General features: G+C 62.4%; 45 protein-coding genes, 2 tRNA genes and 1 pseudogene (2 of these 48 only partly in view). 24 read left to right on the plus strand and 24 right to left on the minus strand.

Going from position 1 to position 57,671, the window contains the following annotated elements:
• Positions 1 to 757, minus strand: the 5' portion of a protein-coding gene (locus AB9K34_RS18630) for a LacI family DNA-binding transcriptional regulator (RefSeq protein ID WP_369955930.1). The gene continues 269 nt to the left of window position 1, outside the view; the window shows 757 of its 1,026 coding nt (coding positions 1-757); the start codon lies at positions 755 to 757; the stop codon falls past the left edge of the window.
• Between the two features lie 112 nt (positions 758 to 869).
• On the opposite strand from AB9K34_RS18630, the gene AB9K34_RS18635 reads away from it, so the two are divergent.
• Together AB9K34_RS18635 and AB9K34_RS18640 are read left to right on the plus strand one after the other, a co-directional pair.
• A tRNA-Arg gene (locus tag AB9K34_RS18635) sits at positions 870 to 946 on the plus strand.
• A 330-nt stretch (positions 947 to 1,276) separates the two neighbouring features.
• Positions 1,277 to 1,429, plus strand: a pseudogene (locus tag AB9K34_RS18640) (DDE-type integrase/transposase/recombinase); the annotation flags it as partial.
• A gap of 917 nt (positions 1,430 to 2,346) precedes the next feature.
• Here the strand turns inward: AB9K34_RS18640 and AB9K34_RS18645 are convergent.
• A tRNA-Thr gene (locus AB9K34_RS18645) sits at positions 2,347 to 2,421 on the minus strand.
• Between the two features lie 83 nt (positions 2,422 to 2,504).
• Between AB9K34_RS18645 and AB9K34_RS18650 the strand changes: the two genes are divergently transcribed.
• The 9 genes from AB9K34_RS18650 to ispD all read left to right on the plus strand — a co-directional run bounded on the left by AB9K34_RS18650 (position 2,505) and on the right by ispD (position 8,704).
• Positions 2,505 to 2,663 carry a hypothetical protein gene (locus AB9K34_RS18650; RefSeq protein WP_369955931.1) on the plus strand — a complete coding sequence of 53 codons (159 nt, stop codon included), beginning with the start codon at positions 2,505 to 2,507 and terminating at the stop codon, positions 2,661 to 2,663.
• Positions 2,664 to 3,932, plus strand: coding sequence for a UDP-N-acetylglucosamine 1-carboxyvinyltransferase (murA, locus tag AB9K34_RS18655; protein WP_369955932.1), 1,269 nt, complete (start codon positions 2,664 to 2,666; stop codon positions 3,930 to 3,932).
• A complete protein-coding gene (locus tag AB9K34_RS18660; protein ID WP_369955933.1) occupies positions 3,929 to 4,399 on the plus strand; it encodes a DUF2948 family protein in 471 nt (156 codons plus the stop codon). The genes murA and AB9K34_RS18660 overlap by 4 nt, the downstream gene beginning before the upstream one ends.
• Positions 4,400 to 4,539: 140 nt before the next feature.
• Positions 4,540 to 4,923 (plus strand): N-acetyltransferase family protein, encoded by a 384-nt coding sequence (locus tag AB9K34_RS18665; protein ID WP_369955934.1) that lies wholly within the window; start codon positions 4,540 to 4,542, stop codon positions 4,921 to 4,923.
• A gap of 71 nt (positions 4,924 to 4,994) precedes the next feature.
• Positions 4,995 to 5,504 carry a DUF1772 domain-containing protein gene (locus tag AB9K34_RS18670; RefSeq protein ID WP_369955935.1) on the plus strand — a complete coding sequence of 170 codons (510 nt, stop codon included), beginning with the start codon at positions 4,995 to 4,997 and terminating at the stop codon, positions 5,502 to 5,504.
• Positions 5,505 to 5,549: 45 nt separating this feature from the next.
• The gene (gene hisD, locus AB9K34_RS18675; protein ID WP_369955936.1) at positions 5,550 to 6,866 is read left to right on the plus strand and encodes a histidinol dehydrogenase; all 1,317 of its coding nucleotides are present in this window, start codon (positions 5,550 to 5,552) and stop codon (positions 6,864 to 6,866) included.
• A 164-nt stretch (positions 6,867 to 7,030) separates the two neighbouring features.
• Positions 7,031 to 7,510, plus strand: coding sequence for a UPF0262 family protein (locus tag AB9K34_RS18680; protein ID WP_369955937.1), 480 nt, complete (start codon positions 7,031 to 7,033; stop codon positions 7,508 to 7,510).
• Positions 7,511 to 7,512: 2 nt separating this feature from the next.
• On the plus strand, positions 7,513 to 7,971 hold the full coding sequence (locus tag AB9K34_RS18685; protein WP_369955938.1) for a low molecular weight phosphatase family protein: 459 nt from the start codon (positions 7,513 to 7,515) through the stop codon (positions 7,969 to 7,971).
• Positions 7,972 to 7,999: 28 nt separating this feature from the next.
• Positions 8,000 to 8,704 carry a 2-C-methyl-D-erythritol 4-phosphate cytidylyltransferase gene (ispD, locus tag AB9K34_RS18690; RefSeq protein ID WP_369955939.1) on the plus strand — a complete coding sequence of 235 codons (705 nt, stop codon included), beginning with the start codon at positions 8,000 to 8,002 and terminating at the stop codon, positions 8,702 to 8,704.
• On the opposite strand, the gene AB9K34_RS18695 is transcribed toward ispD, so the two are convergent.
• Entirely contained in the window at positions 8,701 to 10,314 is a 1,614-nt protein-coding gene (locus AB9K34_RS18695; RefSeq protein ID WP_369955940.1) for a hypothetical protein, read from the minus strand. The two genes, ispD and AB9K34_RS18695, sit on opposite strands and share 4 nt — an antisense overlap.
• A gap of 87 nt (positions 10,315 to 10,401) precedes the next feature.
• On the opposite strand from AB9K34_RS18695, the gene AB9K34_RS18700 reads away from it, so the two are divergent.
• Positions 10,402 to 11,160: a rhomboid family intramembrane serine protease gene (locus AB9K34_RS18700; protein WP_369955941.1), complete on the plus strand. Its 759-nt coding sequence runs from the start codon at positions 10,402 to 10,404 to the stop codon at positions 11,158 to 11,160.
• A 185-nt stretch (positions 11,161 to 11,345) separates the two neighbouring features.
• Positions 11,346 to 12,023, plus strand: coding sequence for a VPLPA-CTERM sorting domain-containing protein (locus AB9K34_RS18705; protein ID WP_369955942.1), 678 nt, complete (start codon positions 11,346 to 11,348; stop codon positions 12,021 to 12,023).
• Between the two features lie 503 nt (positions 12,024 to 12,526).
• Here AB9K34_RS18705 and AB9K34_RS18710 read toward each other — a convergent pair.
• Entirely contained in the window at positions 12,527 to 13,384 is an 858-nt protein-coding gene (locus tag AB9K34_RS18710) for an ExeA family protein (protein WP_369955943.1), read from the minus strand.
• Between the two features lie 559 nt (positions 13,385 to 13,943).
• Here AB9K34_RS18710 and AB9K34_RS18715 point away from each other — a divergent pair.
• On the plus strand, positions 13,944 to 14,633 hold the full coding sequence (locus tag AB9K34_RS18715; protein WP_369955944.1) for a sugar transferase: 690 nt from the start codon (positions 13,944 to 13,946) through the stop codon (positions 14,631 to 14,633).
• 36 nt (positions 14,634 to 14,669) lie between these two features.
• Positions 14,670 to 17,147 (plus strand): tetratricopeptide repeat protein, encoded by a 2,478-nt coding sequence (locus AB9K34_RS18720; RefSeq protein WP_369955945.1) that lies wholly within the window; start codon positions 14,670 to 14,672, stop codon positions 17,145 to 17,147.
• Positions 17,148 to 17,261: 114 nt separating this feature from the next.
• On the opposite strand, the gene AB9K34_RS18725 is transcribed toward AB9K34_RS18720, so the two are convergent.
• Complete coding sequence (locus tag AB9K34_RS18725; protein WP_369955946.1) at positions 17,262 to 19,817, minus strand: hypothetical protein; 2,556 nt, start codon at positions 19,815 to 19,817, stop codon at positions 17,262 to 17,264.
• Positions 19,818 to 20,169: 352 nt separating this feature from the next.
• On the opposite strand from AB9K34_RS18725, the gene pncB reads away from it, so the two are divergent.
• Complete coding sequence (pncB, locus tag AB9K34_RS18730) at positions 20,170 to 21,462, plus strand: nicotinate phosphoribosyltransferase (protein WP_369955947.1); 1,293 nt, start codon at positions 20,170 to 20,172, stop codon at positions 21,460 to 21,462.
• A gap of 23 nt (positions 21,463 to 21,485) precedes the next feature.
• On the opposite strand, the gene AB9K34_RS18735 is transcribed toward pncB, so the two are convergent.
• The 12 genes from AB9K34_RS18735 to AB9K34_RS18790 form a co-directional block, all read right to left on the minus strand.
• Positions 21,486 to 23,081, minus strand: coding sequence for an ABC transporter ATP-binding protein (locus AB9K34_RS18735; RefSeq protein WP_369955948.1), 1,596 nt, complete (start codon positions 23,079 to 23,081; stop codon positions 21,486 to 21,488).
• Positions 23,078 to 23,893: an ABC transporter permease gene (locus AB9K34_RS18740; protein WP_369955949.1), complete on the minus strand. Its 816-nt coding sequence runs from the start codon at positions 23,891 to 23,893 to the stop codon at positions 23,078 to 23,080. Before AB9K34_RS18740 ends, AB9K34_RS18735 begins: the two co-directional genes overlap by 4 nt.
• A complete protein-coding gene (locus tag AB9K34_RS18745) occupies positions 23,890 to 24,837 on the minus strand; it encodes an ABC transporter permease (protein ID WP_369955950.1) in 948 nt (315 codons plus the stop codon). Before AB9K34_RS18745 ends, AB9K34_RS18740 begins: the two co-directional genes overlap by 4 nt.
• Positions 24,838 to 24,932: 95 nt before the next feature.
• Complete coding sequence (locus AB9K34_RS18750) at positions 24,933 to 26,414, minus strand: ABC transporter substrate-binding protein (protein ID WP_369955951.1); 1,482 nt, start codon at positions 26,412 to 26,414, stop codon at positions 24,933 to 24,935.
• A gap of 123 nt (positions 26,415 to 26,537) precedes the next feature.
• Positions 26,538 to 27,092, minus strand: a complete 555-nt coding sequence (gene idi / locus AB9K34_RS18755; protein WP_369955952.1) for an isopentenyl-diphosphate Delta-isomerase — start codon at positions 27,090 to 27,092, stop codon at positions 26,538 to 26,540.
• Positions 27,093 to 27,166: 74 nt separating this feature from the next.
• Positions 27,167 to 28,168 (minus strand): P1 family peptidase, encoded by a 1,002-nt coding sequence (locus AB9K34_RS18760; RefSeq protein WP_369955953.1) that lies wholly within the window; start codon positions 28,166 to 28,168, stop codon positions 27,167 to 27,169.
• A gap of 159 nt (positions 28,169 to 28,327) precedes the next feature.
• Complete coding sequence (arfB, locus tag AB9K34_RS18765; protein ID WP_369955954.1) at positions 28,328 to 28,747, minus strand: alternative ribosome rescue aminoacyl-tRNA hydrolase ArfB; 420 nt, start codon at positions 28,745 to 28,747, stop codon at positions 28,328 to 28,330.
• Between the two features lie 282 nt (positions 28,748 to 29,029).
• The gene (locus AB9K34_RS18770; protein WP_369955955.1) at positions 29,030 to 29,659 is read right to left on the minus strand and encodes a queuosine precursor transporter; all 630 of its coding nucleotides are present in this window, start codon (positions 29,657 to 29,659) and stop codon (positions 29,030 to 29,032) included.
• 90 nt (positions 29,660 to 29,749) lie between these two features.
• Complete coding sequence (locus AB9K34_RS18775) at positions 29,750 to 30,634, minus strand: esterase-like activity of phytase family protein (protein ID WP_369955956.1); 885 nt, start codon at positions 30,632 to 30,634, stop codon at positions 29,750 to 29,752.
• Positions 30,607 to 31,461, minus strand: coding sequence for a penicillin-insensitive murein endopeptidase (gene mepA / locus AB9K34_RS18780; RefSeq protein WP_369956010.1), 855 nt, complete (start codon positions 31,459 to 31,461; stop codon positions 30,607 to 30,609). Before mepA ends, AB9K34_RS18775 begins: the two co-directional genes overlap by 28 nt.
• Before the next feature lie 14 nt (positions 31,462 to 31,475).
• Positions 31,476 to 32,843 carry an MFS transporter gene (locus AB9K34_RS18785; RefSeq protein ID WP_369955957.1) on the minus strand — a complete coding sequence of 456 codons (1,368 nt, stop codon included), beginning with the start codon at positions 32,841 to 32,843 and terminating at the stop codon, positions 31,476 to 31,478.
• 46 nt (positions 32,844 to 32,889) lie between these two features.
• Positions 32,890 to 33,438, minus strand: coding sequence for a thioesterase family protein (locus tag AB9K34_RS18790; RefSeq protein WP_369955958.1), 549 nt, complete (start codon positions 33,436 to 33,438; stop codon positions 32,890 to 32,892).
• Between the two features lie 125 nt (positions 33,439 to 33,563).
• Between AB9K34_RS18790 and AB9K34_RS18795 the strand changes: the two genes are divergently transcribed.
• The 3 genes from AB9K34_RS18795 (at position 33,564) to yaaA (ending at position 36,795) form a co-directional block, all read left to right on the plus strand.
• Positions 33,564 to 33,851: a YggT family protein gene (locus tag AB9K34_RS18795; protein ID WP_369955959.1), complete on the plus strand. Its 288-nt coding sequence runs from the start codon at positions 33,564 to 33,566 to the stop codon at positions 33,849 to 33,851.
• A 110-nt stretch (positions 33,852 to 33,961) separates the two neighbouring features.
• Positions 33,962 to 36,001, plus strand: a complete 2,040-nt coding sequence (recQ, locus tag AB9K34_RS18800) for a DNA helicase RecQ (RefSeq protein WP_369955960.1) — start codon at positions 33,962 to 33,964, stop codon at positions 35,999 to 36,001.
• Positions 36,002 to 36,021: 20 nt separating this feature from the next.
• Positions 36,022 to 36,795, plus strand: a complete 774-nt coding sequence (gene yaaA / locus AB9K34_RS18805; RefSeq protein WP_369955961.1) for a peroxide stress protein YaaA — start codon at positions 36,022 to 36,024, stop codon at positions 36,793 to 36,795.
• 3 nt (positions 36,796 to 36,798) lie between these two features.
• On the opposite strand, the gene AB9K34_RS18810 is transcribed toward yaaA, so the two are convergent.
• Positions 36,799 to 39,120, minus strand: a complete 2,322-nt coding sequence (locus AB9K34_RS18810; RefSeq protein ID WP_369955962.1) for a response regulator — start codon at positions 39,118 to 39,120, stop codon at positions 36,799 to 36,801.
• Positions 39,121 to 39,273: 153 nt separating this feature from the next.
• On the opposite strand from AB9K34_RS18810, the gene AB9K34_RS18815 reads away from it, so the two are divergent.
• The 3 genes from AB9K34_RS18815 to AB9K34_RS18825 are packed head-to-tail and all read left to right on the plus strand — an operon-like array spanning position 39,274 to position 47,626.
• On the plus strand, positions 39,274 to 44,712 hold the full coding sequence (locus AB9K34_RS18815) for an alpha-2-macroglobulin family protein (RefSeq protein ID WP_369955963.1): 5,439 nt from the start codon (positions 39,274 to 39,276) through the stop codon (positions 44,710 to 44,712).
• Positions 44,709 to 46,751: a penicillin-binding protein 1C gene (gene pbpC / locus AB9K34_RS18820; RefSeq protein WP_369955964.1), complete on the plus strand. Its 2,043-nt coding sequence runs from the start codon at positions 44,709 to 44,711 to the stop codon at positions 46,749 to 46,751. The genes AB9K34_RS18815 and pbpC overlap by 4 nt, the downstream gene beginning before the upstream one ends.
• A 29-nt stretch (positions 46,752 to 46,780) precedes the next feature.
• Positions 46,781 to 47,626 carry a 2-keto-4-pentenoate hydratase gene (locus tag AB9K34_RS18825; RefSeq protein WP_369955965.1) on the plus strand — a complete coding sequence of 282 codons (846 nt, stop codon included), beginning with the start codon at positions 46,781 to 46,783 and terminating at the stop codon, positions 47,624 to 47,626.
• A 29-nt stretch (positions 47,627 to 47,655) separates the two neighbouring features.
• Here AB9K34_RS18825 and AB9K34_RS18830 read toward each other — a convergent pair whose 3' ends face one another.
• From AB9K34_RS18830 to AB9K34_RS18845, 4 genes are read right to left on the minus strand one after another with little or no spacing between them, the layout of a single operon-like run.
• Positions 47,656 to 49,698 (minus strand): hypothetical protein, encoded by a 2,043-nt coding sequence (locus AB9K34_RS18830; protein WP_369955966.1) that lies wholly within the window; start codon positions 49,696 to 49,698, stop codon positions 47,656 to 47,658.
• On the minus strand, positions 49,695 to 52,460 hold the full coding sequence (locus tag AB9K34_RS18835) for a DUF4159 domain-containing protein (RefSeq protein WP_369955967.1): 2,766 nt from the start codon (positions 52,458 to 52,460) through the stop codon (positions 49,695 to 49,697). Before AB9K34_RS18835 ends, AB9K34_RS18830 begins: the two co-directional genes overlap by 4 nt.
• Positions 52,457 to 53,281, minus strand: a complete 825-nt coding sequence (locus AB9K34_RS18840) for a DUF58 domain-containing protein (RefSeq protein ID WP_369956012.1) — start codon at positions 53,279 to 53,281, stop codon at positions 52,457 to 52,459. The genes AB9K34_RS18835 and AB9K34_RS18840 overlap by 4 nt, the downstream gene beginning before the upstream one ends.
• Before the next feature lie 47 nt (positions 53,282 to 53,328).
• A complete protein-coding gene (locus AB9K34_RS18845) occupies positions 53,329 to 54,336 on the minus strand; it encodes an AAA family ATPase (RefSeq protein ID WP_369955968.1) in 1,008 nt (335 codons plus the stop codon).
• Positions 54,337 to 54,404: 68 nt separating this feature from the next.
• On the opposite strand from AB9K34_RS18845, the gene AB9K34_RS18850 reads away from it, so the two are divergent.
• Both AB9K34_RS18850 and AB9K34_RS18855 read left to right on the plus strand, forming a co-directional pair.
• Positions 54,405 to 54,986: a DUF1285 domain-containing protein gene (locus AB9K34_RS18850; protein ID WP_369955969.1), complete on the plus strand. Its 582-nt coding sequence runs from the start codon at positions 54,405 to 54,407 to the stop codon at positions 54,984 to 54,986.
• Between the two features lie 200 nt (positions 54,987 to 55,186).
• Positions 55,187 to 55,939, plus strand: coding sequence for a hydroxypyruvate isomerase family protein (locus tag AB9K34_RS18855; protein WP_369955970.1), 753 nt, complete (start codon positions 55,187 to 55,189; stop codon positions 55,937 to 55,939).
• A 60-nt stretch (positions 55,940 to 55,999) separates the two neighbouring features.
• Here AB9K34_RS18855 and ppk2 read toward each other — a convergent pair whose 3' ends face one another.
• On the minus strand, positions 56,000 to 56,920 hold the full coding sequence (ppk2, locus tag AB9K34_RS18860) for a polyphosphate kinase 2 (RefSeq protein ID WP_369955971.1): 921 nt from the start codon (positions 56,918 to 56,920) through the stop codon (positions 56,000 to 56,002).
• A 95-nt stretch (positions 56,921 to 57,015) separates the two neighbouring features.
• Positions 57,016 to 57,671 carry the 3' portion of an alpha/beta fold hydrolase gene (locus tag AB9K34_RS18865; protein ID WP_369955972.1) on the minus strand. The gene runs 178 nt beyond the window's last position, so only the last 656 of its 834 coding nucleotides appear in the window; the start codon falls outside the window, past its right edge; the stop codon is at positions 57,016 to 57,018.

Raw genomic sequence — 57,671 nt, forward strand, 5'->3', positions numbered from 1 at the left:
TGGAATAATATAGAAAATCCAGCTCGGGCGTGCGTTGCAGCATCTCCTGCGTCATCTCGCGCCCCTTGGCGAGCGCGGAACCACCGGAATAAAAGGCGCGGTCCTCGATTTCGACACCGTTTTTGGCCAGCACCTCGGTAAAGCCCTCGAACCGCTTGCGTGCACGATGGTCCAGCGGCATCTTGGTCCCCATGAACCCGATATGCTGATAGCCCGCTTTCAGGATCGCGGTCGCCATTTCGCGCCCGGCGCGGCGATGTGAAATGCCGACCATCGCATCAACCGGCACCCCGTCGGTATCCATGATCTCGACCACCGGGATTCCCGCGGCACGCAACATGGCGCGGCTGGCATCCGAATGCTCGAGCCCGGCGATGATCACGCCGGATGGCCGCCAGGACAGCATCTCGTACAGGACACGCTCTTCCTTTTCCGGCAGATAATCGCTGACCCCGACAACCGGTTGCAGTTCGGTGTCTTCCAGAACCTGGTTGATACCGGTGAGAACCTCGGGAAACACCATGTTCGAAAGCGAGGGTATGATGACCGCGACGAGGTTGACGCGGCTGGAGGCAAGGGCCCCCGCGATCTTGTTCGGGACATACCCGAGTTCCTTGGCTGCCGCCAGCACCCGGCCCCGGGTCGCGTCAGACACGTCCCCGCGGTTGCGCAGCACACGGCTGACCGTCATTTCGGAAACGCCGGATGCTTCGGAAACATCGCGCAGCGTCAGGGGACGTTTGGAATCAAGCGACAAGGGCGTATCTCTCCATGTGACCTGCGCCGAGGTTATCGCGAACAAGGCTGCGGGATCAACTCTGCGCCAAACCCCATGACAATCCTCTTTTTCCGGGCTATGAGGACCGCACGACCCCGTGGCTCAACTGGATAGAGCAGCCCCCTCCTAAGGGGCAGGTTGCAGGTTCGAATCCTGCCGGGGTCGCCACAAAATCAAGCAAATCAAATGGTTTGCAAGATTGGCAAAACCACCCAAAACACCAAATGGCAGAACGTGACAGGAACAAATCCTGCCGTGGCACCTGCTTCACATACAAATCACGTACAGTTTGTTCGCTAATGTTCTGCTGAAGTAAACGAAAACGCCGCCGGGACTGGCATCCCAAGCGGCGTTGAAAAAGACGGGCTAGCACGCGTCAACTTCTGCGGCAATTATATCGCGCTTTTCCCCATCTTGGCAATGCACTGGGGCGGCGCTGGTATGAGTATTTCCGAGCATATCCCCGGCAACATCAAGCACGCGTGCCGCTGCATCGGTTATGCCCGCAAGATCGTCGGCTGGCGCGCCAGCACCTCAGCGCAGAAAGATTTCCTCCTGGATGCTCTGGAGCAGGCAGTCCAAGACCGAAGGCCGACAAAGGCCATGGGGCTGGTGCATCACAGTGACCGCGGCTCGCAATATCTATCCATCCCCGGCTTCCCGGTGAATGAGTTGGTTTCGTGGCGGTCGCTTGTGGAGTGCCGTATCGAGGCCGCCGTCGTCGCCTGCCTGACCGAAAGGGGTCGGGTAGGCTCAACCAACAAAGACTTAGCCGCTGGAGCGCCTGCCATCTTCGGCTCTGCCAACGCGATCTCGAAACACCTCGGCCGAAATGAAGCGCCCTCAGGCCGGTTCAAGCGGCTAGAAAAACTGGCGAAATCCAATGGTGGAAAGTTGAATATCAGCGATTTCAGGCGAATTGCGCGGCAGGCGGCAGCACACTGGCCTTGGAAACCACAATCTTTTGACCGACGGCACGAAGGCCCATCGCTCAGAATACGACCGTTTAACCAGCTTTGTTTCACGAGCCTCCGAGCGCTCTGCCGTGATCGATCGGGAGACTGGCAAAGTCGTCCGACCAACTTGCCCGGTGGTCCGGTCTTCCGAGCTTGGCCGCTTTGCGACCCAAGGCGATGTTCACCGATGCTTGGGAGATGCGCGCCCTGCAGGAGCATGAAGCACGTGATGAGTGGAAGCGTCAGTTCAAGGACGCCGAGAAGCAAATCGAATAGCTACTGGATCGGCTGGTCGACGCTTCCAACCGTACCGTCTGCTCAAGCTCGAAGATCGGATCGAGAAGCTGGAACGGCAGTAGCTTGTTTTGGCCGAAAAGGCCGCAAAAGAGGTGCCGACCAATGCGAGGCTGGAGGATTGTATGGAGCTAACGCTCCGCTTCCTCTCAAACCCTTGGAATATTTACAAAAATGGTGACTTCGCCATGCGTCAGACAGTGCTTAGGTTGGTCTTTTCAGAGCCACTGAAATACGGTCAAAATGGGGCGTATGGATCTCCCGAATTATCATTCCTTCTCAGGTGCTTGGCGGGAATTTCGGGGGATAAAAGCGAGATGGTGCTGCTGGAGAGAATTGAACTCTCGACCTCTCCCTTACCAAGGGAGTGCTCTACCTCTGAGCTACAGCAGCGCCGTGCGCGGGTCATTAGACGGAAACGGGATGGCCTGCAAGGACAATCTGGACCCTTTTTGGGCTCTGCGTTACAGAGGGGCATGACAGGCAAATCCCCTTCCCGTCCGGACAAGTCACGCGGTCAGACCCGAGAGGAGCGTCTCAAGGCGGCGCTCAAGGCGAATCTGGCGCGTCGCAAGGCGCAGGCGCGGGCCCGTGCGGAAGAGGCCAGTGACAAGAAGAACGAGGACAAAGAGTAGATGGATTCGATTTTGGTGACGGGGAACGGCCCCCTGTCCGGACAGATACCGATTGCAGGTGCCAAGAATGCCTGTCTGACGCTGATGCCCGCAACCCTGTTGAGCGATGAGCCGCTGACCCTGACCAATGCGCCACGGCTCAGCGACATCCGTACGATGACGGCGCTTCTCGGCTCGCTCGGTGCGGAGGTCAGCCAGTTGCAGGATGGGCAGGTTCTGGCCATGTCGAGTCACGATCTGAACAACCACACCGCCGATTACGACATCGTGCGCAAGATGCGCGCATCGATTCTCGTGCTCGGCCCGATGCTCGCGCGGGACGGTCATGCGATCGTTTCGCTTCCGGGCGGATGTGCGATCGGTGCGCGCCCGGTCGATTTGCACCTCAAGGCGCTGGAGGCACTGGGAGCGGAGCTTGAGTTGAAAGACGGGTATGTCCATGCCCGCGCGCCGGGCGGGCTGAAGGGCGGCAGGATCGATTTTCCGCTGGTGTCGGTTGGCGCCACCGAAAACGCGCTCATGGCGGCAACGCTGGCCAGGGGGACGACCGTGATCACCAATGCCGCGCGCGAACCCGAGATCGTCGACCTTGCAGACTGCCTGAAAAAGATGGGGGCGCAGATCGAGGGCGAAGGGACATCGACCATTACCATCCAGGGTGTCGACCGGCTGCATGGGGCGACGCACCCGGTGGTCACCGATCGGATCGAACTGGGCACGTACATGCTCGCCCCGGCCATATGTGGTGGCGAGGTCGAATTGCTCGGCGGTCGGATGAGCCTGGTCGGAGCGTTCTGTGAAAAGCTGGACGAGGCAGGGATCGACGTGCGCGAGACCGAGGGGGGCCTCGCGGTCAAACGCCGCGGCGATGTGGTTCGGGCAGTCGACGTGACAACCGAGCCCTTTCCCGGTTTTCCCACCGATCTTCAGGCACAGATGATGGCATTGCTCTGCATTGCCGACGGCGTCAGCGTGCTGGAAGAGAAGATCTTCGAGAACCGCTTCATGCACGCGCCGGAACTGCTGCGGATGGGCGCCCGGATCGACGTGCATGGCGGAACCGCAACGGTGACGGGTGTTGACCGCCTCAAGGGCGCGCCGGTGATGGCGACCGATCTGCGTGCTTCCGTGTCGCTGATCCTTGCGGGGCTGGCGGCCGAGGGCGAAACGCTGGTCAGCCGGGTCTATCATCTGGATCGTGGTTATGAACACGTGGTGCGCAAACTGGAAGGCGTGGGTGCAAAAATCAAACGGATCAAAGAACAGTGACCCAGGACGCGACATTCGAAGATGGCCGCGAGCGGCCGCTGAACCTCGGGGCGCAGGATACCGACGACCTGCGGGTGATCTCGTCGCTCGTGCAGGATGCGATATTTCCGATTACAGAGATGCAGTGGCAGGCGCGGCAACACCGCTTTGCGATACTGCTGAACCGGTTTCGTTGGGAAGATGCCGCTCGCGACCGCCATGCGCCCGAACGTGTGCAATCGCTGCTCGTGATCGACAACGTGGTCGCGGTATCGTCGCAGGGGATCGATCGCGGCGAAAATGACCTTATCCTGTCCGTGCTTGCGATCGAGTTCACGGCCGGCGAGGAAAGCGCGGGTGATCTGGTGTTGACCCTCGCAGGCGACGGTGCACTGCGTCTGCAGATCGAAGCGCTGGATATCACGCTCAAGGACGTCACACGGCCCTATGTCGCACCGTCCGGAAAAACGCCGGACCACCCGGAATGACCACGGCCCGTCCGCTCGGATCGGCTGACGTCGGGCTCTGGCGGACCCTGCGCGCCGAAGGAGTACGGTTGTTCCCGCAAGCATTCCTGTCGTCGCAAGCCGAGGTCGCTTCTGTCAGCAGGTAGCAGGACGTAAGACAGATGGCCCTGGGCGGTCGCTACGGTGTGTTCGACGACCAGACGCCCGTCGGCATCGCCGCGATCAGACAGGTAACATTCGAACGCGCGCGGCATCGGGCGACCATCGAAGCCTTTTATGTCGCGCCGTCTGCGCAGGGCGGTGGTGCGGCAGATGCCCTGATGACGACGCTGTTCGATCATGCGAGCGAAAACGGCATCTGGCAGCTTGAACTTTTCGTCGCCGCCGCGAACCCGCGCGCTGTTGCATTCTATGAACGGCACGGGTTTCGACGCGAGGGGCGCTGTCCAAACGCCATCATCACCGAAGATGGGCCACAGGATGACTGGTTTTACGTCTGCATTCCGCGACGCCCGCCCGCGACTGACCAACAGGAAGGAATTTAGTCGCGGAGGCGACGGAGATCACCCCGCCATGCGTTGAATGACAATACTCGTTTCAGACGCAGGGTTTATTTATGCGGTTTCTTCTCTATCCCATGTCGGTGGTTTCATTGTTGCTGAGCGGTGCGATCTTCGGATTTTTCTACGCGTGGGTCTGCTCCACCATGTGGGGTCTCGACCAGATCGACCCAAATGTGGCGATCAATGCCATGCAGGCAATGAATGCCTCGGTACGCAATGCCGTCTTCGCTCCCGCCTTTTTCGGCACCCCGATCGCATTGCTCTTGACTGCGGGCATCGCGTGGCGCTGTGGCGCGGCGCGGTCATGCACGTGGTTTGCGCTGGCCGCCGTGATCTATATCGCTGGCGGCCTTCTGCTGACCATGCAGGTCAACGTTCCGATGAACGAAGCGCTCGGCACCCTGGCAACGCCACTCGACCCGCAAAAGGCATCCCGGATCTGGTCCGACTATTCACAGGTCTGGCAGGTCTGGAACCAGATTCGAACCGGTGCATCGGCCGTGGCATTGGCATGCGTCGGGTTCGGACTTGTCGCCCTGCCCCGGCCCGCCGTTGCCTCTTGAGGCGCGGTCGTCCGGACGGTATGTGAGCGACCAAAGGAGACCCACATGCCCCAATTCCTGGACACCGGCTCGCCCGACTTTGAAGACGCGTTTGCCGCGCTGTTGTCGGCCAAACGCGAGGACAGCCCGGATGTGGATGCCGTTGTCACCGAGATCATCGGCGACGTGCGTGCGCGGGGCGATGCGGCGGTGATCGAACTCACCGCGCGGTTCGACCGGCTGGAACTCACCCCCGACAGGATGCGCTTTTCCACCGGCGAAATCGAGCAGGCCGTCGCGGACGTGCCAGAAGAAGAGCGCGCGGCACTGGCGCTCGCCGCTGAGCGCATTCGCGCCTATCACGTGCGGCAGATGCCCGACGACCAGAGTTGGACCGATCCCGAAGGGGCAACCCTTGGCTGGCGCTGGTCGGCGGTGGAAGCGGCGGGTCTTTACGTACCCGGTGGGCTGGCCTCCTATCCTTCGTCCGTCCTGATGAACGCGATCCCCGCCAAGGTTGCCGGGGTGAACCGGCTGGCCATGGCGGTGCCGACCCCGGACGGTGTGGTCAATCCGCTGGTTCTGCTGGCGGCGCAGCTTGCGGGCGTCGACGAGATCTATCGTATCGGCGGCGCGCAGGCGATTGCGGCGCTTGCCTACGGGACCGAAACCATATCGCCCGTGGACAAGATCACCGGGCCGGGCAACGCCTTTGTCGCGGCAGCCAAGCGCCGGGTCTTTGGCAAGGTCGGCATCGACATGATCGCCGGCCCGTCCGAAATCCTGATCATCGCCGACAAGGACAACGAGGCGGACTGGATCGCGCTCGACCTGCTCAGCCAGGCCGAGCACGACGAGAGCGCGCAATCGATCCTGATCACTGACAACGCGGATTTTGCGCAGACGGTTGCCAATGCGGTAGAGAAGCGTCTGCAAACGCTGGAGCGCAAGGCCATTGCCGGGGCGAGTTGGCGCGATTTCGGCGCGATCATCACCGTGCGCGACCTGAACGAAGCGGCCGCCCTGTCCAACCGGATCGCCCCCGAGCACCTGGAACTCTGTGTCACCGATCCCGATGCGCTTGCCGAACAGACGGTTCATGCCGGCGCCATCTTTCTTGGGTGCTGGACCCCCGAAGCCATCGGTGACTATGTGGGCGGCCCCAACCACGTCCTGCCCACGGCGCGGTCGGCCCGGTTTTCCTCGGGCCTGTCGGTCGCGGATTTTCTCAAGCGGACGACCCTGTCGCGCATGAGCCCCTCTGCCCTGCGCGCCATCGGCGGAGCGGCCGAAACACTGGCAACATCCGAGAGCCTTCAGGCACACGGTCTTTCCGTGACCGCGCGGCTCGCGGCACTGAACAGTTCGGCGAACGAATCCTAGGGCATTCCCAAGCAGCGACAAAAACGGAATTCACGCGGGCGATGGGGTATTTCTGGCACAGCCTGGCCGGAACTCTGCCTTGATCCAGCCCATCAGGACCTGCGTGGATTGCGACAGACATTTGATCAGGTTAAGCCTGTCGCATTCGCAAGAGGACGGACCGGATGAGTCACATTGCCCAAATCGCGCTGGATGATGCCAATCTTCCGACGCCGACGCCCGAGATCGAGCAGGAACGCAAGGTTGCGATGTTCGATCTTCTGGAGGGAAACAGCTTTGCGCTCCCGAAACGCGACGACCGCCCGGTGCCCGATGGACCCTATCACCTGAATCTGTCGATCCGGGACAAGCGGCTTGTCTTTGACGTGCGCACCGAACAGGATCATCTGGCGGCTGAATTCCACCTTTCGCTTGGCCCCTTTCGCCAGGTGGTCAAGGATTACTATACGATCTGCAAAAGCTACTACGACGCGGTCAAGAACATGCCACCCAGCCAGATCGAGACCATCGACATGGCGCGACGCGGCATCCATGACGAAGGCAGCCGGGTTTTGCAGGAACGTCTGGAGGGCAAGGCAGAGATCGACACCGACACCGCCCGCCGTCTGTTCACCCTGATCTCCATCCTGCATTTCGGAGGTTAGGGGTGCAGCCACTGCCCCAGTCGATCCTGTTTTGCTGCGACCACAACGCGGTCCGCTCGCCTATGGCAGAGGGGATCATGAAGAAATTCTATGGCACCGATACCTATGTTCAGTCCGTAGGCGTCAACAACGACATGGAAATCGATGGGTTCGCCATCTCCGTCTGCGAAGAAATCGATGTCGAATTGTCGCGCCATCGTTCGCGCAGCTTTGACGAGATGGAGCGGTTGGGTGATGCGCTGTCCTCCTTCGATCTGGTCGTCGCCCTGTCACCGGCCAGCCAGAGGCGGGCGCTGGAATTGACCCGTTATTTTCATCTGAAAGTAGAATACTGGCCCATCCTGGACCCCACCGGCCTGGGTGAGTCCCGCGATACCAAGCTGGCCAGCTATCGGCAAACGCGCGATCAGATCGTGGAGCACCTCAAGGACCGCTGGGGCGGTCCCGTGATCGACGCATGACGCATACGACGGCCATGAGGCGCGGTTCATGACCGTCGCGGTTGTCATCGTCGCCGCCGGGCGGGGCCGCAGGCTCGGCGCCGAGATACCCAAGCAATACATCCCGCTTGGTCCAGCCTGTTCGCTGCGCCGGGTCGCGGAACTCTTCCTGTCGGTTGATGCGGTGCAATGGATCGTCCCGGTGATTCATCCCGAAGACCAGTCGCTCTGCGACCGGGCGTCAGACGGACTGCACGATCCGCGCCTGCTGCCTGCCGCTCATGGCGCAGAGACAAGGGCACTGTCGGTGCGCTGCGGATTGGAGGCACTCGCCGCACATGAACCGGAGCATGTGCTGATCCACGATGCGGCCCGGCCGTTCCTGCCCCGCCCAGTGATATCCGACGTCATCGACGCCTTGCAGTATAGCACGGGCGTTTGCGCGGCGCTTCCCGTCGTCGACGCCTTGTGGACCTCGCAGGATGGTGCGGCGCGGGCTGCGGTGCCGCGCGAGGGCATCTGGCGCGCCCAGACCCCGCAGGCGTTTTCCTTTGCCAGCATCCTGAACGCGCATCGCAACCATGACGGCACCGCGACCGACGACGTTGCCGTCGCGGTACAAGCCGGCCTGAACGTGACCTTCGTCAGGGGCAGCGAGCGGAACTACAAGATCACCACGACGGACGACCTGGAACGCGCGATCCGCGATGCAGAGGCGCAGGATGCCGCAGACGCCCGAGCGCATCTGCGCTAGTTTTCCGCTGCCTCGCGCAGGATATCGAGAACCGGCGCCCCGTCCTCCGTTCCCCGGTTCAACCTGTAACTGATCTCCGGCCCCTGCACGGGCTGGCCTGACGCGCCATAGTCTTCCTGACCGTCGACGGTTGTGCGGGTCCATCCTGTCAATGCCCCATCCGGCGCATAGCTGAAACGATCGCGCCACGGCGCGGACCAGTGCAGGCGCGGATCATAATATGCGCCACGTCCCCGGGCGTCATAATCCACGCTGACGAGCCGGGGCGCGGCACCCTGCACGGTTTCATAAACGCGGTTCTGATGGGTCGGAAAGCTGATCGAAATGAGGGCCGGGGCGCTGTCCGAATATCCGTTCCATGCAAAGACGCCGATATCGACACGCGATGTCTCAAGTCCCTGCTCCGCTTGCGGATCACGCGGCGGCAACACAAATGGGTCATGCCAGTTCAACGTGATGCGCGCCGACCGGCCATCCTGCCCTTGCGGCTCGATGCGCACCTTTGCCGGATCGCCACGCAGCAGCACCCAGTCGAATGTCAACGCATTCCCGTTCGGATCGAGTGTGGAATCCGCGCTCACGGTCATCTGGCGTTGCCATGCAGGGCCCCGCCAGATCCGCGCGATCGCCGACGGCGTTGTGAACAGATGTTCGTCCAACCCCGCCAGCCCCGCACTCTGCCCGAAATCTTCAGCCACGACCCGGAGCCGGACCTGCGGCGGTACTTCTTCGGGCCGCATCGCGGCCGCCTGTCCGACCATCCGCCCGGGACGAAGCCTCTCGCCGGCGAACACCGTCGGATGCGCGATGGCAGACAGGTATTCCGCCCGTGTTTTAACCCCTTGCAGATTGCGACGCATGATCATCTGCACAGTCGGCGCAATCAATCCGTGCGCCATCAGGGTGGCCCGTGTGTCGGCGGGGAACGCCGCCAGCGTCATCGCAACCGCATCCATGAACGGATAGTCCGAACCCGACGACCCCTGGCTGACAATGGTATAAGGCCAGTTTGCCGGGTACAGGTCGACCGCATCGTGATCGCGATGCTCGGGGTAGATGTAGATACTGTTGGATATGTAGTCGCGATAGGCCCGGGCGGCCCCGCCGGGTGCGGTCATCGCATGCCGCACCAGACTTCGCGCATCCGCGCCCGAGGTCATCGCGGTCGACGAATTCCCGAAAACCAGCCCCGGAATCAGAACCGGTCCGGCAAGCCCGTAATCAATGCCCGCCGCGACAAGGTCGGGGGCGTATCGCAGAAACGTCAGGTTCGGAAACCGCGAAGGACCCAACGTCGAATGATCGCGGTCGCGGTTGTCGTAAAGGATACGGTCGAAACCCTGCGACACGCCCCGCGCGACCAAACCTCGCAATTGTCGCGCGAGATCACTCTCATCGGCGCGTTCGATTGCCGGCAACGCCGGGTCAGCCGCAAGACCTTCGAACTCGCGCGCGATCATCGGACCACTGCCAAGCCTGGTCAGATCGCCCGGCGTCAGTGTCAGTTCCCCCGCGCTCAGCGCGGACCCAGCACAGCCAATTGAGACCAACGCAGCCTGAAAAACGCGGCGGATGTCTCTGCGCGACAGTTCCGCGAAAGCGCACGACACGTCCTCGTACCCTCCATTCACTCATCACGACAGCACTCTGCCGCGCAATTCCGGCAAGGTGAAGCATCTTTGGCGGTGCAGAGGCGATTGAACGCACAGCCTCTTGTCGTTCCGGCGACGGCGCGGCACAAACAGGCAATGAACGGGCAGGAAGAGACCGCGATTCGATCCCGCCGCCAGCCCGAACGGCAATGGCGGCCTACGCCCGTCGTCATTGCGATCCTTGTAATCTGCTGCGGCATCGAGCTCCTGCTGCAAGCCAGTGACCTGGGGCTTATCGGAAACACGCGGCTGCGCGTCTTTGCCTATGAAAACGGGGCGTTCTGGGTGGGCCTGCTCGACAACTGGCGACCCAACTATCCTTTGCAACCCTGGCTGATGTTTCTCAGCTATCAGGTGTTGCACACCGGGCTATCGCATCTGGTGGGAAACATGTTCGTGCTCCTGATCGTCGGGCCCATCGTGGTACGTCGCGTCGGCTCGGCTTGGTTCGCCGCCATCTATGTTCTATCGGGAATTGGCGGTGCGCTTGGCTTTGCTCTTCTGAGCGATAGCGCACAACCCATGGTTGGCGCATCCGGCGCGCTCTTCGGGTTGGTCGGCGCGTGGAAATGGCAGGACTGGTTCTTCAACGCGCAGAACGGGTTGGGCCGCAAATCGCTGATCACCGACATTATAGGACTGATTCTCCTCAATATTCTTCTATGGGTTGTGCAGGGCGGCCAGGTTGCGTGGGAGACTCACCTCGGCGGGTTCCTGACGGGATGGCTTGCCGCAACACTGGTGATTCCCCGTCAGGACGGGTCGGGGAGCCTGGAGCAACCGAATGACCGGCCCAAGAAATGAAACAATACTCTAACGCAGTCGGCATAGTTCCCGTTGGCAAAACAATACCGCTATTTCTTTACTAAAAGGCCGGTTTGCCATTCCGTAAGTGGCTGAGACGCACTATGTATACCTCAGTAACCGATTTGGTGCCGCGTGAATGCATGGCGCCACGATTGTCCAAGTTAGTAAATGGTAGGATTGCAATGTTTAATAGTTTGAAAGCGGCAGGTTTGGCCGCAGCTCTGATCTCGTTACCTGCGCTGGCATCTGCCGCCACCATACGAGTCTATGATATCGCATCAAAGCCCAAGGTTCTTCTGGAGCACGTGCTCGACACGGGCGACATGACGCAGGCACGGTCTTCTGGCAGCGCCGCAAACATGTCCTGGGACATTACCGTCACACCACAGGACATCGCCGGGCAATCGCGCCTGAATACCATTGCCGTCACCACGAGCGGCGTGGGTGCGATCATGATCCTGGTGTCCGAGAACGACTTTGGCGCGGGTGCAAATGCGACCACATCGTCAAGCGTGCAACTCGATGTCGCGGCAACGACGGTCGGCAGATCGCTCCGGGTTATGGGCTATGTTGACGATCAGAACCGGCTGTTCTCGCGTAACACCGCGATCGACTCGCGCGGCGTCCTGCTCAACAACTCCGTGCAGGGCCGTCAGAGCGGACAAAATACGCTCTACGAGACGCTGACTGACCCGTTCTCGATGACGACGGCATTCATGATCCGCCACGATGAACAGACCGATATGACCTCTTTCGACGCCACACAGGTGACCGCCGTGCCGGTACCCGCTGCCGGGGTGTTGTTGCTGACCGCCCTGGGTGGACTGGGTGTGATGCGCCGTCGGCGCAAGGCGGCCTGAGAGACGGCACCTAAGAGCTTTTCGCAATCGACGTGAAACATCAGGTCTCACCTGACGCTTTGGAAGCTGACACTTCAGGTGACACGACTTTGTCTCGAAACGCTTTTTGAAGAAGAAACAAGCGGGGCCGGAAAGGCCCCGTTTCTGTGCATGGGCCACCTTCACCATGTTGACGATGCTGCTCTCACGCCAGGACATAGCTGCCCGTAAACCGCGCGTCTGGCGTCGCGCCGGAGCACAGCGCATGTGATCGCCAAACCATGGCCGTGGCGATGTCGCATCTTGCGAAAAACGCGCGCTACCTAGATCGTTTCAAGATAGACAGGAAACATCGGCTATCATTTAACGCGTTGAAATCACTGGATTCAGGTAGCGTCAGGTGATGCAGGTTTGTCGCGAAATGCTATGGCACTGACTGAAATCTGAGATTTCAACGCAGCGGCCGATCCGTCTTGTTTCAGATATTTCGACAGGCACTTTCCCGGGCACCAGCGCAACCGGGATCAGGCATGCGCCTCTACGCCAAAGCCGCGCTCGCAGAAAAAGACTCCATCGTCGATTACCGCCTGCACAACAGACGCGGTCACGATCTTGCTGACTTCATCCGTCCAGCAATAGAGCAGGGCGAAATCGCAAAGCTGATTGACGAGTCTCGGAACACCGCCGGTCACGCCGTGTATCAACGTGCAGGCGCCCGTGCTGAACACGTCGGCGTCGGCCCCAGCTACGGTCATCCTGTGCTTGATATACGCCTGAGTTGCGTCTGCATTCATGCGGTTGAGGTGAAAGCTCGAGGAAATCCGCTGCGCGAGCTGGCTCATGCTCGGATGGCGCACCATGTCCCGCAACTCGGGTTGTCCGACAAGGATCAACTGAACCAGCTCATCCTTGTTCGAGTTTATATTGATCAACATCCGCAGCTCTTCCAGACCTTCGCGCGAAACGTTCTGCGCCTCGTCAAAGACCAGAACGACCCGCCTGCCCTGCGCATATTCTGCAATCAGGAAATCCTGCAGCGCCTGGAAATGCTGCACATAGCTGCCCTGCGCATCAAACGGAATGTCGAGCGCGTTCAGCACCCATTGCAAAAGTTCGCCGCGGCTCCCCTGGGCATTGGAAACAAGCCCGACGGTCACGTCATCGCCCATCTGTCCGAGAAGGTTCTGAAGCAATGTCGTTTTGCCTGCCCCCACCTCTCCGGTCAGCATCGTGATCGGCGCATGCGAGAGAACGCCAAATTCAAGCACTGAATAGGCACGCCGGTGTTGCGGCGACCAGAAGATGAACTCCGGGTCCGGAACAAGCGTGAAAGGCCGCTCGTTCAGACCGAAATATCCGAGATAAAAGGAAGGTTGCGTCATACTGAATCTGGCACCTGGAACCGGTTGTTACTCATACACTACAGTCGGACTTGCTTGGGACCGGTTAACATCACTCACTTGGGTCTTTTCCTTCGTCAAGCAAGATCCCCGTTTACGGATTCGACGTTCACGACCACCCAAACGCAACAAACGAACGCATGCCGCATCGAATAGGCCACCGATGTCCGACTCGGCTTTTGTTTCCCGCTTGGGTACGGACACCATGATGGTCAACTGGATCGAAACAATGGTGTGTATGTGCAGAAATTGTGGCGGGATTGAATTACGTTACGTCCACTTGACCGCAGGCGGAAACGCCAGAGCCGCGTTTTTTCCGGGCACGCCGGTCAGACCTCGTATATTTTTCGAATCTCGAAAAACACTTTTATTTATATTTATCAAATATTTATGTAAAAAATACAACTTACGGTAGTCAAGAAAACAGTTGTTTGTGTGCAAATTTTCGCTAAGTTGTATGTCATTGCTTGTGTAGCTGTAACGCTCGTTTTGGACCGATCCCTGTAACCAATGATCTTGTTAAAATTTGAGTGAGTAAGAGATGTCTTTTCAATTTCCCGACCCGGCGCGCCTTGAGGCTGTGTCAATCCCCAACATCGTTGCGTCTTCATCCGGTAGCAGGCTGGACCTGTATACCGGCTTTGGCAAACGTCTTTTTGAGCTCGCGCTTGTCCTGATCGTGCTGCCGATTCTGGCACCCGTCATGCTGTTGATCGCATTGCTGGTGTCACTCGACGGTGGCTCTCCGATCTATATCCAGAAACGGATCGGAAAGAACGGTCGCATCTTCAGAATGTTCAAGTTCCGCACGATGGTGCCGAATGCCGAGGAACGTCTCGCCGAGTATCTCTCTGCGCATCCAAAGGCGCTGGCCGAGTGGAACCACAGTCAGAAGCTTCGCCATGATCCGCGCGTGACACGGATCGGCGCCTATCTTCGCAAGTGTTCGCTGGATGAGCTGCCGCAACTGATCAACGTATTCCTGGGCGACATGGCCATCATCGGCCCGCGCCCCATGATGGTTGACCAGGAAAACCTGTATCCCGGCCGCGCATACTACTGGATGCGTCCGGGTATCTCGGGCCTGTGGCAGGTGACCGAGCGCAACGAAAGCGCGTTCTCCGACCGGGCGCGTTATGACGACAAGTACTTCTACAACATGACATTCGTGAATGATTGCAAAATCATTGTGAAAACCTTTGTTGTCGTGGTCCGCGGAACCGGATACTGATTCTGCCGTAACCACAACAACCCGAGGTTTAGTAGAGTGCAGTATGTCCCGAGCAGCCGCGCGCGCGCGCGCAAGAGTCGTGTAGGCCTCGCCATACTCCTTTCGGCGGGGCTTAGTCTTGCCGCAGCATGTGATTCCTCCGAAGAACGCGCAGAGTCGCATTATCAATCCGCGCTTGCCCTTCTCGAAGAAGGTGACGTCGATCGTGCCCTGATCGAATTCCGCAACGTTTTTGAACTGAACGGCACTCACGAGGCCGCCCGCGCCGCCTATGCGCGCACGCTGCGTGAAAACGGCATGATCAAAGAGGCGTATGGCGAATACCTTCGCCTGGTCGAACAATACCCGCAAAACCTGGAAGGTCAGCTTGCATTGGCGGATATCGCCGCCGCTACCAAGAACTGGTCGGACGCGGAACAGCATGTGGCCAAGGCACTGGAACTTGCGCCCGACGACATCCAGATGATTTCGATCGACAATGCCGTGAAGTACTTCAATGCCATTCAGGCGCGTGAAGACGCCGGACAACAAGCGGCGATTGTCAAGGCGCAGGCGCTGATCGAAGAAGACGAAACGCTCAAGCATGCCCGCGACGTTCTGATCGACAACCTGCTGCGCAAGCAGGACTGGTATGCTGCGCTGGATGCAATCGACACGGGCATCGAGACAAATCCGGAACAAAAGGAACTGTACCGGCTGCGACTGGGCGTTCTTCAACAGGTCGGCGATCTTGACGGGATCGCGGCCCAGTTGCGCGATCTCATGGATCGGTTTCCACAGGAACGCGGCACGTTCAAGCAAACTCTTGTCCGCTTCCTGATCACCCAGGGCCGGATCGACGACGCGGAAGCCTTCGTTCGCGAAGAAGCTGCCCGGGATGGAGCCAGCCCCGAGGATTCGGTTTTCCTCATCAGTTTTCTCGAGCAGATGCGCGGACAAGAGGCCGCCCTTGCAGAGGTCGAAGCGCAGCTTGATGCCGGAATCGAAGACCGGAACAATTTCCGTTCGATGCGCGCAAAGCTGAAATTCCAGATGGGCGATGTGGACGCGGCTATTTCCGAGATGGAAGACCTGAGCGCGACCGCAGAGCGCGACGACCTGACCCGTGCCATCGAGGTTGATCTGGCGCGGATGCTCTTTCAGCAAGACAATGCCGTTGGAGCCCGTGCGCTCGTCGAAAAGGTCCTGTCCGAAGACCCGGCCCAACCTGATGCCGTCAAGCTCAAGGCGAACTGGCTGATTGACGACGATGAAACCGCCGATGCGATCGTCATGCTGCGCGATGCACTCAACGACTCGCCGAATGACGCGGACATCATGACGCTGATCGCGCGTGCATACGAGCGCGAAGGCAACCAGGAACTGCGCTCGGAAATGCTCGCGCTGGCGGTGCAGGCATCGGGCAAGGCGCCGGCGGAATCCCTGCGCTATGCGAGCAATCTTGCCGACAACGACAGCCTGCGCGCGGCGGAAGGGGTCCTGATCGATGCCCTGCGGCTTGCACCGCAAAACGCGGCCCTCCTGGGGGCGCTTGGCGAGGTCTATACCAGAATGGAAGACTGGCCACGCGCCGATGATGTGATTGCCGCCCTCATCAGGCTGGATGACGACGGCGCACGCCGGCAGGCGACCGAACTGACCGCACGCAAACTGGCTGGTCAGGATCGCTCGGAGGAACTGACCGCGCTTCTGGAGGAGCTCGAGAGCGACCCGTCCCTCGGCCAGAGCGCGCAATTCGCGCTGCTGCGCAACCGGTTGCAAACCGACGGACCGGAAGCGGCCCGAGCCTATCTCGACACCTTGCTCGAAGAGACCCCGGATGACCCCACGCTGCTCTTCATGCGCGGCGGATTTCTGGCCGAAGCCGGTCAGATCGAAGAAGCCGAAACGCAATTCCGCGACCTGGTGAGCGATAATCCGGAATACGCCAATGTCTGGGTCGCGCTCTATCGGATGAAACAACAGGCCGGCGATATCGAGGGCGCAAACGCCGTGCTGGACGAGGCGCTGGCCGAGGTTCCGACAAACGGCACATTGCTCTGGGCAAAAGCCGGAGAGCTCGAACGCGCAGGTAACCTTGACGGTGCCATCGAGATCTATGAGGCGATGTACGCAGAGAATTCGGACTCGCAGATCGTTGCCAACAATCTGGCGAGCCTGCTCGCGACCTATCGCTCTGACGAGGACAGCCTGCAACGGGCCTATACCGTGGCACGTCGGCTGCGCGATAGCGACGTTCCCGCGTTTCAGGACACCTATGGCTGGATCACCCATCGACGCGGCAGCTTTGACGACGCACAGGACTATCTGCAATCGGCCTCGGAAGGATTGCCCGAGGACATTACCGTCCAGTTCCACCTCGCCGCCAATCTCGCCGCGCTTGAACGCAACCAGGAGGCTCTTGCGCAGTTCGAGAAGGTGAAATCTATGATCGACGCCGGAAACCCACCCGCATTCGCCGCCGAGGTCGACAGCGAAATAGAACGGCTGAGCCAACTCCCCGCCGGCGAATAGCGCGGAGCCCCGGTTATCGCCGACGCAATCCCACGAACGTAAAAACCGCCCCGATTTCGGGGCGGTCTGTTTTTTCCGGGTGCCTCTGTTGCACCCGGATCAAATTTGACGGCGTCATAGTCCGGGATCGAGATCCAGCCCGCCGAGAAGGTCGGCACCGATTACATCCTCATCCAGGTCGGCATCACCGCCACCGGCGTCAAGCGCGCAGGAATCCGCGCCGCACGTCATGTCCGCCTCGGCCAGCCCATCGGCGCCGCAGGCGTAACCGCCACAGTCAGCGCTGGCGGCGGCAGCCGGGAAGTTCCAACCCTCGTCACCTTCATCGCCTTCGTTGCCTTCGTTATCCTCGTCGTGCTCGCTACCCTCGTTGTGCTCGTTGTCTTCGTTGCCTTCGTCGCCGTTGTTTTCGTTATCGCCCGGACCCGAGTCGTCCCAGCCTTCATCGCCCTCATTGTCCTCGTCGAATTCGTTACCTTCATTGTCCTCGTCATGCTCGGACCCTTCGTTGTACTCGTTGTCCTCGTTGTCCTCGTCGCCATTATTCTCGTTGTCGCCCGGGCCTGAATCCGCCCAGCTCTCGTCGCCCTCATCCCCCTCGTCGAATTCGTTGGCTTCATTGTCCTCGTCATGCTCGGACCCTTCGTTATGCTCGTTATCCTCGTTGCCTTCGTCGCCGTTGTTTTCATTGTCGCCCGGACCTGAATCGGGCCAGCTTTCGTCGCCTTCACTCCCCTCATCGAATTCGTTGCCCTCGTTATCCTCGTCGTGTTCGGTGCCTTCGTTATGTTCGTTTCCTTCGCCTACACCTTCGTCGCCTTCATTGTCTTCATCACCCTCATCACCCTCGTCGGCCTCATCATTCTCGTTGTCCTCGTCGCCTTCGTTGCCCTCGTCCAACTCGTCGTTCTCATTGTCCTCGTCGCCTTCGTCGCCCTCATCCAACTCGTCGTTTTCGTTGTCCTCGTCGCCTTCGTCGCCTTCATCCAACTCGTCTTTTTCGTTGTCCTCGTCGCCTTCGTCGCCTTCGTCTAGCTCGTCATTCTCGTTGTCCTCGTCGCCTTCGTCATTTTCGTCGCCTTCGTCATTCTCGTTATCCTCGTCGCCTTCATCGCCTTCATCGGCCTCATCGCCCTCGTCGTCCTCGTTGCCTTCGTTACCCTCATCCTGGCTGCCGTTTTCGTCGCCCTCATTGTCCTCGTCGTGCTCGTCACCCTCGTTTTGCTCGTTATCCTCGTTGCCCTCATCGCCGTTGTTCTCATTGTCGCCCGGGCCGGAATCCGCCCAGCTCTCGTCGCCCTCATCCCCCTCGTCGAACTCGTTGCCTTCATTGTCCTCGTCGTGCTCGGACCCTTCATTGTGCTCGTTATCCTCGTTACCCTCGTCACCGTTATTCTCGTTGTCGCCGGGGCCGGAATCCGCCCAGCTCTCGTCGCCCTCGTTGCCCTCGTCAAACTCGTTGCCTTCGTTGTCCTCGTCGTGCTCGGACCCTTCGTTGTGCTCGTTGTCCTCGTTGCCCTCGTCACCGTTATTCTCGTTGTCGCCGGGGCCGGAATCGGGCCAGCTTTCGTCGCCCTCATCCCCCTCGTCGAATTCGTTGCCTTCGTTGTCCTCGTCGTGCTCGGACCCTTCGTTGTGCTCGTTGTCCTCGTTCTGACCTACATGCTCGTTGCCTTCGTTGCCCTCGTCGCCCTCATCGACATCGGCTTCGTTGCCTTCATCCCCTTCGTCTCCCTCGTTGCCCTCATCGCCCTCGTCCTGTGTTGGCTCGTTGCCTTCATCTCCTTCATTTCCCTCGTTGCCTTCATTGCCTTCGTCGGCCCCCGGCTCATCCCCTTCGTCGCCTTCATTCCCCTCGTTACCTTCATCGCCCTCATCCTGGGTCGGATCGACGGCCCCCTCGTCGCCTTCATTGCCTTCGTCGAGATACGGCTCGTTGCCTTCGTCGCCCTCGTCGCCCTCGTTGCCTTCGTCGCCTTCATCGGCCCCCGGCTCGTCGCCTTCGTCGCCTTCGGTCCCCTCGTTTCCTTCGTTGCCCTCGTCTAGGCCCCGTTCGTTGCCTTCATCGCCCTCGTCACCTTCGTTATTCTCGTCGCCCTCGTCTTCGGGCTCGGGTTCGTTCCCCTCATCGCCCTCGTCATAGCCATCCTCGTTGCCCTCGTTCCCCTCATCGCCTTCGTCATCCTCATCGCCCTCGTCGACGCCAGGTTCGTCACCCTCGTCCCCTTCGTTACCCTCGTTGCCTTCATTGCCTTCGTCGGCGCCCGGCTCGTCGCCTTCGTCGCCCTCATTGCCTTCATTGCCCTCGTTACCCTCGTCCTGTGTCGGATCTACCAGCCCTTCATTGCCTTCATCGCCCTCATCGGCGCCAGGCTCGTTGCCTTCGTCGCCTTCGTTACCCTCGTTGCCCTCATTTCCTTCATCCGCACCGGGCTCGTTCCCTTCGTCCCCTTCATTGCCCTCATTGCCTTCGTTCCCTTCGTCGGCGCGGACCTCATTGCCCTCATCCCCTTCATTTCCCTCGTTGCCTTCATCGCCCTCGTCATTGTCGTAGGGATCGCCGGTCGGCATTCCGCCTGAAATCAGACGGGCGCTCTCGGCTGGGATTTCCTCGAAGAACTCGGATGTGTCGAGTTCGCCAAACACACTCCGAAAAAATTCAATAATCATCGCATTTTCCCCAATAAAATCAAAAAAGTCGCCCAAAAGGCATGAAGGTCGCAATCAATCGGAACAGAGCCCGCGCTACATAAATCCGCGCAATCAGACCTGCTTGTTCAACTATTGTGCCAATCGGGCAACAGATTCCGCAAGAAAAAATGGTTAACAGATGTCACATTCTTATTCTGGAATGATGCCGAAACCCTGCCATATCACGCGCCGCCACGGGCGCGCGAAGGGTGCGTTTGCACGATGATATTCCGGTGCGCGCCATCTGCGCCGGCGACAGCTTGCCGGCATCAGGGGCTTGCCCCGCAAGTCGAGGGTTGGCAGAACGGTCAGGCAGCAGGAGAACCGCCACATGGTCGACATCGCTACACGCGTCTATAATCACAAATGGAAGATCGATCCCATCGTGCGGTCGTTGATCGACACGGATTTCTACAAGCTGCTGATGTGCCAGTCGGTGTTCCGCAACAAGCCGGAAACCGAGGTTGCGTTTTCGCTGATCAACCGCACCACCCGGATTCCGCTTGCCGACCTGATCGACGAGGGCGAGTTGCGCGAGCAACTCGATCATATCCGGTCGCTGCGCCTGAGCCGGGGCGAGAGCACATGGTTGCGCGGCAACACGTTCTACGGCAAGCGCCAGATGTTTCGTCCCGACTTCATGGAGTGGTTCGAGAACCTGCGCCTGCCCGCCTATCATCTTGAGCGCCGCGGGGATCAGTACGAACTGACATTCGAGGGAAGCTGGCCCGAGGTCATGCTGTGGGAAATTCCGGCCTTGGCCGTGCTGATGGAATTGCGCAGCCGTGCGGTTCTGGACGGGATGGGGCGGTTCGAGCTTCAGGTGCTCTATGCCCGCGCCATGACCCGCGTCTGGGAAAAGATCGAGCGCCTGCGCGATATAGACCCCCTTGGGATCGCCGATTTCGGCACCCGACGCCGTCATTCCTTCCTCTGGCAGGATTGGTGTGTGCAGGCCATGATGGAGGGGCTGGGCAGCAAATTCACCGGCACCTCGAACTGCCTGATCGCCATGCGGCGCGAAGTCGAGGCGATCGGCACCAATGCGCACGAGCTTCCGATGGTCTATGCCGCGCTTGCCGAAGATGACGCGGCCCTCGCCCGTGCGCCCTATGATGTTCTTTCGGACTGGCACGAAGAGCATGAGGGCAATCTACGGATCATCCTGCCCGATACCTACGGCACGCGCGGGTTTCTCGAACGCGCGCCGGACTGGCTCGCCGGGTGGACGGGCATTCGCATCGATAGCGGCGATCCCGCCGCAGCCGCCCGTATCGCAATCGACTGGTGGCGGCAACGGGGCGAAGATCCGAAGGAAAAGCGCGTGATCTTTTCCGACGGGCTTGACGTTGAAAAGATCATTGAACTGTCTCGTGAATTCGCCGGCGAAACCAATGCGTCTTTTGGCTGGGGCACGCTGCTCACCAATGATTTTCGGGGGCTCGTGCCCGACGATGCGCTGGCGCCCTTCTCGCTGGTCTGCAAGGCGGTTGCCGCCAATGGTCGCCCGACGGTCAAGCTGTCGGACAACCCGGAAAAGGCGATGGGTCCGCCCGACGAGATCGAGCGGTACAAGCGTGTCTTCGGGGTTGGGGAGCAGGAACGGCTAGACGTCGTGGTCTGAGCCTATCGCACCGGCCTGACGGTTCATGACGCGAGCGCCGGTTCGGGCAATTGGGGCGCGGCGGCGATCAAGGACCTAGTATAGGGGTGTTGCGGGTTCTGGAACACCGCCTCGGTATCGCCCTGTTCGACGATCTGTCCGGCCCGCATCACCAAGACACGGTCGGTCACGGTGCGCACGACGCTCAGGTCGTGGCTGATGAAAAGATAGGTCAGGTCATAGGAACCACACAGTTCGGCAAGCAGATCGAGGATCTGGGCGCGCACGGAAACGTCCAGCGCGCTGACCGCCTCGTCGAACAGGATCAGCTCGGGCCGGATGATGAGCGCGCGGGCGATGGCGATGCGCTGGCGCTGACCGCCGGAAAACTCGTGGATGTACTTGCGCGAGTCATCCGGATGCAGCCCAACCGCCGTCAGAGCTTCGGCGATGGCATCCTTGCGGGCCGTACCGCGAGGTGGCTCCTCAAGCAGATGAAATGGCTCGGTAACCAGACGGTCGACGCGATGACGGGGATTGAACGATCCAAACGGGTCCTGAAAGACCACCTGCATCTTGCGCCGGACCGATATGTCCGGTGTGCCGCCAGCATAGACCTGCAGACCGTCGAGCAGGATTTCACCCGACTGCACCGGCTCCAGCCCGAGAACCGCACGTGTGAGCGTGGATTTTCCACAACCGCTTTCCCCGACAAGCCCGAGACGTTCGCCCCGGTTCAGCACGAAACTGACGTCGTTCACCGCGCGGAAATGCTCGACCGGTGCAAACAGCCGCGTACGGGGCAAACGATAGTCTCGCACCACGTTGCGTACCTGCAACAAAGGGTCGGGCGCCGGCGGCACAGGCAGCGAAACCTTGTGTGTCGAAGCCTGGAACAGCATCTTGGTATAAGGGTGCTGCATGTTCGCGAGCAACTCTGCGGTCTCCCCGGTTTCGACAACATCGCCGCGGCGCATCACCACGATCCGATCGGCCATATGGGCAACCACCGCGAGATCATGGGTGATCATCAAGAGCCCCATTTCAAAATCCGCGACCAGCGATTTCAGAAGGTCGAGGATTTGCGCCTGCGTGGTCACGTCAAGCGCCGTGGTCGGCTCATCCGCGATGAGCAGCCTGGGGCGCAAGGCGATGGCCATTGCAATGACGACACGCTGCCGCTGACCACCCGAGAGTTCATGCGGATACCGGCTCATCGGGAACCGCTCTGCCGGCAGGCCCACCCGGTCCAGCATCTCGCGCGCGCGTTCGCGGGCCGCCTCCGGTGACATTGCCTTGTGCACAAGGATGGTTTCCGCCACCTGATCGCCGATTGTCATGACCGGGTTCAGTGCCGTCATCGGCTCCTGAAACACCATGCCAACAGCGCTGCCGCGCAATCGGCACATCTCCGCCTCGGTACTCGACAGGATGTCAGTACCGTCCAGTTCTATTGCCCCGGTGGCGCGTGCGTCGGGCGGCAACAGGCCCATGACCGCAAGCGCAGTCATCGATTTTCCCGACCCGCTCTCGCCGGTGACCGCGACAATTTCGCCCGGTGCCACCGTCAGCGACACCTCGTTCAGGATACGGGTGCCGCGAATGGCCAGCGACAGGTTATCGATTCCAAGGAGGCTCATGCGCGGCCGATCCTGAGGCGAGGATCCAGATAGTCACGCAACCCGTCCCCCATCAGGTTCAGGCCCAGAACCGTCAGCACGATCGCGACTCCCGGCACCAGCGCAAGGTGGGGCGCGATGCTGACCATGGTTTGCGCATCCGCCAGCATCCGTCCCCAGCTGGGCGTCGGCGGCTGCGCACCCAGCCCGACATAGGACAATCCCGCTTCGGCAAGGATGCCCAGGCTAAACTGGATCGTCCCCTGCACGATCAACAGGTTCATGACATTGGGCAGGATGTGTTCAAAGGATATCCGCGCGCCCGATTTCCCCGCCACGCGGGCGGCAAGGATAAAGTCGCGCTCCCACAGGGACAACGCAGCGCCGCGCGTGATCCTTGCGAAAACCGGGATATTGAAAATACCGATGGCGATGATCGCGTTCACCGCACCCGCGCCCAGCACCGCCGTGATCAGAATGGCGATCACAAGGCTGGGAAAGGCAAAGACCAGATCGTTTCCGCGCATGATGACCTCGTCCAGCCAACTGCCCTTGCGCGCGGCCGCGGCGAGCCCCAGCGGAACCCCCAGCAACATGCCGATTCCGACCGCCACGAACGCCACCGCGATCGAGGTGCGCGCGCCCACCATGATCATGCTGAACATGTCGCGCCCGAAATGATCGGTGCCCAGCCAATGCTCGGCATCGGGGGGTTGCAGCTTGGCCGGAATGTTCATCGCCGCGTAGTCATATGGCGTCCAGACAAAGGAAACCAACGCCATCAACAGGACGAGCGAGGACAGGAGTGCGCCGAGAAGCAGGTTGCGTGTCATGATCGCGTCCTCAGCCTCGGATCGACCAGCGCATAGGCCAGATCGACAACGAAATTCACGGTGATCACCGAAAAGACCAGCAGCATCACAACGCTTTCGACCACGATCAGGTCGCGCGAACTGATGGCCTGGAACACCAGCCGACCCAGCCCGGGCAGATAGAACACCTGCTCGATGATGATCGCCCCGGCGAGCAGGAACGAGAATTGCAGGCCGATGATCGTCAGGACCGGGATCAGCGCATTGCGCACCCCGTGCCGCCACAGCGCCTGCCCCCGGCTCAGCCCCTTGGCACGGGCGGTGCGCATGAAGTCCTCGCCGAGAATATCCAGCAGTGACGAACGCATGACCCGCGCGAGGATCGCCGCCTGAGGCAGGGCAAGGGAAATCGCCGGAAGCGTCAGCGAATGCAGCCCCGCCCAGATCCCCTTGTCCCAACCGGCAAAACCGCCCGCGCTGAACCAGCGCAGGTTGATGGCAAAGACCAGCACCATCATCATCGCGAACCAGAAATTCGGGATCGCGACGCCAAGCTGTGTCGCGCCCATGACGGCCACATCTCCGGCACGCCCCCGACGCGACGCGGCATAAATGCCCGCTGGAAAGGCCACCAGCGTCGAAATCGTCAGCGCGAACAACGCCAGCGGCAGCGACACCCACAGGCGGTCCGCGATCATCTCCGAAACCGGGGTGCGATAGGTATAGGAGGTGCCGAAATCGCCCGTCAGCATGCCCCCGGCCCAATCCAGGTAGCGCTGCCACTTGGGCACATCCAGCCCAAGTTCGCTGCGCAGCGCCGCAACGGTATCCGGTTGCGCGTTGATCCCCAGCATGAAGCTGGCGGGGTCCCCCGGCGCAACCTCGATCACAAGGAAAATGACCAGCGAGGCAACAACCAGGCTGAGCACGAGAGATATCAGGCGTTTGAGTGAATAGCGCAGCATCGCGGGCACGTTAGGCCGCCGGTCCCACCGGGTCCAGCGACAGTTTCAATCGGAAAGCACCTGCGGACAGCCCGAGGCAGCCGCGACCATCGCGATTATTGCGCCCAACGGACGGCTGTCAGATCGGTGGCCTGCGTCGGCGCATTGAGCCAAAGCCCTTCCACACCCACCTTGGCAACCGTCGGGAAGGCCAGTTCGAACAGGTATCCGTTGACGTAATCGTCGGCAATGATGGTCTGTGCCTGCTGCAACAGTTCCGTACGTCTCGCCTCGTCCGTTGTCCGGTTCAATTCGGCCATCACATCCTGAAACGCCACGTTGTCATACTGAAAGTAATAATCCGGGCGGGCATAGATGCCGATATCCATGGGTTCAGTGTGGCTGACAATGGTCAGGCCGAAATTCTTGCCGCGAAACACGCTCTCCAGCCATTGCGCCCATTCGACATTGATGATTTCGGCCTTGATCCCGACCTCTGCCAGTTGCGCCGCAACGATCTCGCCACCGCGGCGCGCGTAGGAGGGCGGCGGCAGGTGCAGGGTGGTCTCGAACCCGTCGGCAAGACCCGCCTCGGCCAGCAGCGCGCGGGCCTTGTCCGGATCATAACTGGATTTGCCGGTCAGATCGACATAGGCCGGGTGATGCGGCGCAAAGTGGGTGCCGATCGGAATGCCAAGCCCGAACATCGCGCCATCGATGATCGACTGGCGGTCGATGGCATGGGCCAGCGCCTGGCGAACCCTGATGTCGTCAAACGGCGGCTGCTTGTTGTTCGTCGCGAGGATGGTCTCGCCTTCGGTCGATCCGACAAGAACCTGGAATCGGGGATCGGCGTCGAACTGAGGCAGGTTCTCGGGCGCGGGGAATGCGGCGAATACATCCACATCTTCGGCCATCACGGCCGCGAATGCCGCAGTCGGGTCGCTGATGAATTTGAACGTCGCGGTGTCGAGCACGGCGGGCGTGCCCCAGTAATCCGGATTTCTGGCAATCTCGATCCTGTCGCCCTGCACCCAGTCCACGAATTTGAATGCCCCGGTCCCGACCGGGTTCGTCTTGATGTCCGCGATGCTTTCCGGGGCCACGATCACCGCATCCCCCCAGGCGAGATTGAAGAGCAGCAGCCCGTTCGCCTCCCTCAGCGTGAGCTTGACGGTCAGAGGATCAACAACCTCGACCTCGGAAATCGCTTCAAACAGCGCCTTCTGCGCATTCACGCTGTCTTCGGCGCGGGCACGGTCAAGGCTGAACTTGACGTCTTCGGCATCCATTGTGGTGCCGTCATGAAACGTCACCCCCTCGCGCAGCCGGAAGGTATAGGACAGCCCGTCTTCGGAGATCTCCCAGCTTTCGGCAAGGCCGGGCGCGATGGAACCGTCGCTCATGAACCGGGTCAGCCCTTCGAAAATGTTGGAATAGACAACCGAATCGATGGCTCCTGCCGCTGCGCTGGTAGGGTCGAGATGCGGTGGTTCAAGTTGCAGCGCGACCGTCAGATCGCCCTGGGCCTGCGCGGCACCCAGAGAGGCGGCGAGCGCAATGGCGCTGGCGAATACCAGGCTGGAAATGGGTTTCATGGATAAACTCCCCGTCGGTAAGGTGATGCCCGTGGCGGCAACTCTGACGCCATTCTGGCCGAGATTGCAGGTTATTCAAGCCTTTAGAGCGTTTCGCGATAAACCCGTCTGACCAAGGCAACCTCAGCCGGAACGCGATTCCGCTTGCCCGGCTCCAAGATGGTCGCCGAAAATGGTCCGGGAATGCCGGTCAAGATAGATGCGCAGCCAGGGCGTGAATCGCTCACTATGGCGCTCAACCTCCTGCAACAGATCCGCATATGCCAGCCAGCGTGTCTCCATGACCTCGTCAGGGTTCGGCGCAAGCCGCAACGCTTGGGGCGCGTGGGCCAGAAAAACATCCACGACCTCGTGTTCGACAAGCCCACCGCCAACATCCGCGCGGTATTCGAGCGTTTGCCGGTACTGCGGATCAAGACCGGTGATCCCAAGCTCTTGCTGCAAGCGTCGGATCGCACAATCCCGGGCAGCCTCGCCCCAGTGCGGGTGGGTGCAGCAGGTGTTCGCCCAAAGCCCGGGCGTATGATACTTGCCGAGCGCCCGGCGCTGAAGCAGGATATCCTGTCCACGGATCACGAAGACCGACACCGCCTTGTGCCGGATACCCTCGCGATGGGCGGTCAGCTTTTCAACGGGCGTCAGCGTTCCATCGACCCAGGCGGGGATGAGATCGGTCATGGCTGTGTTTTCGGTCGGCTTTGACATGGAATGCGTAGGTAGCGGCCCTTCCCCGCTCTGGCAAGCATCATGGGTCAGGACTGGCCGTCGCTCCAGCAGGGCAGGAGATCGCCCGGCGCGGGGCGCGCATGATAGACCGCGCGCGCGACCGCCCGCGCAATGCACAGGCCTGCCGCGTGACCGATATCTCGCAGATCACCGTCCGGGTTCTGCATCGCGCGACCGTTCGTGGAGACGGCAAAGATAAGATCCCCGTCGCTCGGCATGTGCGATGGCACGATGGCGCGCGCCAGACCGTCATGGGCAACTGTCGCCATTCTTTTGGCCTGTGCCTTGGTCAGGCCGGCATCCGTGGCGACGATCCCGATCGCGGTATGCGCCAGCTGTGCAAAGGCTCCGGCCTTGCGGCTCTCGACGCTGCGGCCCAACCCACCGCGTGGATCGGGACCAAGCCCGCCGAATTCATCGCCAATTTCGAACGGAGCAGCCCAGAAATGCCGCTCACCGGGGGTCGTGACGCTGCCGACCGGATTGGCGGCAATCAAGGCGCCGACTGTAATACCGCTCTCAAGCACCAGCGACGCCGAGCCCAACCCGCCCTTGTGCATGCCGGTCAGCGCGCCGGTCCCGGCTCCGACACTGCCAATCCCGAAATCGGCCCGTGCATCCGCCAGCGCCGCGCGACCAAGCGCCGGATAGGGGTTGTCGATCCAATCCTTGTCGCCGCCGTTCAGCAGATCGAAAATGATCGCAGTCGGCACCAGCGGGATACGCAGGTTCAACAGGGCAAACCCGCGCCCCTGCGCACGCAGGCCCGACACGACGCCCGACGCCGCGTCCAGCCCATAGGTCGAGCCGCCCGAAAGAACGATCGCGTCGACCTGTTCCACCGACTTGTCCGGTTCGAGCAGATCGGTCTCGCGGGTGCCAGGCGCCCCGCCCATGACAGAATAGGACGCCGTCAGCCGATCCTCGCCCAGCAACACGGTGGTGCCGGATTTCAACGCTGCGTCCTGCGCGTTGCCCACAAGCAATCCGGGCACATCCGTAATCAGGTTGCGAACGCCGGGAGTCATGCCTGTTCCGCCGCGATGGAAGATCGGCGTGTCACCCGCGAACCGCAAACGCCTCTCGCGTGCGCGATCCCCCTGTTGCTGCCCTGCTCCCGCATCTCTTGCCCCCGTGCTCCGGTTATCCGGCGGAACCCTAGCAACATGTAAAGATGGACCGCAATATCACTCATCCGGAACCGATCCGCGCAGTGCCTTGACCTCGCCCCGCGCCCGTTTCGCCTTGAGTCGGCGCCGCACCGATCCCCTCGTGGGTTTGGTCGCGATGCGCCGCTTCGGTGCAGTCAGCGCACGGCGGATCAGGTCGGCGAGCCGCTCCTGCGCGATCTCACGGTTGCGCGCCTGGCTGCGGGTCTCATCGCACTGGATGATCAGCGCACCCTCCTTGGTCCAGCGCCGCCCGGCGAGCCGTTTAAGCCGCGATTTCACTGCCGGGGGCAGCGATGGCGACCGCGCCGCCTCGAATCGCAATTCAACTGCCGTCGCCACCTTGTTGACATTCTGCCCCCCCGGCCCCGAAGCGCGCATGAAACTCTCGGTCAGTTCCCAATCCTGGATGACGATATCTTCGTTGATCCTCAGCATGCGCCCTGAATACAGCCCCCCGGACAAATCAGAAACCGGAATCGAAAAGGGACGCCCGTTCGTCCGGACGCCCCTTCGAAAGTCTTTCGGAGGCAGGGTCGGTCAGACCTTTGCCAGATCGCCTTGGGCGGATCATCCGCCAAGGGCTGCCTTAGTGGGCAACCTCCCAAGCTGTTCCGACACCTTGCTCCAATACCTTTCTTGACACTGGATCACCTCCTTTTCCCTTGTTGACGTTGATTCCAGAGTGCCACGGGTTTTCAAAATCGCAAAGCAAAATCGTCAGTGCGGTGTGGCCGCTTCCAGGATACGCCCGGAAATCAGGCGGAACGGGATCAGGGCAACCAGCGCGAGCGAGAGCTTGACCATCCAGTCGGCCAGCGCAAGCGACACCCACAGCGGCGCTGCGGGGCCGACCCCGAGCACGGGCAAAATTTCGTTCGCCCAGGCAACATCGTTGGACGGGTCGATCCAGACGAGCGAGGCCGAGAACGCGATGGAAAAGAACAAGGCCGTGTCCACGGAGGATCCGACGAGCGTCGAGACCAGCGGTGCGCGCCACCAGCGCCCATCGCGCAGCGCCGAGAAAATGCTCACATCCAGCAACTGCGCGCACAGAAAGGCCGTACCCGAGGCCAGGGCGATCCGAAGGGTAACAACGGGGCCGAATTCGCCGATGATCCGTGTGCCGATCAGCGAACAGACAATACCAACGATGAACCCGGCCAGCACAACCTTGCGCGCCGCCTGCGCCCCGTAGATGCGGTTCATCAGGTCGGTGACAAGAAAGGCAAAGGGATAGGTAAACGCCCCCCAGGTCAGCCATTGACCGAACAGGAACTGGACGAGAATGTTCGAAGCCACCACGATGGCGGCCATGGCGAGAATGCCGGGGAGATGTGCGCGTGTCATTAGGGTGCCCGTTTTTGCAAGGTTGCGGCGACTTGGCCCGCCCATCGGCGAACAGACCGCCACCTAACGCCTTGCGGCGTGCATGGCAAGTCAATTGATCAGGGCGTACTCGACCAGTTCGGTGCGCTGAAAGAACTTGAAATTGTCGTCCGCCACCATCGTCATGCGCAACCTGCCCTGTGCATCGGTCCAGACCGCGATGCCTTCCAGATTGTCATGGGTGCCGGTCGCGGTCTGCAATTCCAGCCGCTCATCATCCGCCGTATCGCCGGCGAGTCGCCAGCTGCGCACCCGCGCGCGGAAGCCAAAGATGTTGAACGCGCGTTCAAGCACGTAGAGCCGGCCGTCGGGGCCGACATCGGCGCCGACCGGCAGAAAGGCGCCATCGCTGGGCAGGCAAAACGGTTGTGTCCACACCCCGTTTTCCCAGCGATAAACCGGGATATTGCCATCGGCGTCGAAACCGCGTTCGGGCAAGGCCAGCAGGCGCCCGCTTTCATCCATCGCCAAGGCCTCGAGCCCACCGTTCAGCGGCAATCGGCGAATCGCGCGGGGCCGGTGCAGACCATAGGCCGCTGCATCCGGACGGTCATAGCGCGAGACGCGGTGCACGCCTTCGAACGAGATGTAGATCGTGCCATCCGGCGCCATCGCCAGACCTTCGGAATCGCGGATCCGCCCGACGAGAATGGCACCGTTTTGTGCTCGCAGGCGGATCGCGCGCCGCAATTCGATGTTCTCGATCCGCCCGTTCCGCCGGTCAAGCTCTGCAAACAGCAGCCGCCCCCGATCGGTCAAAACGGTCATGCTCCGCCCCTCCGGCGAGAGTTCGATTGCCGAAAGACCACCGAACCAGTCCTGCGGCAGCTGCCATTCGAACGTGCCAAGAAACTCGGCCCGCACCTCTTGGGAGCGGGCCGGTAACGCGGCAAGTGCCAGAGCCAGGATCAGTTGGAGCGCAGGACCGAAGTGCATTGCTGTGGCAGGTCGGCCAGGAAATACTCACGCTGCGGCTGGGGTTTCGGCGCATTCGGGTCCCGCGGCTTGGGCGGGGGCGGATTCAAAATGTTGTTCACCCATTGCTGGGCCTCGGCGCATCCGTCTCCACGAGGCGGCGGATTCTGGTCCACACAGCCCGTCGCCCCCTTAGGACAGGACAGCCGCACGTGGAAATGATAGTGATGTCCCCACCACGGGCGCACCTTGCGCAGCCAGCGGCGGCTCCCCTTATTGTCCTTGCACATCTGGACCTTGGCGCCGGGGAACACGAAAATCCGCGCCACACGCGGGTCGAGCGCCGCAGCCCGGATGATCTCGTGATGCACCCGGCTCCAGCTGCCATTGACATAGGCCCCGTTGGCACGCTGCATCGAAATCGACGAGATGTTCTCGCGCGTGCGTCGCGAAAGGTCCAGCCGCGAGGTCGGCAACATCCAGATGTCGATATCGAGCCCGACCTGATGGCTGCGGTGTCCCGATGTCATCGGCCCGCCACGCGGCTGGCTGATATCGCCGATATAGAGACCGTTCCATCCCGGTTGTTTGGCGGCGAAACCACTGAGCTTCTTGATGAAATCTATGGTCTCGGGGTGCCCCCAGTTGCGATTGCGCGACAGGCGCATCGCCTGCCATGTGGGACCGGTTTCCGGCAGTTGCACCGCCCCCGCCACGCATCCCTTGGAATAGCTTCCGTAAGGCGCGGGTGCCTGCCGGGAACCGCTCGACTTGGCTCCGAACAGTTGCTTGGCCAGTGGCTCTGCCCCGACCGGCAAGGCCAGCACGACACCCAGAAGAACGGCCATGACTCGCGAATAGGTCATTCGGATAGATCTCCCTCCGGTTTCACCCAGACTAGCAGAACAAGCCCGACAAGAAAGAGCGCAATCACCGGTGAAATACCGAGGCGGGCACTGCCGGTCCAGGCGGTGACGACACCGATAAGCGACGGCGCGATAAAGGCCGTGGCCCGGCCCGACAGTCCGTACAGACCGAAATACTCTGTCGGCGAGGCCGGATCGGAGTGACGCACCATCAGGCTTCGGCTGGCCGATTGCACGACACCGCCCAAACCGCCGATCAGGACACCGCACCCAAAGAACACGATATCCGGCAATGATGACCCTTCGGCGAGGGGCATGCCGAAAATCTGCGTCCGTGACATGCCGACGATCACCACGCAGACCGCGATCAGCACCCAGATCGAGCCGATGATGACCGGCTTGGGCCCCAGCCGGCTGTCGGTCTTGCCGCCGAAATAGCTGAAGATCACCGACGAGATCAGCGCCATGATCCCGAAGATGCCGATCTGCGTCACCTCCCAGTCCAGCACCAGCCCGGCATAGACTCCGCCAAACCCGTAGAGGCCGTTCAGCGCGTCACGATAAAACATCGATGAACCGAGATAGGCCGACAGGCTGAGCCGCTTGCCAAGGCTGCGCACCAGCCGCCCGAGATTGGAGAAGGCATCCGACACCTTGCCGCGCGCGCCCCGCACCGGCCGATCGCGCATCCACATGAAATAGGGCACCATGAACACCGCATACCACAGCGCCGTGATCGGGCCGACGGCACGCGTGCCTTCACGCTGTGACGCGTCCAGCCCGAACAGGGGATCGAGACCGATGATTGTCTTGCCGTTGCTCTGCTCTGCAAAAAACAGCAGCAGGATCAGCAGTGTGATAAATCCGCCCAGATATCCGAACGCGAATCCGGAGCCCGAGATTTCCCCGATTTCGGCATCGGTTCCAAGATCGGGCAGCTGCGAATTGACAAAGATCAGCGCGTATTCCGCGCCGATGAAGCCGATGCCGAACGCAATCAGCCCCCACCACATGTTCGACCCGTCCGGAGCCGTCATCCAGAGCGCGGCCGCCCCGGCGACATACATCACGGAAAAGCCGGCGATCCACGGTATGCGCCGCCCGGATGTATCCGCCAGCGCCCCCATCACGGGCGCACCGAAACCGATGATCAGCCCGGTGATCGTCAGGCACCAGGCCCAGATTGTCTGGGCTCGCGCATCGGCGGCCTGGCTGTCCAGCCCGCTCGCAAGGTAGTATTCTGCGGCGACGCTCGCGAAATAGGGGCCGAAGATGAAGGTGACCAGCAACGTGTGATATGGCTGGCTCGCCCAGTCAAAAAACCACCAGCCCCAGATACGCTTGCGCTTCGAGATGTCCGTCATGCATGCTCCGCCCGTTGCTGGTGCGATATGACAGGTGTTTCCACCGTCAATCAAGCGCATCCTGCATCGGCGGCCAGGGACGTGCCGCATCGGCCCGACACCACGCCGAGATCCAGTCCGGCATTTCAGGAGAGCGGAGATCGGCCATGTTCATATGCGCCAGCACCTGATCCGGCGGCACGATCCCGTTGCTGTTTGTGACCGCCGCGCGATAAAGCACGTGGCTGGCACATTCACCGTTCCGTTTCCACATGGATTGTTCAAGATAGATGAACTTGTCATCCCAGCACACCGCGCGGCTGCGCATCTCGAATTTCTCAAAGCCCCGGATGCGCCGGCGAAAGCGAACCGTGCTGCCCGCCATGGTCAGCCCCCAGCGTTGCCGGGTGATGACACGGATCAGCCCCACCCGCTGCGCCGTCATGCTGCGGCCCAGATCATAGAGCGTCATCGCGCGCCCGTTGTTGAGTTCGAGCCACATGTCCAGATCCCAGGGCCAGCAGATGTGATACGACACATGGGTGCCGGTCAGCGGCAATGGCGGCTGCCTGCGCGCAATCAGGATGTCCTTGATCAGGCGGACGATGGGGAACATGCCACTCTCCTTTTAATGCGACCCTGTGTCGCCCGACCCGGCCCACGTCAACCACAACCCTGCGGCAGGGTTGCGCTTTTGTGCTCTTGTGCATAGGTGATGCCCGGAACCAGAGAGGATCCTCCATGCAGTCGCTATTTCAAATCCTGATGCTGATCCTTGACGTGGTGCAGTTCTTTATCATCGCCCATGTCATCATGAGCTGGCTGATCAATTTCCAGGTGCTGAACCTGCACCAGCCGCTGGTTGCACAAATCTGGCAGATGCTGCAACGCATCCTCGAACCGATCTACGGTCCGGTACGCCGCCTGCTGCCGCCGATGCAGGGGCTCGACCTCGCGCCTCTGGTGGTTTTGCTGGGCATCTTTGCCCTGCGCATCGTGCTGGTCAACAACGCCGCCGCCTTCTACTGATCCCGCCTGCCCGCGCGGAAATGCCGGACGCTGCGCCTTGTTCCCCCTGGCGCGATATGTGAAACTGCGCCCCACGAGCAGGCACAAGATCAAAGAGTGAGGCAGGGCGCATGTCCGACGCGGACCGTCTGTTGCGCGACATATTCGGATTTGATGCGTTTCGCCCGGGTCAGGCCGAAATCGTTGAGGCCGTGAGGGCGGGCGAAAATGTCCTCGCCATCATGCCCACGGGCGGCGGGAAATCGCTGTGTTTCCAACTCCCCGCCCTGTGCCGATCAGGGGTAACGGTGGTCATCTCTCCGCTGATCGCGCTGATGCGTGACCAGGTGCGCGCCCTGCAGGAAGCCGGGGTAAACGCCGGTGCGCTGACCTCGGGCAATACGCCAGAGGAAACCGACGCTGTCTGGAACGCACTTGAATGCGGCGAACTGAAACTGCTCTACATGGCGCCCGAACGTCTGGCGGGCGGGTCTGCCGTTGGCATGCTGCGGCGCGTCGGCGTCACTCTGATCGCGGTGGACGAAGCCCACTGCGTCAGCCAGTGGGGCCATGATTTCCGCCCCGACTATCTGCGCATCGGCGAACTGCGCCGCGCCCTTGATGTACCGCTTGCCGCCTTTACCGCCACGGCGGATGCCGAAACCCGCGAAGAGATCGTTCACAAGCTGTTTGACGGCACGCCGCCGCGCAGTTTCCTGCGCGGGTTCGACCGACCCAACATCCACCTTGCCTTTGCCGCCAAGAACAGCCCCCGTCGCCAGATCCTGGACTTTGCCGGGGCACGGCGCGGTCAATCCGGGATCGTCTATTGCGGAACCCGCGCCAAGACCGAAGGGCTGGCCCGTGCCCTGAGCGAAGACGGCCATAGCGCCTGTCACTACCACGGCGGCATGGATGCCGAAGATCGCCGGATCGTCGAAACCCGCTTTGCCCGCGAAGACGGATTGATCGTGGTGGCGACCGTGGCTTTTGGCATGGGGATCGACAAGCCCGACATCCGGTGGGTGGCCCATGCGGATCTCCCCAAGAGCATCGAAGCCTATTATCAGGAAATCGGCCGTGCCGGTCGCGATGGCGCAGCGGCCGAAACCCTGACGCTGTTTGGTGCGGACGACATCCGCCTGCGCCGCACCCAGATCGACGAGGGGCTCGCCCCGCCGGAACGGCGCAGTGCGGATCACGCGCGCCTGAATGCGCTGCTGGGGCTGGCCGAGGCATTGAAATGCCGCCGTCAGACCCTGCTCGGCTATTTCGGTGAAAGCACCGACCCCTGTGGCCATTGCGATCTTTGCGACAGCCCGCCAGACGTGTTCGATGGCACCATTGCGGTTCGCAAGGCGCTTTCGGCGATCCTGCGCACCGACGAGTGGTTCGGAGCCGGACATCTGATCGACATCCTGACCGGGGCCGACACCGACAAGATCCGCGCCCGGCGGCACGATGAACTGCCGACCTACGGGTGCGGGACCGAATATGACAAGCGACAATGGCAGGCCGTGTTCCGTCAGATGATGGGCCATGACCTCGTCCGACCCGATCCGGAACGGCACGGCGCCTTGCGGATGACCGAAACCGCGCGCCCGGTCCTGCGGGGAGAAACCTCGATCGAGTTGCGCCGCGACACCATCCGCAAGGCCGATCGCAGACCCGCCGTCAAGACCCTGGTATCGGACGAAGACGCGCCGCTGCTCTCCGCGCTCAAGGCCAGACGACGCGCCTTGGCCGAGGCCGCGCGTGTCCCGGCCTATGTCATCTTTCCCGACCGCACCCTGATCGAAATGGCGGAAACCCGCCCCGACAGCCTGGATGCGATGGCACGTATCTCCGGTGTCGGCGCCAAGAAGCTCGAACGCTATGGCGCGACATTCCTTGAAGTGATCACCGGAGCCAACACACCGGTCCATCCCGCCCGGCGCCGGTTGGCGGGAAATGACGCGGGATCGCTCTATGACAGGCTGCTGGCGGTGCAGGCCGATCTCGCCCGCGGTGCCGACGGCATCGACAAACCTCTGAGCTGCTCGGCCGCGCAGCTTGCAAAGGTCGCACAAATGCGCCCCGACGACGCAAGCGGGCTGGAACGGTTGCTGGGTGAACGGCGGGCCGAACGGTTCGGCGCGGCGTTTCTCGATATATTGCGCGCCGCAGTATAGGCGCAGAAAAGGAAGTTGACATGCTGATCGTGATTTCACCGGCAAAGCGGCTCGACTGGTCCGAACGGGACATCGATACAACCGCGCCCGCGTTTCAGGACGATGCGATCCGGCTCGCCCGGAGCGCACGCAACCTGACCCTGGGAGATCTGCAAAAGCTGATGAGTCTGAGCGCGGATCTGGCACGGCTCAACCGCGATCGTTTCCGGGATTTTGTCGAAGAGCCAGGCGCCGAGATGACCCGCCCCGCCGCGCTTGCCTTTGCGGGGGACACCTATCAGGGGCTGGAAGCCGCATCGCTCGACGCCGATGAAATGGCCTGGGCGCAGGATCGTCTGCGAATCCTGTCGGGGCTCTATGGCATTCTGCGCCCGCTCGACGCCATCCAGCCCTATCGGCTCGAAATGGGCAGCAGGCTCAAGACGCGCCGGGGCAAATCGCTTTACGAATACTGGCGCGACCAGTTGTCAAAGGCGCTCAATGACCAGGCCGAACAGGTCAAGACCGACATCCTCGTGAATTGCGCCAGCCAGGAATATTTCGGGGCCGTCGCCCCGGACGCGCTGAAGCTGCGCGTAATCACCCCGGTGTTCATGGAAGACAAGGCCGGGACCCCCAAGATTGTCAGCTTCTACGCCAAAAAGGCGCGCGGCGCGATGGCCCGCTACATCGTGCAGAACCGGTTGACCGATCCTGCGGCGCTGACCGACTTCGACAGTGGTGGATACCAGTATCAGCCCGCGCTGTCCGAATCCGATCGCCCGGTCTTTACCCGCCCTTATGACAAGAGGTGACGGTCAGACCGGCGGCTGCGCGTCGCCGGGGCAGTGTTTCTCGACCTGTTCCTGAATTGCCGCCTTGCGCAACGGCTTGGTCATATAGTGATCGAGCCCCGACGACAGGATCCCGTCGGCATCGCCGTCCATCGCGTGCGCCGTCAGCGCGATGATCGGCACATGCCCGCCACTTGTCCGCTCCAGCTTGCGGATTTCCTGCGTTGCTTCCTTTCCGTCCATACCGGGCATTGAAATATCCATGAAAATCATATCGGGCGCAAAATCGGAGAAGGCGGCCACAGCTTCGGCGCCGTTATTGGCAAATTGCAGATCGATGTTCAGCCCCTTTACCATCTTGCGCAGGACAAGCTGGTTCGTCTTGTTGTCCTCGGCCGCCAGAACCCGCATCCGGCGTGGTTGCGACGACACCGTGGCGGTATCGGCTGTGGCCTGCGTTTCCGGTTTCGCAGGCACATCCGAGGAGTTTTCCGCAGGGGCGTCGGCGGGGTCAGCCGCCGGAACGATATGCAGCCGGCGCCCATCTGCCCGCCCGGGCAAGGCCGTGGCAAGCTGATCCTCCGCCGGGTCGGGTTCGGTCGGCACCTTCTTGTCGCCCGCATCGTGCAGCGCCGCCAGAGCAGCGTAAAGCTCCTGCCGTGGATAGGGCTTTTGCAGCACCCCCTGCACATAGCGAAACGCCGGGTCATTCTGCGCGAACCCCGCATTCGCGCTCAGCAGGATGAAAGGCATGTCGTTCCATCCCGCGGCGCGGATCGCCTCGACGAGTTCAAGACCGTCCATGTCCGGCATGTTGTGATCGCTAAGCACCAGGTCGATTTCGTCAGACATCCGGTTCATCGCCTCGTCTCCGGAAGCGCAGCAAGTGACCTGCCAGCCAAGCTGGCTCAACTGTTTTTCCAGAATAGCGCGGTTGGTTTCCAGATCATCGACGATCAGCACGCGACCCGGCATTTCTGGCAGCGTGGGCGGCCCGCCTTCAGAGGCGAGCACCTGTTCCAGCGCGATGCGAAACCCAAAGCACGACCCCTTGCCCTCCTCGCTGTCGACCCAGATCTCGCCATCCATCAGGTTGATCAGCCGTTGCGTGATGGCCAGCCCGAGACCAGTGCCTTCGAATTGCCGGTTGTTCTCGTCCTCGACCTGGTTGAACTCGCCGAAAATGTGATCAACTTTGTTCGCCGGTATGCCGATCCCGGTATCCTCGATGGTGACATGGATTGCGCTCCTCGTTCCGCTCTCGTCAGGAACGCCCGTGACGCGGATCAGCACATGACCGGCCGACGTGAATTTCAGCGCATTCCCCACCAGGTTGGTGAGCACCTGACGCATGCGGCCCGGATCGCCGATGAACTGGATCGGCAGGAACAGGTCGTAATCCACAAGCAGCGCCAGATCCTTGTCGCGCGCGATCGGCTGCAACAACATCACCACCTCATGCACACAGCGCTCGAAATCGAATGGCTCGGGATGTAACTTGAGCTTGTCCGCCTCGATCTTGGAATAGTCCAGAACGTCGTTGATAATCACCAGCAGCGCCTCGCCGGAGCTCTTGATGGTATTCACGTATAGCCGCTGCTCTTCGTCCAGCGGCGTATCGGTCAGCAGGTCAGCCATCCCCACCACGCCATTCATCGGCGTCCGGATCTCGTGGCTCATGTTCGCAAGGAATGCCGACTTGGCGCGGTTGGCCGCCTCGGCCCGGCGCCGTTCCGTCTTGAGCTGCGCTTCGTACTTGACCGTCGAGGTGATGTTCAGCGCCAGGCTGACCATGTCGCCACCGTGTCCGCGCTGGTCGATCAGCTTGATGTACTGATTGTTCCACATCCGCATGATGATCGGCTCGGGATTGGGCTGAAGCCAGCGCTCGGCCATCATCGCGCGCCACTCGTCCGGGCTGCGATCCTCGGTATTGACGAGCCCCTCATCGGTCAGGAGTTGCAAGATGCGCATGTAATTGATGCCCGGTCCCACCTCTTCAAGACCGTCAAACGCATTGATATAGGCAGAGTTGGCTCCGATCAGCTTGTCATCCGCGTCAAAAAACGCAAACCCGTCCTGAATGGTCTGGATAGAATGCCACAGCCGCCGCTCGGCGATTTCCATCTTTTCATGGGCGACGGTAAGGTCGGATTTCACCTTTTCGTTTTCGTCGCGAACCGTAGCGACCTCGGCCTGGGTCTCGCCGATCTGACGGGTCAGCGCCAGGGCATGCCGGCCCAGCTTGCGATTGGCGGCGGTCAATTCCGCCTGTTTGAGTTCAAGCAAGCGCTCGGCGGCAAGACGCGACCGCCTTTCATCGGCAAGTTTGTTGGCGAGACTCATGCTTGCAAGGCTCCGCAAAGGCCCTGAACGGGCAGTTTTGGTCAACATCAGCCAACGCGGTAAACAAGTGTTTAAGGCGCGCAATTTCCGGCGGGAATCGTTGCCAGTGCCGGTCCGGGCATGGCACGTTGGCCGAAACATCGGGAGACGGACATGCAGCACCTTTGGCGTTGGTTGAATATCGTGCTTTTGCTCTGGCTGGGCGTGGCGACGGCGGTGACCGCACAGCAGACCATCCCCGAATTCCGCTATGTCGCAACGCCGGACATGGATTTCTACGGCGACGATCTTGACCCGCTTTTTGACACCGATCTGACAAGTTGCGTGCGCGCCTGCACGGCCCGGCCCGATTGTGCGGCCTTCACGTATAACAGCCGATCGAACGCCTGCTTTCCCAAGCGCCGGGTCAGCGAAAAACGCTCCTACCAGGGTGCGGTCTCGGCGCTACGGATTGATGCGGATCCTGCACGGATCGCGCGCGCAGAACAACACCGCGCGGCTGCGAGCTTCATTGCCGAAGACGACTGGGAACAGGCGGTGAAGCAGGCGCGCACCCTCGGGCTGAACCATCCGGCGGGGGGACAGGATGCCGCGGCGCTGCTTGACGCGGCCCGGCAACAGAGCGCCGCCGGCAACCTCACGCAAGCCGCAAACCTGACCGCGATGGCGACGTCGCTCACCGATGAGGCGGCGGCATGGACCGGCTATGCCCGCCGCTTGCTGGCGATCAACACTGACAAGGAGCGCGATGCCCGCGCCCTTGCAAATCGCGCGCTCAGCGCGGCGCTGAACGGGTATCTTCGGGCCGCCGACAGCGCCGGACAGGTGACGGCCATGCTGGCCCTGTCCGAAGCCTTCGAACGTGTCGGGCGCGGGCGCGAGATGATACCGGCGCTCAGACTAGCCCAAAGCCTGCAACCTGACGACACGGTTGCGCGCGCACTGGAGCGGGCGATTGGCAAGCACGGGTTTCGTGTCACCGACAGCACGGTCGAAAGCGATTCCGCCAGCCCGCGAATCTGTGCGCAATTCTCCGAACCGTTGTCGCCCGTCGGGGTCGATTACGACAGCTACATTCGCCGGTCCCAAAGCGGGCTGGTGGTTCAGGCCGACGGCACGCAGCTTTGTGTCGATGGGGTAGAGCATGGCGCGCGCTACCGGCTGACACTGCGCGCGGGACTGCCCGCCGCAAGCGGTGAAACGCTGCTCAAGGATGTCGAACTGACCCAATACGTGCGCGACCGTGCGCCATCGGTGCGTTTTCCGGGACGCACCTATGTCCTGCCCAGGAGCGCCGACGCCGCGCTACCGGTCGAAACCGTGAATGTCACGACGCTCGATCTGCGCCTGCGGCGGATCAGCGACCGGAACCTCTTGCGCGCGGTTCAGGATGGCTATTTCGCGCGCCCGTTGTCGCAATGGCAGGATCAGTCCTTTGCCACCGATATCGCCGAAGAGGTCTGGACCGGAACCGCCGAGGTGGGCAATACGCTCAACCGCGACATGACCACGCGGCTTCCGATCGACACCGCGATTGCGGGTCAGCCGGCGGGAATCTTTGCCCTGACCGCGCGTATTCCCGGAGCCGATCCCTATGACGACCCGGGGGCGACGCAATGGTTCGTGCTCTCCGATCTGGGCATCAGCAGCCTGTCGGGTACGGATGGGCTGCATGTGACCCTGCGAGGGTTGTCAGATGCCGCTGCACGCGCCGGTGTCGAGGTCATGTTGATCTCGCGCGCCAACGCGGTGCTCGGACGCGCCACAACGGATGCCAGCGGCCATGCCCTGTTCGAGGCAGGACTCACACGAGGGGTGGGCGGGGCCGCTCCTGCCCTGATCCTTGCCCGCGATGCGCAAGGGGATGTCGGTTTTCTGTCCCTGACCGATCCGGCCTTCGACCTGTCGGACCGTGGCGTCGAGGGCCGCGCCCCCGCCGGTCCGGTCGACGTCTTTCTGAGCACCGATCGCGGCGCCTATCGCGCGGGCGAAACCATCCATGTTACCGCCCTCGCCCGTGATGACGAGGCCACCGCCATAGATGATCTGCCCCTCACGCTGATCCTGTCGAGGCCCGACGGAGTCGAATATGCGCGCCGCGTGTCGAACGGCGGCGTCGCGGGTGGTCACGTGTTTTCCCTGCCGGTTGCCCCCGACGCACCGCGCGGCACATGGCGGGTCGAGGTCAAGGGGGACCCGGATGCGCCCGCGCTGGCCAGCCAGCCGGTTCTGGTCGAGGACTTTCTGCCGGAGCGGATCGATTTCGATCTCGCCCTCTCGCCCTCTCCCCAGCGCAGCGGCGACACGCCCCGCCTGCAGATCGATGCGCGGTATCTCTTTGGCGCGCCGGGGTCCGATCTGACCATCGAGGGGCAGGCCACGTTACGCCCGGTTGCGTATATCGACGCATGGCCGGGCTATCGTTTCGGTCGCCATGATGCACAGGGCGATCCTGCCAGCAGCTTCTTTGGCGACCAGCGGACCAATGCGCAGGGCGCGGCAACCCTCGCGCTCGAGCTTCCGCAGATCGCGACTCCCGACATGCCCATGCAGCTTGTGGTGACGGCGCGGCTTGCGGATGGGGCTGCGCGCCCGGTCGAACGTCAGATCACCATGCCGGTACGTCCCGCGAGCGCGATCATCGGTATCAAGCCCCTGTTTGACGAGGCGGTTGCCGAGGGCAGCGAGGCCGCGTTCGAACTGATCGGCCTGTCATCCGACCTGACGCCTGCCACGATGGATGTGCGCTGGACCCTGAACCGCATCGAAACCCGCTATCAGTGGTATCAGCTCTATGGCAACTGGAACTGGGAGCCGACGACCCGCCGCACCCGCATCGCCACCGGAGAGACCACATTGAACGGCCCCGTCACCCTATCGCAGCCGGTGGATTGGGGCGAATACGAGCTGGTGGTCGAACGCACCGATGGCGCCTATGCAGCCGCGTCGGTGAATTTCTCCGCCGGCTGGTACGTGTCCGCGGATGCGACTTCGACTCCGGATCGGCTCGACCTCTCGCTGGATCGGGAAAGCTATCGTCCCGGCGATACGGCCAAGTTGCGCATCGTTCCGCAGGCGGCGGGCACAGCGCTGATAACGGTCATGTCCAGCCGCGTGATCCACCGCGAGGTGGTCGAGGTCGAGGCCGGCGCAACGGTCATACCCCTGTCCGTCACGCCGGACTGGGGCACCGGCGCCTATGTCAGCGCCACGGTCCTGCGCCCGATGGATGTGCCCGGCGGGCGCAACCCGTCACGGGCCATCGGGCTGGCACATGCGGCCATCGACCCGGCGGACAAGGTGCTGAACGTGACCATCGATACCCCCGACACGCTGGAACCACGCCGGACCCACCGTACCCGGATCAGCGTCGACGGGGCTAACCCGGGGGACGAGGTCTGGTTGACGCTGGCGGCGGTCGATCTCGGCATTCTCAATCTGACCGGTTTTCAGAGCCCTGATCCCACGGGTCACTATTTCGGCCAGCGCCAGCTTGGCATGGAATTGCGCGACATCTATGGCCGGTTGATCGACGGCATGAACGGCGCACTCGGCACCGTGCGATCCGGCGGTGACAGCGGCGCGGGGCTGCGCATGCAGTCGCCACCGCCGACGCAGGAATTGATGTCCGCCTTTTCCGGACCTGTCCGCGTCGACGGGTCCGGAGAAGCCTATGTCAATCTTGATCTTCCTGCCTTCAACGGCACTGTGCGGCTGATGGTGATCGCATGGTCCCGCAACGCGGTCGGACAGGCCGAAAGCGATATCGTGGTGCGCGACCCCGTGGTCGTCGCCGCGACGCTGCCCAACTTTCTCGCACCCGGTGACACCAGCCGCCTTCGCCTCGATGTCGTACATGCGGACGGCCCGGCCGGAGACATGCAGCTTGCCGTGACCTCCGGCGACAGCGCGCTGGAAATCGGCAAGAGCCCGGACGCGTTCCTGCTGGCGCGCGACGGCAAGGCGGTGTTCGATATTCCGCTCACCGTGCGCGCCGTCGGCGATGCCGTGATCGATGTCACCCTGACATTGCCCGACGGGCGTGACTTGCGCCAGACCCTGACCCTGCCGATCCGCGCCAACGATCCCGTCATCGCGCAGACCCGGCGGTTTTCGCTCGCCTCCGGGCAGAGCTTTGAGTTCAGCGACGACCTCTTTGCCGACCTGCGGAAGGGCACTGGCAAAGCGATCCTGTCGGCCGGGCCGCTCGCGCGATTTGATGCGCCGGGCCTGCTCGCGACGCTCGACAGGTATCCCTATGGCTGCACCGAACAGGTGACCTCGCAGGCGCTGCCGCTGCTTTACCTGTCCTCGGTCGCGCAGGCCACCGGGCTTGGCGACGGCCGCGACATCGACGCGCGGATCTCCACCGCCATCTCCCGGGTGCTCGCCCGCCAGAGCAGCAATGGCGCCTTTGGACTATGGAGCGCCGGGTCAGGAGATTTCTGGCTGGACGCCTACGTGTCGGACTTCCTGGGGCGCGCCCGGGCACAGGGCCATCCGGTGCCCGACCGGGCATTCCGGCTTGCAATGGATAATCTGCGCAACCGGATCAACTATGCACCGGAATTCGACAATGGCGGCGAAGACATCGCCTATGCGCTGATGGTTCTGGCCCGCGAGGGCCTCGCCGAGATGGGAGACCTGCGCTACTACGCCGACGTCAAGGCCAACGCCTTTGCGACGCCGCTGGCGGCGGCGCAGCTTGGCGCGGCGCTGGCCTATTACGGTGACCAGACGCGCGCCGATGCGATGTTTGCCCGCGCTGCCCGCAAGCTGGAAACCGCCCGGACCGACCCGCTGCTGTGGCGCGCCGATTACGGGACAGACCTGCGGGACGCCGCCGGCGTGCTCGCCCTCGCGACAGAGGCCGGAAGCCAGGCGGTCGATCTCGCGGACCTGACGCAGCGCGTGACCGCCCCTGATGCGCGCCTGTCAACGCAAGAAGCCGCATGGTCGCTGCTGGCGGCACAGGCGCTGATCACGGCGCCCGAGCAATCGGGATTGCGTGTTGACGGCGCGCCGGTCGCGGGGCCGTTCGTGCAGGTGCTGGATGGTGAAACGGCGCAGCCCGGCATGACGATCACCGCAGCGAGCGGGCGCGACACCGACATCACGCTGACCACGATGGGCATTCCCGAAACCCCGCCCGCGGCGGGCGGCACCGGTTATGCAATCTCGCGGAGCCATTACAGCATGGACGGCGCGCCGCTCGACCCCGGCAGGCTCGTGGTTGGCACACGTTTCGTCACCGTGCTGCGCATCGATCCCTTCGAGGAGTCGGCCGCGCGGCTGATGATCGACGATCCGCTCCCTGCCGGTGTCGAGATCGACAACCCGAACCTGTTGCGCGCCGGCGATGTGGCGGCGCTGGATTGGCTGTCGCTGTCAGATGCCACCCATACCGAGTTTCGCAGCGACCGGTTCCTCGCCGCCGTCGACATGCACAAGGCCGGCCCCGTGACCCTGGCCTATGTGGCGCGGGCCGTCACGCCGGGCAGGTTTCATCATCCGGCGGCCTCGGTCGAAGACATGTACCGCCCCCGGTTCCGCGCGCGCACAGAGACCGGCCGCGTGACCGTTGCAAAATGAAGCATCGGGCGCTCTTCAGCCTGGTCGCGCTGCTGTTCGCCGTCGCGGCCTTGCGGGATGGGATCGAAAACTGGATTGACGCCACCGAGCTGCCCCAGACATTGGCGGAAACCTCGGTTGAAATCCGCGATCGCAACGATGAGCTGTTGCGGGCCTACACGGTCAGCGGCGGCATCTGGCGGCTGGCGCCCGTCCTGACAGCGGTGGATGACGGTTATCTGGACATGCTCGTGCGCTATGAAGACAAGCGTTTCTGGCAACATGGCGGGGTCGATCCGCTGGCAATGCTGCGCGCGACCGCTCAGGCGCTCTGGCATCGGCGCGCGGTGTCGGGCGGCTCGACCCTGACGATGCAGGTCGCGCGCCTGATCGAGGATGGCAGTACCGGCCGCTGGGCGGGCAAACTGCGCCAGATCCGGCTGGCGCTGGCGCTGGAGCGGCGTCTGAGCAAGGATCAGATCCTGTCTCTCTACCTGACCCATGCGCCCTATGGCGGCAATCTCGAAGGCATCCGCGCCGCGACGCTCGCATGGTTCGGCAAGGAACCGCGCCGGCTGACACCGGCGGAATCGGCATTGTTGGTCGCCCTGCCACAATCGCCCGAGGCCCGACGACCCGACCGGCATGCCGATCGGGCAAAGGCCGCGCGAGACCGCGTTCTGACCCGCATGGCGGATGCCGGGATCATTGCGAGCGACGACGCACTATCGGCACAGCATGCGCGCATCCCGGATCGCATTCGACCGTTCCCCATGCGCGCCGCGCATCTTGCCGACAGGGTTCGCGCCAGCGCGCCGGAACGGCAACGCCACGCGACGACGATCGACGCCCGGCTGCAATCCGCGCTGGAAACGCTCCTCGCCGATGCCGCCAGACGGTCGGGGCCACGGATTTCCGCGGCCCTGATCGCGGCAAATCACCAAACAGGCGAAATCCTCGCCTCGGTCGGATCGCCCCAATATGGCACCGACAGCAGACGGCAGGGTTTTGTCGACATGACACGGGCGATCCGCTCGCCGGGGTCCACACTCAAACCGCTAATCTACGGGTTGGCCTTCGATCAGGGGCTGGTGCATCCGGAAACCCTGATCCATGACGGGCCGGTGCAGTTCGGACGCTATGCGCCCCGCAATTTCGACGGGCAGTTCCGTGGCGATATCCGGGTGCGCGAGGCACTGCAACTTTCCCTGAACATCCCGGTTGTCAAGCTGACCAACGAACTTGGCCCCGCGCGGGTGATGGCGGCCCTGTCGCGTGCGGGCGCAGGGGCGCGATTGCCGGGCGGCGCGCCGGGGCTGGCGATTGCACTTGGCGGTGTGGGCGTCAGTTTGCAGGATCTCGTGCAACTCTACGCGACACTTGCGCAGGGCGGCGCGGGACAGAGGTTGCGCAGTGCCCTGAATGAGCCCGCGTCACAAACCGCCCGGACGATTTCCGAGGTGGCCGCATGGCAGGTGGGACATATCCTTGCCGGTGTCGCGCCGCCCCCCGGCGATCCGCAAGGCGTTCTGGCTTACAAGACCGGCACCTCCTATGGCCATCGCGATGCCTGGGCCATCGGGTATGACGGCGAACACGTGGTCGGCGTGTGGATGGGCCGGGCGGATGGAACCCCGGTGCCCGGCGCATTCGGTGGCGACCTGGCCGCCCCCCTGTTGTTTCAGGCCTTTGCCCGACTGAAACCCGGCTTCGCCCCCCTGCCTGCGCCACCTCCGTCAACGCTGATCACGGGGGCCGCCGGACTGCCGCAGCCGCTCCAGCGGTTTCGTCCGCGCGGCAGCCGGCTTGTCACGGCGCCGAATGCGCCAAAGCTGCTGTTTCCTCCGGATGGCGCGATACTGGACAGCATCGGTGAGACCGTGACGCTCAAGGTGCAGGGTGGGTCCGCGCCCTATCTGGTGCTGGCCAACGGGCGGCCGATCGCCCGAGGACAGCGCCGCAACGAATTCGAAATTCCCACCCCCGGAACCGGCTACTCCACGCTGGTTGTTGTCGACGGGGCGGGGCAATCCGACCGGGTCACGGTCAGGTTGGACTAAGACGTTCAAGAAACCGGGAGGGAACATCCATGACACTCAAACGAACCCTGGCGCTTTGCCTGATCTGTCTTGGCAGCACGGCGGCGGCCGATTGCGCAACCGATGCCGAGATTGACGCCTATGTGGCGGACTACACCGAGAACACCCCGGCCAAGGCTTTGGTGGCGGATGGCAGCATGGAAGATGCCTTGTGTACCCAGGCCAAACTGATCACCGCGCTGACGCCAAGGATGGGGCCGGTCGTCGGCTACAAGGCGGGCTTGACCAGCAAGCCCGCGCAAGACCGCTTTGGCGTGAACGAACCGGTTCGGGGCGTGCTGTTTCGCGACATGCTGCTGCAAGATGGCGCCGAGGTGCCTGCAAACTGGGGCGCACGTCCTCTTTTTGAAGCCGATCTGCTGCTTGTGGTCGGCAGCGCCGCGATCAACGAGGCCAAAACCTCCGAGGACGCAATGGCGCATATCTCGGCCATTCGCCCGTTCATCGAACTCCCCGACCTGGCCCTGGCCGAGGGCGAACCAATCAGCGGCGTCACCCTCACGGCCATCGCGGTGGCTCCGAAGCTGGGTGTGATGGGCGCGGAAATTCCGGTTTCCGATCCGGCGGCCATGCATGCCGCGCTTGGATCGATGACCGTAACCCTGTCGGCTACCGATGGGGAGGTGCTCGCCCAGGTGCCCGGAACGGCGGTACTCGGGCATCCGGTCAATGCCGTGATCTGGCTCATGTCCAAGGGTATCACGCTGCAACCCGGTGATCTGGTCTCGGTCGGGTCGTTCGGGCCGCTTGTGCCGCCGGCCAAGGGCAAGGGCGGCGCGAGCGCACAATATACCGGCCTCCCCGGCGATCCGACAGTGAGCGTCACATTCAAATAGACATCGGACAAATAGCCACCGGGGCGGCCTCAGCGCCGCCCTTCGCGCAACCAGCCCCCGACGATCAGCGTCGACGCCAACAGCAGAACCAGCCACGCCGGCAGCAAGGGCGATTGCGTGACGTCTCGGGTCTCGTAAGCGCCGCGCGGGGTCAGACCGATCCAGCCACGACCGGCAGCCGGACGTCCCTCTCGCACTGTGCGAATGCCCGGCAGACCATCCTCAAGCCGAAACACCCCGCCCCGCAGCCGCGCAATGGCCGGTTCCATGATGTCTGCGGTGGCAATGGTCTCTTCAAACTCACGCGGGGCCGCGGGGCCAAGACCGATCACCGCCTCATGGCCCCCCTCCGCGAGGTGATACAGGCCGATTTCCGGCCCGTCATACAGAGCTTCGAATCTGCCCGCCGACACCTCTTCAAGCGGCAGTTCGACAGTGCTGCCATCCGGCCCGGTCACCGTGACCGCGCCAACCTCGTCAGACAGGGTCCGGCGAATGATACGCATGCTCTGGCCCGTCGCCTCGGCCCACAGCGCCTCTTCTTCGAGTTCGGGCTCCTTCATCATCCAATGCGCCAGCCGCCGCAGCAGTTCAAGCTGCGGCCCGCCACCGTCATATCCCCGGCTCCACAGCCACGCATGATCCGAGGCCAGCAGCGCCACGCGCCCTTCGCCCACACGGTCGAGGATCAACAGCGGACGCTCGTCAACGCCGCTCATCAGCACCCTGCCCGCCTGCGGGTCCACATCGATCTGGCGCAGCCACGAGCCCCAGGTCTCTTCCCCCTGCAAATCTGCGGTCACGGGGTGACGCGCCCCGATATCGGTGATTTCGGGACGGAATTTCTCTTCGATCACACGCGCGCTCGGTTCGGCGGGCAGCACCCGCGCCAGCGGCGAACGATAGATGCTGTCCGCACCGGCAAAATCCGGCCCCGCCGCAACCAGAACCGCGCCCCCTTCGCTGACATAATTGGCAACGTTGTCCAGATAGATCGCCGGCAGGATTCCGCGCCTCTTGTAGCGGTCAAAGATGATCAGGTCGAAATCGTCGATCTTTTCGAGAAACAGTTCGCGGGTCGGAAAGGCGATCAGCGAAAGCTCTCCCACCGGGACACCGTCCTGTTTTTCGGGGGGACGCAGGATGGTGAAATGCACGAGGTCCACGGAGCTGTCTGACTTCAGCAGGTTGCGCCAAGTGCGGCCACCGGGATGCGGCTCACCCGATACCAGCAGCACGCGAAGCCGATCGCGCACGCCGTTCATCTGGATCAGTGCGGTATTGTTGCGCTCGGTGATCTCGCCCTCGGCCTCCGGCACCGAGAATTCGATCACGTTGCGACCGCCATGCGGCAGCGTGACCGGCAATTCGATGTCCTGCCCGACGGGCACGGCAAAACTCTGCGCCGCACCGCCATCCACCGAGATGTCCAGCGTCGCGGTGCCGTCATTGGCTGGCGCGGTGCCGCTGTCCTCGATCCGCAGGGTCAGCGTGACAGGCTCACCAATGATCGCAAAGGCAGGGGCGTTGCGCACGATCAGCCGCCGGTCCCAATCGGTATCGCGTCCGGTCATCAGCATGTGCATCGGAGCCGGAATGTCCGGCATCCGCTCCATGTCGTGCACACGCCCGTCGCTGAGCGCGATGATTCCGGCCACACGCGCGCTTGGCTCTTCCGCGAGCACCGACGACAGGGCCGTCATCAATTCGGTGCCGGCGTCTCCCTCGCCGTCGCGCACCGTGACCCGGCGCAGTTCCGTATTCGGGCGTGCGGCGATCTCGGCGGCCAATGCCTCGGCGGCCTCGTCCATCTGCATCGTTCGATCCGACAACATCTGGCTGGCACTGCGATCCTCGACCATGACCACGATATCGGTCAGTGGCGCGCGATCTTCGACCTGATAGACCGGGCCGGCCAGCGCACCGAGCAGCACAAGCGCCGCAAGCGCCCTGTAGCCCCAGCCCGCAAGACCGCGCCACAGTGCCAGCACCACCCCCGCAAGCGCCAGTGCGCCCAGCACGGCAATGGCGACCCAGGGGATCGACGGATCAAAGACAAGGGTTCCGGTCATTGGCCCAACCTGTCAAGCAACGCGGGAACATGCACCTGGTCGGATTTGTAGTTCCCGGTGAGCACATGCATCACGAGATTGACGCCAAAGCGATTGGCCAGCTCGCGCTGCCGTTCACCGGCAAATCCGCGCCCGACGGGCAACATTGGCCGACCATTGCCATCGACCGCCCAGGCCGCCGCCCAGTCATTGCCGCCGATCACGACCGGCGTCACCCCGTCGTTGAGGTTGCGGAACGGCATGCCTTCGATCTGCTCCGCATCCGGTGGCGCCGCCTCGACCCATAATTCGCGGCTGGTGTGGCGGCCCGGAAAATCTTGCAACAGGTAAAAGGTCCGGGTCAGTACGTGATCCGGCGGCAGCGGTTCCAGGGGTGGTATATCCAGCGGGGCGGCCAATTGCTGCAGCTTGCGTCCGTTCGGGCTGGCCGCACCGAAACCGGCGATATCGGCGTCGCGGGTGTCAAACAGGATCATCCCTCCGGAGCGAAGATATTCGTTGATCCGTGCATAGGCATCGGCCGAGGGCGTCGGCTGCTCGGGTGTGACGGGCCAGTACAGCAGAGGGAAGAAGGCCAGTTCGTCCTGTTCCAGATCGACGCCCACCGGATCGGCCGGCTCGATCGAGGTTCGATAGAACAGCGTCTCGGACAGGCCGCGCAAACCCGCCTGCGCGATGCGGTCGAGTTCATCGTCGCCGGTCAGAACATGCGCAAGCACCAGTTCGCTTGTCACGGCGATGGCAAAGGAATCGGCATCGTCCTGCGCCCGCCCCTGCAGCGGCTGCATCACCAGCAGAACGCCGACAAGCCCCGCCGCCGCACGCGACAGGCCCAGCCGCCCGGACAGCGCGAGTGACGCGACCACATCAAGCGCCAGCACGGCAAGTGCCAGGCCCAGCAGCGCGCCGCCCAGCGGCATTTCCCGCTGCACCGTCAGCCCCTCGACCGGAACGTCGTCTGGCCAGCGCGCGGCTGCCAGTTCGCTTTCAGCGGACAGCACGTTGCGCGCAAGGCGCCGATCCCCGCTGACATACAGCCCCGGCTGCAAATCCGGCCCGACCGGTCCGCCAACCAGTGACGCGCCATCGACACCCGCAAGCGTGCCCGCGTCAGACAGTGTTCCGAACCCGTCCATCACCTGCACCGGGGTCCAGGTCGTGCCCTCCAGTTCCGCAGCCTGCGGTGTCGCCGCCGCCGAGGACACCGCGAGGCGCTCCAGCATCTCGACAAACAGGCCCGAAAGCGGCAGGCTCGACCATTCCGCATTCGCCGTGACATGGAACAGAATGACCTGTCCCTGCCCCATCGTCTTACGCGTCACCAGCGGTGTGCCGTCGCGAAGCGACGCGATGACACGATCGGCCAGTGTCGGATCGGGTTGCGCCATGACCTGCGCAGAGACGGTGACGTCCTCGGGGATGGACAGCCCGTGAAACGGCGAGTTTTCGGCGAAGGGCGCAAGCGACTTTGGCTCGCCCCAGCTCATCGCGCCGCCCACGCTGCGCCCGCCGGCGCGCAGACGCACCGGCATCAACGGATGTTCGTCATCGCGGCTGACGTCGCTTGCCGCCAGACGCGGCCCGGCGAACCGCAGCAACGTGCCGCCCGCATCAACCCATTCGCTCAACGCCGCCTGTTCGGTTGCTGACAGCGTTGCGACATCGGCCAGAACCACAACATCCGGATTGGCCGGCAAAAGATCGATCAACGCCCCGTTCAGAAGCTCCGCCGTGGGCGCCAATGCCTGCTCGAGATAGTGCAGGGGTGACAGCAGCTCCAGACCCTCCCTGTCATCCCGACCCGCGATCAGCGCAACTTCACGACGCCGCAGGCTATCATCACTGAGGGTCAGCGCGCCCGCCGATCTCTGGCCCTGAATTTCGAACCGCGTGACGCGCGCACGCAATTCGGAGGGCAGCGACAGGCCGGCAGTGGCGCTTGTCGCATCACTTTCAAAGGTGGCCGATGCCGAAGCGAGAACCCGCATGTTGCCCGCCGGATCCGCACCCTGCGCCAGAATGGTGATTTCGCGATCCGTTCCGGCGCGCGAACGGATCGCGCGCAGTTGTACCGCGCCATCCTCGTACCGCGCGGGGGCCAGCCCCGTCACTTCGCTTCCGGTCTGATAGGCCCGCACGGCCCCGCGAAGCCGCAGCGCGTCAAGCAGGGCGTCGCGCCCCGGGTGGTCCAGGCCGTCGCTGATCCAATGGGTATCAAAGCCGCCTTCTATACCGGACAGGGCCGCGATGGTTGCGTCAATCTGTTTTTCGGTCGCCGACCACGGCGCCGGGATCAGACCCGGCAGACGGTTGCGCCACGCATCTGCGGCCTGAAACGACGGAACGCCGGGATCGGTCAGTCGCAGGATCGACACCGGGCGACCGGACCGGCCCGCCTCGGTCAATTGCGCCTCGACAAGATCGACGGTATCGGACCAAAGCGTCGCCCCGGCCCAGCTTGCGTCCATCAGGATCAGAAGCGGACCCGAGCCGCCCCGGCTCTCCTGCGGGTTCAACACCGGCCCGGCGAGCCCGATAATCACCGCCGCAACCGCCAGCATCCGCAACAGCAGGAGCCACCACGGCGTACGATCCGAAACGCTTTCGTCATCGGTCAGCCCCAACAGCAAAGCCACACCCGGAAACCGGCGGCGCACCGGAGCCGGCGGGATCGCCCGCAAGAGCAGCCACAGGATCGGCAGGGCCAGCAGGCCGAGCAGCAGCCAGGGCGAAGCGAACCCGATTCCACCAAGCACCGTCATAGGCTGCCCCGGTCCAGTGCGCGATAAAGCCAGAGCAATCCGGACTGCGCGCTGTCATTGGTGTGATGCAACCCGAAAAGCCAGCCGGTGGTCCGGCACAGATGCGCCAGTCGCGCCTTGCGGTCTGCAAGCCGTTGCAGATAGCGGTCGCGCAACTCATTCGCCTTGAGCGTTTCATGACGCAGCGTGCCGCCGACACTTTCGAAGATGGTCCGTCCGCGGAACGGAAACGCCTCCTCGCTGGGGTCCAGGATTTGCAGGATGACGCCACGCACACCGCGATCCGCCGCCTTGGTCAGCGCCTGTTCAACCTCGTCCATATCGCCAAGAAAATCCGACAGGAAAACCGCGCGAGCATGAGGGATCATGGCCCGGTGCTCCGGCGCGGAATACTCCTCGGGCGCGTCCAGCGCGAAACTCTCGGCCAATCGCAGGATCTGGGTCTTGCCGCGCCGGGGCGGCAATGCCGTACCGGTCAGCCCCACCCGCTCGCCGCCGCGCACCAGCAGGATCGCCACGGCCAGCGCCAGCAGGCGCGCACGGTCTATCTTGGTCGGCAGGCTATCAGCCGAGGCGAAACGCATCGACGCGCCCTGATCGACCCAGAGCATCACCGATTGCGCGATCTGCCATTCCCGTTCGCGCACGAATTGCTGATCTCCCCGCGCCGAGCGCCGATGGTCGATCAGTCTCTTGCTGTCCCCGGTCTGCGCCGGACGGTATTGCCAGAAATCATCCCCCAGTCCCGCACGCCTTCGTCCGTGATCGCCCAACAGGACGGTACCGGCCAGATGCTCGGCCCGCGCCAGCAATGGCGGCATGCGGCCGGCTTCGATCTCGGCATGTTCCCGAAGGGACAGGGGCTGTATCACGCCGCCGCCTCGGCCCGCGTCAACGCGCGGGCGGTGGTATCGATCAGATCGGACAGACTGTCTCCCCGGGCCCGCGCGGCGAAATTCAGCGCCATCCGGTGGCTGAGAACCGGGCGCGCCATGTCGATCACGTCATCCGCATTGGGCGCCAGTCGGCCTTCGAGCAGCGCGCGCGCCCGCACGGTCAGCATCAGCGCCTGCGCCGCACGCGGCCCCGGCCCCCAGGCCACGGTGTCGCGAACCCGGTCCGATACGCCCTGCTCGTCCGGGCGAAACGCCCGCACCAGATCGAGAATCAATTCGACAACCGAATCCCCGACCGGCATCCGGCGCAGCAATACCTGGGCGGCAAGCAGTTCATCGCGCGAAAAGACCTCGGTCGACTGGTCCTCTTCAACGCCGGTGGTGGCGATCAGGATGTCGCGCTCGGTCTCCCGATCCGGGTAGTCGACGTCAATCTGCACGAGAAAGCGGTCGAGCTGCGCCTCGGGCAACGGATAGGTCCCCTCCTGTTCGATCGGGTTCTGCGTCGCCAGCACATGAAACGGCGGCTCCAGCCGACGATCTTCGCCCGCCACCGTCACCGTGCGTTCCTGCATAGCTTGCAAAAGCGCCGATTGCGTGCGCGGACTGGCCCGGTTGATCTCGTCCGCCATCAGAAGCTGGCAGAAAATCGGCCCCTGAATGAAACGGAACGACCGGGTTCCGTCGGCTGCAGTGTCGAGCACCTCGGAGCCCAGGATGTCGGCTGGCATCAGGTCGGGCGTAAACTGGATCCGGTTGCCGTGCAGCCCCATGACAGTCGACAAGGTCTCGATCAGGCGGGTCTTGCCCAGACCGGGCAAGCCGATCAGCAATCCGTGGCCACCGCACAGCAGCGCCGTCAATGTAAGATCGACGACCCGCTCCTGGCCGATGAACCGCCGGGTGATCGAGGCCTTGGCCTGCGCAAGCTTGGTTTCCAGCGCCTCGACTTCGGCCACCAGATCGTCGGTATCGGACATGACATTCCTTTCGGGGAACCCTACATTAGAGCATAAGTCTATCGCGCCCGGAGGAAATGGCAAAAGCTATGAGTGGACAAAAAGCTGTTACCCCCTCGGCCGAGGGCATCGCCGCCGCCGCCAGCGCTGCAAAGGGGCGCGGCCTGCCACCGGTGCACCTGTGGAATCCGCCATTTTGTGGCGATCTGGACATGCGCATCGCCCGCGACGGGACGTGGTTCTACCTTGGCACCCCGATCGGCAGGTTCGAGCTGGTCAAGCTCTTCTCGTCGATCCTCAAGCTGGAGGACGGCAAGTATTTCCTCGTCACGCCAGTGGAAAAGGTCGGAATCACCGTGGATGACGCGCCCTTTGTCGCCGTCGATTTCGAGGCAAGCGGCGTCGGGAAAGATCAGGTTCTGACTTTCACCACCCATGTGGGCGATACCGCGATTGCCGGGGCAGATCACCCGATCCGTGTTGCGCGGGACGCCGAAACCGGAGAACCGTCACCCTACGTGATGATCCGCGCGGGTCTTGAGGCACTGATCGACCGCAAGAGCTTTTATCGTCTGGTCGAACTGGGCGATCATCATGATGGCTGGTTCGGGCTGTGGTCGTCGGGCGAATTCTTTGCGGTCATTCCGTCCAGGGAACTGGAAAACCTCTGAGTGGCGGAAACCCGCCCGGTTTTAGGAAAATTTCACCATCAGCACCCTTGGCATGACCCGATCCGGAGCGCTAAGGCGTTACGGCGATATTCTTGCTCGTCTTGTCCAGCCTCAAATCCACGATTTCAACGCGTTGACACAAGGATTGAGCCGAAAATTGAAGGCAAAGCGCCAAAATCACCCCCCTGGAACGAGATGATATGCCAAAATTCGCCGCCAACCTGACATTGCTCTTTACCGAGCTGCCCTTTCTGGACAGGTTCGATGCCGCCGCCGCGGCCGGGTTTACGGCCGTCGAGATCCTGTTCCCCTATGACTTTCCCGCCAAGGAGACGTGTCGCGCCTTGTTGCGCAACGGCCTGAAACTTGTCCTGATCAATGCCCCGCCACCGAATTATACCGGGGGAGGCCCCGGTTACGCCGCCCTCCCCGGTGGCGAAGGACGGTTTCAGCACGACATCAGACGCACACTGCGCTATGTGCGCGAACTGCGCCCCGGCCTCGTGCATATCATGGCGGGTTACACCAAGGATGACGCAGCGGAAGAGATATTTGTCCACAACCTGCAATGGGCCGCCGATCAGGCGCCGGAACAGGGGTTTACCATCGAACCGCTGAACCCCGGCGACCAACCGGGCTATTTCCTCGACGATTACGCGCTTGCGGCCCGGATTCTCGATGCGGTCGACCGACCCAATGTCGGGCTGCAATATGACAGTTACCACGCCGAGATCATTCACGGGGACGCGCTCGCGGTCTGGGAACAGTATCGAGACCGCGCCACGCATGTGCAGATCGGCGCGGCCCCGAACCGCAGCGAACCGGGGAGCGGGCGCACCGATTTCAACGCACTGTTCGACGCCATCGACGCCAGCGGCTATTCCGGCTGGGTCAGCGCCGAATACAAACCCACCACACCGCGCACCGAAAGCAGCCTGAACTGGCTACCCTGATCCAAAGCGTTGGGTGAGTCAGGTTAATCGCGAAATGCTGTAGTCACCGCTGGCGAAGCCTCAGTATTTCTGGGGAACGTAGAGCTCTTCGGGCAGAACGGCCCGCTCGTAATCCGGATTGAACTCGCGCTCGGGCAGGTGAATTTCCTCGCTCGGCACATCTTCATAGGGAAACACGCTGAGCAGGTGGCTCATGCAGTTCAGGCGCGCGCGTTTCTTGTCATTGCCCTGTACAATATACCACGGCGCTTCTTCGATATTGGTGCGCAGCAGCATTTCCTCCTTGGCCTTGGTGTATTTCTCCCACCGGACTCGGCTTTGCAGGTCCATCGGAGACAGTTTCCACTGTTTCAGCGGGTCGTGAATCCGGATCAGGAATCGCATCTGCTGCTCTTCATCGGTGATCGAGAACCAGTATTTGATCAACCGGATGCCCGACCGCACCAGCATCCGCTCGAATTCGGGTACGTCGTGAAAGAAATCCTCGACCTGCGCATCCGTGGCAAAGCCCATCACCCGTTCGACGCCCGCCCGGTTGTACCAGGAGCGATCGAACAGCACGATTTCGCCTGCCGCGGGCAGATGCGGCACATAGCGTTGGAAATACCATTGGGTCTTTTCGCGGTCGGACGGTGCCGGCAAGGCCACGGTGCGCACGACACGCGGGTTCAGGCGTTGGGTGATACGCTTGATCACGCCGCCCTTGCCGGCACTGTCGCGCCCCTCGAACAGCACAACGACCTTTTCACCGCTGTGCACAACCCAATCCTGAAGGCGGATCAACTCGGCCTGCAACTTGATCAATTCAGAGAAATACACGGCACGGGGCAGCGTTTCGGGATGTGCCGCACGGTAGATCTTGCGAATCTCCATCGACAGCGCGGCATCTTCCAGCTCAAGCTCGTAATCTTCATCGAGCGTGTCGGCCAGTTCGGCCTGCAGCCAGTCGATGGCCCCGTCTTCGGCTTTGTCGCTGTTCATGCCAAAGTCCCTTTCCTGCATTTCCCGCCACCGTTAACCACCGTTTCATGACATGGATGTAACGATGAAGGGCACTGTACCGATCCGGCAGGCGCTCAGGCGGATGGTTCGTCCAGAAAGCCGGTGATCAGCGCGCCGACTTCGGTGCGCCGCGAATACATCAACAGATGCCCCGCCTGATAGATCTTGATACGGGATTTCGGCACCAGCGCAGCGAGCGCGATCTGGTTCGCCACCGGGATCAGCGTATCCAGCGCACCGCCAATAACCTGCGTCGGTTGTTGCAGGCGGGCCAGCCACGGTAGGCTGGTCCAGCTGCACAATGCGCGGACCTGCGCGGAATAACCCTCATAGCTCGGCCGGATCGCGTGTTTGGCATATTGCCTGAACAATGCCGGCTGCAACATCGCCTCTCCGCCATACATGAACGGGCCGATGAAATCGCCATAGGTCTTGTTGACATAACGCATGGGAAACATGATCTCGGCCAGCGCGAGCGGCGTACCCCACCAGCTGCCGATCCCGCCCGCCGAGGTGATGGCGAGCACCAGCTTGCGCACCAGCTGCGGATGGTCATGCGCCAGTTGCTGGGCCAGCGCGCCACCCCATGAAATACCCATCACATCGCATTCGCCGATCGCCAGTTCATCCAGAACCTGGCGCAACATCGCGGCATGTTGGGGAATGGTGGTATCTGTTCCGGGCACATCCGAGCGCCCCACTCCGGCGGCATCAAAGGTGATGATCGGAC

Origin of the sequence: Sedimentitalea sp. XS_ASV28 (assembly GCF_041224545.1) — a bacterium.
Taxonomy (GTDB): domain Bacteria; phylum Pseudomonadota; class Alphaproteobacteria; order Rhodobacterales; family Rhodobacteraceae; genus Sedimentitalea.

Bases quoted from the DNA above. Each gene is read 5' to 3' on its own strand.
- yaaA (WP_369955961.1), top strand. From the start codon at position 36,022: ATGCTGATCGTGATTTCACCGGCAAAGCGGCTCGACTGGTCCGAACGG.
- AB9K34_RS18845 (WP_369955968.1), bottom strand. From the start codon at position 54,336: ATGTCCGATACCGACGATCTGGTGGCCGAAGTCGAGGCGCTGGAAACC.
- AB9K34_RS18775 (WP_369955956.1), bottom strand. From the start codon at position 30,634: ATGCACTTCGGTCCTGCGCTCCAACTGATCCTGGCTCTGGCACTTGCC.
- AB9K34_RS18745 (WP_369955950.1), bottom strand. From the start codon at position 24,837: ATGCTGCGCTATTCACTCAAACGCCTGATATCTCTCGTGCTCAGCCTG.
- AB9K34_RS18760 (WP_369955953.1), bottom strand. From the start codon at position 28,168: ATGACTCCCGGCGTTCGCAACCTGATTACGGATGTGCCCGGATTGCTT.
- AB9K34_RS18835 (WP_369955967.1), bottom strand. From the start codon at position 52,460: ATGACGGTGCTTGGTGGAATCGGGTTCGCTTCGCCCTGGCTGCTGCTC.
- AB9K34_RS18740 (WP_369955949.1), bottom strand. From the start codon at position 23,893: ATGACACGCAACCTGCTTCTCGGCGCACTCCTGTCCTCGCTCGTCCTG.
- AB9K34_RS18830 (WP_369955966.1), bottom strand. From the start codon at position 49,698: ATGACCGGAACCCTTGTCTTTGATCCGTCGATCCCCTGGGTCGCCATT.
- AB9K34_RS18650 (WP_369955931.1), top strand. From the start codon at position 2,505: ATGACAGGCAAATCCCCTTCCCGTCCGGACAAGTCACGCGGTCAGACC.
- AB9K34_RS18715 (WP_369955944.1), top strand. From the start codon at position 13,944: ATGTCTTTTCAATTTCCCGACCCGGCGCGCCTTGAGGCTGTGTCAATC.
- mepA (WP_369956010.1), bottom strand. From the start codon at position 31,461: ATGGCCGTTCTTCTGGGTGTCGTGCTGGCCTTGCCGGTCGGGGCAGAG.
- AB9K34_RS18785 (WP_369955957.1), bottom strand. From the start codon at position 32,843: ATGACGGACATCTCGAAGCGCAAGCGTATCTGGGGCTGGTGGTTTTTT.
- arfB (WP_369955954.1), bottom strand. From the start codon at position 28,747: ATGCTGAGGATCAACGAAGATATCGTCATCCAGGATTGGGAACTGACC.
- AB9K34_RS18855 (WP_369955970.1), top strand. From the start codon at position 55,187: ATGCCAAAATTCGCCGCCAACCTGACATTGCTCTTTACCGAGCTGCCC.
- AB9K34_RS18710 (WP_369955943.1), bottom strand. From the start codon at position 13,384: ATGACGCAACCTTCCTTTTATCTCGGATATTTCGGTCTGAACGAGCGG.
- AB9K34_RS18850 (WP_369955969.1), top strand. From the start codon at position 54,405: ATGAGTGGACAAAAAGCTGTTACCCCCTCGGCCGAGGGCATCGCCGCC.
- AB9K34_RS18815 (WP_369955963.1), top strand. From the start codon at position 39,274: ATGCAGCACCTTTGGCGTTGGTTGAATATCGTGCTTTTGCTCTGGCTG.
- AB9K34_RS18725 (WP_369955946.1), bottom strand. From the start codon at position 19,817: ATGATTATTGAATTTTTTCGGAGTGTGTTTGGCGAACTCGACACATCC.
- AB9K34_RS18790 (WP_369955958.1), bottom strand. From the start codon at position 33,438: ATGTTCCCCATCGTCCGCCTGATCAAGGACATCCTGATTGCGCGCAGG.
- AB9K34_RS18795 (WP_369955959.1), top strand. From the start codon at position 33,564: ATGCAGTCGCTATTTCAAATCCTGATGCTGATCCTTGACGTGGTGCAG.
- hisD (WP_369955936.1), top strand. From the start codon at position 5,550: ATGCCCCAATTCCTGGACACCGGCTCGCCCGACTTTGAAGACGCGTTT.
- AB9K34_RS18735 (WP_369955948.1), bottom strand. From the start codon at position 23,081: ATGAGCCTCCTTGGAATCGATAACCTGTCGCTGGCCATTCGCGGCACC.
- AB9K34_RS18750 (WP_369955951.1), bottom strand. From the start codon at position 26,414: ATGAAACCCATTTCCAGCCTGGTATTCGCCAGCGCCATTGCGCTCGCC.
- idi (WP_369955952.1), bottom strand. From the start codon at position 27,092: ATGACCGATCTCATCCCCGCCTGGGTCGATGGAACGCTGACGCCCGTT.
- AB9K34_RS18770 (WP_369955955.1), bottom strand. From the start codon at position 29,659: ATGACACGCGCACATCTCCCCGGCATTCTCGCCATGGCCGCCATCGTG.
- AB9K34_RS18705 (WP_369955942.1), top strand. From the start codon at position 11,346: ATGTTTAATAGTTTGAAAGCGGCAGGTTTGGCCGCAGCTCTGATCTCG.
- AB9K34_RS18840 (WP_369956012.1), bottom strand. From the start codon at position 53,281: ATGCCGCCATTGCTGGCGCGGGCCGAGCATCTGGCCGGTACCGTCCTG.
- AB9K34_RS18810 (WP_369955962.1), bottom strand. From the start codon at position 39,120: ATGAGTCTCGCCAACAAACTTGCCGATGAAAGGCGGTCGCGTCTTGCC.
- pbpC (WP_369955964.1), top strand. From the start codon at position 44,709: ATGAAGCATCGGGCGCTCTTCAGCCTGGTCGCGCTGCTGTTCGCCGTC.
- AB9K34_RS18665 (WP_369955934.1), top strand. From the start codon at position 4,540: ATGGCCCTGGGCGGTCGCTACGGTGTGTTCGACGACCAGACGCCCGTC.
- ppk2 (WP_369955971.1), bottom strand. From the start codon at position 56,920: ATGAACAGCGACAAAGCCGAAGACGGGGCCATCGACTGGCTGCAGGCC.
- AB9K34_RS18670 (WP_369955935.1), top strand. From the start codon at position 4,995: ATGCGGTTTCTTCTCTATCCCATGTCGGTGGTTTCATTGTTGCTGAGC.
- murA (WP_369955932.1), top strand. From the start codon at position 2,664: ATGGATTCGATTTTGGTGACGGGGAACGGCCCCCTGTCCGGACAGATA.
- AB9K34_RS18825 (WP_369955965.1), top strand. From the start codon at position 46,781: ATGACACTCAAACGAACCCTGGCGCTTTGCCTGATCTGTCTTGGCAGC.
- pncB (WP_369955947.1), top strand. From the start codon at position 20,170: ATGGTCGACATCGCTACACGCGTCTATAATCACAAATGGAAGATCGAT.
- AB9K34_RS18680 (WP_369955937.1), top strand. From the start codon at position 7,031: ATGAGTCACATTGCCCAAATCGCGCTGGATGATGCCAATCTTCCGACG.
- recQ (WP_369955960.1), top strand. From the start codon at position 33,962: ATGTCCGACGCGGACCGTCTGTTGCGCGACATATTCGGATTTGATGCG.
- ispD (WP_369955939.1), top strand. From the start codon at position 8,000: ATGACCGTCGCGGTTGTCATCGTCGCCGCCGGGCGGGGCCGCAGGCTC.